Origin of the sequence: Pantoea sp. V106_11 (genome assembly GCF_029967885.1) — a bacterium.
GTDB classification, from domain to species: Bacteria; Pseudomonadota; Gammaproteobacteria; order Enterobacterales; family Enterobacteriaceae; genus Pantoea; species Pantoea ananatis.
The window spans coordinates 632,556-690,226 of sequence record NZ_JASCAK010000037.1 but is presented as its reverse complement, the minus strand read 5'-3'; the positions used below and the strand labels follow the sequence as shown (position 1 = coordinate 690,226).

Annotated in this window: 55 protein-coding genes (1 of these 55 only partly in view); 30 read left to right on the top strand and 25 right to left on the bottom strand. The window is 52.2% G+C overall.

Annotation, left to right across the window (positions count from 1 at the left end):
• Positions 1-1,443, bottom strand: partial view of a fimbrial biogenesis outer membrane usher protein gene (locus tag QLG08_RS22060; protein WP_238493329.1) — the 5' portion only. The gene continues 918 nt to the left of window position 1, outside the view; 1,443 of the gene's 2,361 nt are visible here — the first part of the coding sequence; the start codon lies at positions 1,441-1,443; its stop codon lies beyond the left edge, outside the window.
• Between the two features lie 55 nt (positions 1,444-1,498).
• Positions 1,499-2,185 (bottom strand): DUF1120 domain-containing protein, encoded by a 687-nt coding sequence (locus QLG08_RS22055; RefSeq protein WP_233266602.1) that lies wholly within the window; start codon positions 2,183-2,185, stop codon positions 1,499-1,501.
• A gap of 1,780 nt (positions 2,186-3,965) precedes the next feature.
• Between QLG08_RS22055 and QLG08_RS22050 the strand changes: the two genes are divergently transcribed.
• Both QLG08_RS22050 and QLG08_RS22045 read left to right on the top strand, forming a co-directional pair.
• Positions 3,966-4,859, top strand: a complete 894-nt coding sequence (locus QLG08_RS22050) for a winged helix-turn-helix domain-containing protein (protein ID WP_210449420.1) — start codon at positions 3,966-3,968, stop codon at positions 4,857-4,859.
• Positions 4,852-5,310, top strand: coding sequence for a hypothetical protein (locus tag QLG08_RS22045; protein ID WP_019105277.1), 459 nt, complete (start codon positions 4,852-4,854; stop codon positions 5,308-5,310). Before QLG08_RS22050 ends, QLG08_RS22045 begins: the two co-directional genes overlap by 8 nt.
• 84 nt (positions 5,311-5,394) lie before the next feature.
• Here the strand turns inward: QLG08_RS22045 and QLG08_RS22040 are convergent, their stop codons facing one another.
• From QLG08_RS22040 to ytfQ, 6 genes are all read right to left on the bottom strand, one after another.
• A complete protein-coding gene (locus QLG08_RS22040; protein ID WP_336247082.1) occupies positions 5,395-6,975 on the bottom strand; it encodes a sensor domain-containing diguanylate cyclase in 1,581 nt (526 codons plus the stop codon).
• A 25-nt stretch (positions 6,976-7,000) separates the two neighbouring features.
• Positions 7,001-7,381 carry a hypothetical protein gene (locus QLG08_RS22035; protein ID WP_210449416.1) on the bottom strand — a complete coding sequence of 127 codons (381 nt, stop codon included), beginning with the start codon at positions 7,379-7,381 and terminating at the stop codon, positions 7,001-7,003.
• Between the two features lie 120 nt (positions 7,382-7,501).
• A complete protein-coding gene (yjfF, locus tag QLG08_RS22030) occupies positions 7,502-8,488 on the bottom strand; it encodes a galactofuranose ABC transporter, permease protein YjfF (RefSeq protein ID WP_210449414.1) in 987 nt (328 codons plus the stop codon).
• Entirely contained in the window at positions 8,485-9,501 is a 1,017-nt protein-coding gene (gene ytfT / locus QLG08_RS22025; RefSeq protein WP_238493327.1) for a galactofuranose ABC transporter, ATP-binding protein YtfT, read from the bottom strand. Before ytfT ends, yjfF begins: the two co-directional genes overlap by 4 nt.
• A complete protein-coding gene (locus QLG08_RS22020) occupies positions 9,494-11,014 on the bottom strand; it encodes a sugar ABC transporter ATP-binding protein (protein ID WP_022622728.1) in 1,521 nt (506 codons plus the stop codon). Before QLG08_RS22020 ends, ytfT begins: the two co-directional genes overlap by 8 nt.
• Positions 11,015-11,068: 54 nt before the next feature.
• A complete protein-coding gene (gene ytfQ / locus QLG08_RS22015) occupies positions 11,069-12,025 on the bottom strand; it encodes a galactofuranose ABC transporter, galactofuranose-binding protein YtfQ (RefSeq protein WP_013025666.1) in 957 nt (318 codons plus the stop codon).
• A gap of 666 nt (positions 12,026-12,691) precedes the next feature.
• Between ytfQ and ydgT the strand changes: the two genes are divergently transcribed.
• The 9 genes from ydgT (at position 12,692) to nth (ending at position 20,153) form a co-directional block, all read left to right on the top strand.
• Positions 12,692-12,907 carry a transcription modulator YdgT gene (gene ydgT, locus QLG08_RS22010; protein WP_014605919.1) on the top strand — a complete coding sequence of 72 codons (216 nt, stop codon included), beginning with the start codon at positions 12,692-12,694 and terminating at the stop codon, positions 12,905-12,907.
• A gap of 106 nt (positions 12,908-13,013) precedes the next feature.
• Positions 13,014-13,457, top strand: a complete 444-nt coding sequence (locus tag QLG08_RS22005; protein ID WP_013025664.1) for a DUF2569 domain-containing protein — start codon at positions 13,014-13,016, stop codon at positions 13,455-13,457.
• Positions 13,458-13,580: 123 nt separating this feature from the next.
• On the top strand, positions 13,581-14,162 hold the full coding sequence (gene rsxA, locus QLG08_RS22000; RefSeq protein WP_013025663.1) for an electron transport complex subunit RsxA: 582 nt from the start codon (positions 13,581-13,583) through the stop codon (positions 14,160-14,162).
• Complete coding sequence (gene rsxB, locus QLG08_RS21995; RefSeq protein ID WP_013025662.1) at positions 14,162-14,740, top strand: electron transport complex subunit RsxB; 579 nt, start codon at positions 14,162-14,164, stop codon at positions 14,738-14,740. The genes rsxA and rsxB overlap by 1 nt, the downstream gene beginning before the upstream one ends.
• Positions 14,733-17,132 carry an electron transport complex subunit RsxC gene (gene rsxC / locus QLG08_RS21990; protein ID WP_238493326.1) on the top strand — a complete coding sequence of 800 codons (2,400 nt, stop codon included), beginning with the start codon at positions 14,733-14,735 and terminating at the stop codon, positions 17,130-17,132. The genes rsxB and rsxC overlap by 8 nt, the downstream gene beginning before the upstream one ends.
• Positions 17,133-18,191, top strand: a complete 1,059-nt coding sequence (gene rsxD, locus QLG08_RS21985) for an electron transport complex subunit RsxD (RefSeq protein WP_013025660.1) — start codon at positions 17,133-17,135, stop codon at positions 18,189-18,191.
• A gap of 3 nt (positions 18,192-18,194) precedes the next feature.
• Positions 18,195-18,827, top strand: coding sequence for an electron transport complex subunit RsxG (gene rsxG, locus QLG08_RS21980; protein WP_238493454.1), 633 nt, complete (start codon positions 18,195-18,197; stop codon positions 18,825-18,827).
• On the top strand, positions 18,820-19,524 hold the full coding sequence (locus QLG08_RS21975; RefSeq protein WP_014605923.1) for an electron transport complex subunit E: 705 nt from the start codon (positions 18,820-18,822) through the stop codon (positions 19,522-19,524). The genes rsxG and QLG08_RS21975 overlap by 8 nt, the downstream gene beginning before the upstream one ends.
• Positions 19,521-20,153 (top strand): endonuclease III, encoded by a 633-nt coding sequence (gene nth / locus QLG08_RS21970; protein ID WP_013025657.1) that lies wholly within the window; start codon positions 19,521-19,523, stop codon positions 20,151-20,153. The genes QLG08_RS21975 and nth overlap by 4 nt, the downstream gene beginning before the upstream one ends.
• Positions 20,154-20,208: 55 nt before the next feature.
• Here the strand turns inward: nth and QLG08_RS21965 are convergent, their stop codons facing one another.
• Complete coding sequence (locus tag QLG08_RS21965) at positions 20,209-20,907, bottom strand: CTP synthase (RefSeq protein ID WP_014605924.1); 699 nt, start codon at positions 20,905-20,907, stop codon at positions 20,209-20,211.
• Positions 20,908-21,506: 599 nt separating this feature from the next.
• On the opposite strand from QLG08_RS21965, the gene dtpA reads away from it, so the two are divergent.
• Both dtpA and gstA read left to right on the top strand, forming a co-directional pair.
• The gene (gene dtpA, locus QLG08_RS21960; protein ID WP_014605925.1) at positions 21,507-22,991 is read left to right on the top strand and encodes a dipeptide/tripeptide permease DtpA; all 1,485 of its coding nucleotides are present in this window, start codon (positions 21,507-21,509) and stop codon (positions 22,989-22,991) included.
• A gap of 153 nt (positions 22,992-23,144) precedes the next feature.
• Complete coding sequence (gene gstA, locus QLG08_RS21955; protein ID WP_014605926.1) at positions 23,145-23,750, top strand: glutathione transferase GstA; 606 nt, start codon at positions 23,145-23,147, stop codon at positions 23,748-23,750.
• 28 nt (positions 23,751-23,778) lie between these two features.
• Here gstA and pdxY read toward each other — a convergent pair whose 3' ends face one another.
• The 5 genes from pdxY to uraH all read right to left on the bottom strand — a co-directional run bounded on the left by pdxY (position 23,779) and on the right by uraH (position 27,825).
• Positions 23,779-24,639 carry a pyridoxal kinase PdxY gene (gene pdxY / locus QLG08_RS21950; RefSeq protein WP_013025653.1) on the bottom strand — a complete coding sequence of 287 codons (861 nt, stop codon included), beginning with the start codon at positions 24,637-24,639 and terminating at the stop codon, positions 23,779-23,781.
• 56 nt (positions 24,640-24,695) lie between these two features.
• Positions 24,696-25,970 carry a tyrosine--tRNA ligase gene (tyrS, locus tag QLG08_RS21945; RefSeq protein WP_014605927.1) on the bottom strand — a complete coding sequence of 425 codons (1,275 nt, stop codon included), beginning with the start codon at positions 25,968-25,970 and terminating at the stop codon, positions 24,696-24,698.
• A gap of 137 nt (positions 25,971-26,107) precedes the next feature.
• On the bottom strand, positions 26,108-26,764 hold the full coding sequence (gene pdxH / locus QLG08_RS21940) for a pyridoxamine 5'-phosphate oxidase (RefSeq protein WP_015700385.1): 657 nt from the start codon (positions 26,762-26,764) through the stop codon (positions 26,108-26,110).
• A 23-nt stretch (positions 26,765-26,787) separates the two neighbouring features.
• Positions 26,788-27,102 (bottom strand): MliC family protein, encoded by a 315-nt coding sequence (locus tag QLG08_RS21935; RefSeq protein ID WP_013025650.1) that lies wholly within the window; start codon positions 27,100-27,102, stop codon positions 26,788-26,790.
• Between the two features lie 303 nt (positions 27,103-27,405).
• Entirely contained in the window at positions 27,406-27,825 is a 420-nt protein-coding gene (gene uraH, locus QLG08_RS21930) for a hydroxyisourate hydrolase (RefSeq protein ID WP_013025649.1), read from the bottom strand.
• A gap of 230 nt (positions 27,826-28,055) precedes the next feature.
• Between uraH and QLG08_RS21925 the strand changes: the two genes are divergently transcribed.
• The 4 genes from QLG08_RS21925 to ycgZ all read left to right on the top strand — a co-directional run bounded on the left by QLG08_RS21925 (position 28,056) and on the right by ycgZ (position 29,925).
• A complete protein-coding gene (locus QLG08_RS21925) occupies positions 28,056-28,289 on the top strand; it encodes a YgdI/YgdR family lipoprotein (protein ID WP_014605928.1) in 234 nt (77 codons plus the stop codon).
• Positions 28,290-28,320: 31 nt separating this feature from the next.
• Positions 28,321-28,548 (top strand): YgdI/YgdR family lipoprotein, encoded by a 228-nt coding sequence (locus QLG08_RS21920; RefSeq protein WP_014605929.1) that lies wholly within the window; start codon positions 28,321-28,323, stop codon positions 28,546-28,548.
• A 633-nt stretch (positions 28,549-29,181) separates the two neighbouring features.
• Complete coding sequence (locus tag QLG08_RS21915; RefSeq protein ID WP_014605930.1) at positions 29,182-29,451, top strand: hypothetical protein; 270 nt, start codon at positions 29,182-29,184, stop codon at positions 29,449-29,451.
• 234 nt (positions 29,452-29,685) lie between these two features.
• Positions 29,686-29,925 (top strand): regulatory protein YcgZ, encoded by a 240-nt coding sequence (ycgZ, locus tag QLG08_RS21910; RefSeq protein ID WP_014605931.1) that lies wholly within the window; start codon positions 29,686-29,688, stop codon positions 29,923-29,925.
• A 172-nt stretch (positions 29,926-30,097) separates the two neighbouring features.
• Here ycgZ and QLG08_RS21905 read toward each other — a convergent pair whose 3' ends face one another.
• From QLG08_RS21905 to umuD, 5 genes are all read right to left on the bottom strand, one after another.
• Positions 30,098-30,301 carry a hypothetical protein gene (locus QLG08_RS21905; RefSeq protein ID WP_013025644.1) on the bottom strand — a complete coding sequence of 68 codons (204 nt, stop codon included), beginning with the start codon at positions 30,299-30,301 and terminating at the stop codon, positions 30,098-30,100.
• A 153-nt stretch (positions 30,302-30,454) separates the two neighbouring features.
• Entirely contained in the window at positions 30,455-31,096 is a 642-nt protein-coding gene (locus QLG08_RS21900; protein ID WP_014593623.1) for a TetR/AcrR family transcriptional regulator, read from the bottom strand.
• A gap of 140 nt (positions 31,097-31,236) precedes the next feature.
• Entirely contained in the window at positions 31,237-32,082 is an 846-nt protein-coding gene (gene hchA, locus QLG08_RS21895; RefSeq protein WP_015700389.1) for a glyoxalase III HchA, read from the bottom strand.
• Between the two features lie 148 nt (positions 32,083-32,230).
• Positions 32,231-33,493, bottom strand: coding sequence for a translesion error-prone DNA polymerase V subunit UmuC (gene umuC, locus QLG08_RS21890; RefSeq protein WP_022622456.1), 1,263 nt, complete (start codon positions 33,491-33,493; stop codon positions 32,231-32,233).
• Between the two features lie 2 nt (positions 33,494-33,495).
• The gene (gene umuD, locus QLG08_RS21885) at positions 33,496-33,861 is read right to left on the bottom strand and encodes a translesion error-prone DNA polymerase V autoproteolytic subunit (protein WP_042678242.1); all 366 of its coding nucleotides are present in this window, start codon (positions 33,859-33,861) and stop codon (positions 33,496-33,498) included.
• Between the two features lie 944 nt (positions 33,862-34,805).
• On the opposite strand from umuD, the gene QLG08_RS21880 reads away from it, so the two are divergent.
• On the top strand, positions 34,806-35,030 hold the full coding sequence (locus QLG08_RS21880) for a hypothetical protein (protein WP_161611196.1): 225 nt from the start codon (positions 34,806-34,808) through the stop codon (positions 35,028-35,030).
• A gap of 199 nt (positions 35,031-35,229) precedes the next feature.
• Here QLG08_RS21880 and QLG08_RS21875 read toward each other — a convergent pair whose 3' ends face one another.
• The gene (locus QLG08_RS21875) at positions 35,230-36,117 is read right to left on the bottom strand and encodes a LysR family transcriptional regulator (RefSeq protein ID WP_210453219.1); all 888 of its coding nucleotides are present in this window, start codon (positions 36,115-36,117) and stop codon (positions 35,230-35,232) included.
• Between the two features lie 335 nt (positions 36,118-36,452).
• Between QLG08_RS21875 and bla the strand changes: the two genes are divergently transcribed.
• Together bla and QLG08_RS21865 are read left to right on the top strand one after the other, a co-directional pair.
• Positions 36,453-37,277, top strand: coding sequence for a class A beta-lactamase (gene bla, locus QLG08_RS21870; RefSeq protein WP_348996726.1), 825 nt, complete (start codon positions 36,453-36,455; stop codon positions 37,275-37,277).
• Positions 37,278-37,517: 240 nt separating this feature from the next.
• Positions 37,518-38,309, top strand: a complete 792-nt coding sequence (locus QLG08_RS21865; protein WP_029569957.1) for a BPL-N domain-containing protein — start codon at positions 37,518-37,520, stop codon at positions 38,307-38,309.
• Positions 38,310-38,415: 106 nt separating this feature from the next.
• Here the strand turns inward: QLG08_RS21865 and QLG08_RS21860 are convergent, their stop codons facing one another.
• Complete coding sequence (locus QLG08_RS21860; protein ID WP_014605937.1) at positions 38,416-38,640, bottom strand: hypothetical protein; 225 nt, start codon at positions 38,638-38,640, stop codon at positions 38,416-38,418.
• 619 nt (positions 38,641-39,259) lie between these two features.
• Between QLG08_RS21860 and QLG08_RS21855 the strand changes: the two genes are divergently transcribed.
• Positions 39,260-39,574, top strand: coding sequence for a biofilm development regulator YmgB/AriR family protein (locus QLG08_RS21855; RefSeq protein WP_228526004.1), 315 nt, complete (start codon positions 39,260-39,262; stop codon positions 39,572-39,574).
• 599 nt (positions 39,575-40,173) lie between these two features.
• Here QLG08_RS21855 and QLG08_RS21850 read toward each other — a convergent pair.
• Positions 40,174-41,142 (bottom strand): UV damage repair endonuclease, encoded by a 969-nt coding sequence (locus QLG08_RS21850; protein ID WP_014605939.1) that lies wholly within the window; start codon positions 41,140-41,142, stop codon positions 40,174-40,176.
• A 329-nt stretch (positions 41,143-41,471) separates the two neighbouring features.
• Here QLG08_RS21850 and QLG08_RS21845 point away from each other — a divergent pair, with 329 nt between their 5' ends.
• The 6 genes from QLG08_RS21845 to QLG08_RS21820 all read left to right on the top strand — a co-directional run bounded on the left by QLG08_RS21845 (position 41,472) and on the right by QLG08_RS21820 (position 52,255).
• Positions 41,472-41,648 (top strand): general stress protein, encoded by a 177-nt coding sequence (locus tag QLG08_RS21845; RefSeq protein WP_014605940.1) that lies wholly within the window; start codon positions 41,472-41,474, stop codon positions 41,646-41,648.
• Between the two features lie 520 nt (positions 41,649-42,168).
• Positions 42,169-44,433, top strand: a complete 2,265-nt coding sequence (gene katE, locus QLG08_RS21840) for a catalase HPII (protein WP_013025630.1) — start codon at positions 42,169-42,171, stop codon at positions 44,431-44,433.
• A gap of 473 nt (positions 44,434-44,906) precedes the next feature.
• On the top strand, positions 44,907-46,694 hold the full coding sequence (treZ, locus tag QLG08_RS21835) for a malto-oligosyltrehalose trehalohydrolase (RefSeq protein ID WP_238493322.1): 1,788 nt from the start codon (positions 44,907-44,909) through the stop codon (positions 46,692-46,694).
• Positions 46,691-49,222, top strand: coding sequence for a malto-oligosyltrehalose synthase (gene treY / locus QLG08_RS21830; RefSeq protein ID WP_238493321.1), 2,532 nt, complete (start codon positions 46,691-46,693; stop codon positions 49,220-49,222). The genes treZ and treY overlap by 4 nt, the downstream gene beginning before the upstream one ends.
• 59 nt (positions 49,223-49,281) lie before the next feature.
• Positions 49,282-51,354 carry a glycogen debranching protein GlgX gene (gene glgX / locus QLG08_RS21825; protein WP_013025627.1) on the top strand — a complete coding sequence of 691 codons (2,073 nt, stop codon included), beginning with the start codon at positions 49,282-49,284 and terminating at the stop codon, positions 51,352-51,354.
• Between the two features lie 136 nt (positions 51,355-51,490).
• Positions 51,491-52,255 carry an SDR family oxidoreductase gene (locus tag QLG08_RS21820; protein WP_013025626.1) on the top strand — a complete coding sequence of 255 codons (765 nt, stop codon included), beginning with the start codon at positions 51,491-51,493 and terminating at the stop codon, positions 52,253-52,255.
• Positions 52,256-52,476: 221 nt separating this feature from the next.
• On the opposite strand, the gene QLG08_RS21815 is transcribed toward QLG08_RS21820, so the two are convergent.
• Positions 52,477-52,752, bottom strand: coding sequence for a hypothetical protein (locus QLG08_RS21815; protein WP_014605943.1), 276 nt, complete (start codon positions 52,750-52,752; stop codon positions 52,477-52,479).
• 721 nt (positions 52,753-53,473) lie between these two features.
• Between QLG08_RS21815 and QLG08_RS21810 the strand changes: the two genes are divergently transcribed.
• The gene (locus QLG08_RS21810) at positions 53,474-54,685 is read left to right on the top strand and encodes a diguanylate phosphodiesterase (protein WP_014593617.1); all 1,212 of its coding nucleotides are present in this window, start codon (positions 53,474-53,476) and stop codon (positions 54,683-54,685) included.
• Positions 54,686-54,914: 229 nt separating this feature from the next.
• The gene (locus QLG08_RS21805) at positions 54,915-55,148 is read left to right on the top strand and encodes a DUF4060 family protein (RefSeq protein WP_006119000.1); all 234 of its coding nucleotides are present in this window, start codon (positions 54,915-54,917) and stop codon (positions 55,146-55,148) included.
• Positions 55,149-55,180: 32 nt separating this feature from the next.
• On the opposite strand, the gene anmK is transcribed toward QLG08_RS21805, so the two are convergent.
• On the bottom strand, positions 55,181-56,317 hold the full coding sequence (gene anmK / locus QLG08_RS21800; RefSeq protein WP_238493320.1) for an anhydro-N-acetylmuramic acid kinase: 1,137 nt from the start codon (positions 56,315-56,317) through the stop codon (positions 55,181-55,183).
• 284 nt (positions 56,318-56,601) lie between these two features.
• On the opposite strand from anmK, the gene slyB reads away from it, so the two are divergent.
• Positions 56,602-57,069, top strand: coding sequence for an outer membrane lipoprotein SlyB (gene slyB, locus QLG08_RS21795; RefSeq protein WP_013025623.1), 468 nt, complete (start codon positions 56,602-56,604; stop codon positions 57,067-57,069).
• Between the two features lie 44 nt (positions 57,070-57,113).
• On the opposite strand, the gene slyA is transcribed toward slyB, so the two are convergent.
• Entirely contained in the window at positions 57,114-57,551 is a 438-nt protein-coding gene (slyA, locus tag QLG08_RS21790; RefSeq protein ID WP_013025622.1) for a transcriptional regulator SlyA, read from the bottom strand.
• Positions 57,552-57,671: the final 120 nt, after the last annotated feature.

Genomic DNA, 57,671 nt, shown 5'->3' with positions numbered 1-57,671 from the left:
CACAGGTAAGTTCAGACTGCCTGACAATGAATTGAAACCAGGCGCATCGTAGAAACGATAATGTGTTAACGAGATACTTCCTGTCACGCCATAGGAAAACTGCTGCGTCTGCGTTAAACCAATGCTGCTCCGCTGTGCATTGTAATTCCCGAGTCGTGCCTGACCAATGTAGCTAAAATGCCGGCTGTTACGACTAAAATTAAGGCTGGTATTTTTATAGCTGCCTGAAACATCCAAACTCAGGCCCTTCTGGTTTTTCTCATTTTGTACGCTTGTCAGGCTGGAGCGAAAGCGAAAATCTTTTTCGAAAGCCGTATTGCTGACCGTAAGCCCGCGATAGCCTGACGCAGTGACCATAGCGACCGATGGGGCGAAGATTGAATTTAGCGTTCTGGAGAAACCGGCGCCGCTTACCGTGCTTCTGCTGCCGCTAACGGTACGTCCCGTAAAAGCATAATAGCCCGCGTTACCATCCTGGTCAGAGGTGATTTGCGCGCGTGAGATGATGCGCGAGTCAACGATCTGCCCGTCTCGCTTAATTAATACCCTGACGTCATCAGTAAAGCCGGCTACCGGAATATTACGCAGTTCCGCATGGCCTTTCTGAATGATTTGTTTCCAGAGAAGCAAGTTATTTTGCCAGAACTCGACAGTCAGCGTTTCTGCAGCTTCATAATTAAAGTTCACAAATGCCGTCGCGTTGCCGTTGGCGGAGGAGATGATGGCACCATCAATATAGCCAGTGCCAAACCCACCATCGCTAACGATTGTTCGTCCTGCGCGGACGCGAACATTTTGATAGTCTCGCTCAATATAGCCATCACGTATCGTGTTAACCGCCGTACGTGCGTTACGGTTGCTAAAGGAACTGTAGTAACCATGTGAGCGAATAATCGTATTGTTCATATTAATTCCGGCTTCATAATCTGTATTGATACTGTTGAGGGAGGTTTCTCCTCCTGAAAAGCGATAGGCATAGGTATTGTAATTTATAAATGCCCCGTTCCCGCCACTCAACCTTTGCTTCCCCTCTGGATTAATCAGATATTTTACAGGGACTAATAACCGTAAGGTATTATTAGCGCGATCAAATTTAGCCTGAATCTGTTTATCCAGATAAAAATATTTACTGCCGTTTCTCGCTTTGTAGGGCGTCCATGCTAACGCTTTTATTCCTGCTTTTGATTTTATGTCTTGCGAATAAACCGCTGCATTTTTAACCGAAAAAACCCTTCCTGATAAAATATATTTTCCATTGATGTAAATATCAGATTCCGTTTCTCGCTCTGGCATAACATGCTGATTAAGTGCATTATCAAGCTGCGCAGAAGTGATACCATTCGCAGCCATCAAATTAGAATCAAAATGTAGCGTTTCACTCCGCACTGGTGCTATAAAATTTAAAAAGAAAATAACAGTAACAATATAATATATTTTTTGCATGTCAAAATCAGGCACCTCATAGTGAGATGCCTGCTGTCGCTCTCAAAAAAATAAATTAGAAATAACGTACGTTAATCTGTGCAGTACCCTGCCAGTCAACCCGTTGCGCATTGGTTATCATATTTCCGGCGTTTAATTGCGGTTCGACGTCAAATACCCATGAAATAACTTTCCCTGAGGCTGGTGCACTGGTCGTTTCATTCCAAGGTGTCCAGTCTTCCGATATCTTATAACTCCAATCGGCATTTAACACACGACTAAACGCAGTACTGTTATGCGCACCACCATTCTGGTAACCGAAAGAGGTCGTATTGGTCACGCCGTCTACCGTTGATGAAACAGGGCTGATGGTAAAATTCCCCAATTTATTTCCCGTTACCGGATCCATCCCTAAACCAAAAATACGCGTACTATCTGCATGCCCTTTTCTGTTATTGGTATTCACACCCAACAGAGCACTACTTGCATTGGGATCGGTCGCCCAGAATGCCACTTTCTGCTCTGAGGGACAACTTACCTGTAATGTCACTTGTTTCGCTGCAAATGTATTGAGCTCAGTTTGATTAAGATCTTCGTGCTGAGTAATCCCCCAGTCAAGAGCCTCACCGCCTACAACATTTGCTGTACAGGCGTTCGGCGCAATGATGCCATGAACATTAATATCCGTTCCCGCCATGGCTGTATGACAAAATAATGCACTGGTGGTGAAACTTAACGCTAATACTGTTTTATTAAAAGACACGTTATTCTTCCTTATCTCTGTATAAAAAAATCGACAGAAGCCGCTCAGGCTTAATGCGGTGAGAAATATAACGTTAAATATTGAAATCGCCATATGAATTAATCTCTTTTTTTATAAAATAATCTTTTGTTTTTTATTGTTAAAAATCAATAAGATAGACGTATACTCTATGCCACATTTAAAGCAATATTTTTTTTGATTGATTTATAAATAAATTCAGAAAAGAACATACACATCAACTCCCAATATTTACTTATCACTGAGTGAAAACCCGTCTTTTAAAGATTGCAATGGACACCTGCCGGATTAGCCTGCCCTTTCCAGTCCCTTTTCATACTTTTTTCTGTGTCGAAGCGTCAGTACACACAACGCCATGCCGTCACATCTGATTGACGCTGTTTCATTGCCCTACTAATCACGTTTAAAATAGACAAACGTTCAGCCTGACGTTGTCGTTAGTCACTCGACCTGAATGAATTACTTAAGATGTATCATTCCTGACCATTTTCATTCCTTTAGTTCATTCCTGGTTTACATTGACTCACAGCCATATCTTTTAGTCAGATAGTCGTACCAGAAAAGCTTACCGTTTTATCCTACCTCCCCGTTAAATCAGCAATATGTTTGAAAAAGAAAGTGCGGTGCAAACCGTGACGCTCTTAGAACATTGGGCCAGAGGCTTGGGTTGCGCACTTTCGATACTTAACGTCAGGAGATCAGGAAACGACAGACATTCTGTCAGGTCGATGAGAGTGGTGTTTGTTACAGCGGGATATTGATTACATGATATCTACGATGCGTTGCTAAGCCATAATGTCGCAGGTATGGATAAATACAGAATGACACAGGTAAGTGAGGGCAGTTAAAAACATCATCAACGCCCCATTGAAATGCAATACCTTAACGTTAAACGAAGCAACGTAAGATTCTGTGATGCCCACCTGGAATTCTCGCGTGATTTACTTAAACAACGGCTGATGCGTGATCTCAGGCTGCAGTGACGATGAGTATCATTGAGGTAGAGGTTCTTTGAAAATGGAGGGTGTATTCGTTCCGCTCAGTCTGCAATCTGGGCTTAATCTGGTTGGTTTAACAACCCTGCACATTATTTTCTTGCAGATTTTATCCTCGCCCAACCCCCCTGGTCGCATGATGTCTGTCTGCGCGACCTGAGGATTGCGCGCATGCAGCTACGCCTACCTCTGATGTGGATAGCGCTGACGGCTTATTAAAAGACGTATGTATGTGCGTTTTTCATATGAGTGCGTATGCTGACAACAACGTCTGTTTTGAATGATGCCGTGAACGGCAGCAAGCGCGTAAACCAATGAGAGTTCAAATGAATCTGAAACCTGCCGTTGACCAGAACGCCTGACTGACAGGGCAAATGAGAATGTATATAATTACTATTAGAGAAATTTTTGAGAAGTTAATTGCGCGTTTTAACATCGTTATCTGCTGTCTTTCGCGTGCGACAGCGGGCTACATAAGAAGCCTAAACCCGCTTCAGGTTCCCTCTAAAAACATTACTATTTTTTATTAAATTAAATTTAAAATTATAAACAATAGAATCAATTACTTACAACTTAAATCATGTATTTTATATTCCACTTAAATTAAAAAAGCCAAAGGCATGCAAATAAAACTCTTTTATTTAATTTGATTTGGAAATTATTCAGCACTATGCTGATGTCGATTCAGATAACAAATTTTTATCTATTAATTCCTTTCAATAGATGGGTATTCATGTCCATTTCTTTTGGTACAGATGGAGAGCACTTTGAGCCGAAAGATTACACTTAATCACTTTCTGGTTTTTGAACCCGAGAAAAAAAGAATTACTGGCAGAGGCAATCCGGCGATCATTAGTGCTTCAGCATCACTATGCTTCGAGTTGCTCATTGAAAATGTCGGTGAGTTAGTCACTCATCAACAGTTTTTTGACTATGCATGGCGTCGTTTTGGCATGGAGCCGACCTCTACGTCCCTCTATCAGAATATATCCAGCCTCAGGCGCGCACTGAGTAAAGCCGGACTGCAGGAAGACATCATTCGAACGATGCCCCGGCGTGGTTTTATCCTGTCACCACAAACCGTGGTGATGAAAGAAAATACCGTTACAGCCTCTTCAGCAGCTGTCTTGAGTGAGAAAAATTATGAACCTTTTTCGTCAGAAGAAAACACAGAATCCCACGAGGGAGCATCTCCAGCCGTGTTACAGCACGCAGATGTCGAAGATGATAAAGATCATAAGACGGTTTTACCCTCAACTCGTCAACGTGATCACTCGCCATGGTTACCCAAAACAGAAATGTTGCTAGCACGACTCTCTTTTAAAAATGTGTTTTTTACCGCCATCACTTTCGTTTCTTTTTGCTGTATTTTTATTTTTATCAAAGTCGAACCGCAATCGGCAGAGCCCGTTTTCGCTCACAGCATGGACTATAAAGGCTGCGTGATTTTTAATAACTCAGACGCCTGGCTCAATAGCGCTGAGTTAAAAAAACGCGTAGATGATTTGGATATCAATTGTAAAGACAGTCAATATATCTATATGACATCTTTTAAAAATGCTGACAGACTCTCTTACTTTCAATGCCAGCACCCCTTGCACGCTACAATTCGAGCAAACTGTCTCTCTCATTATTATGTTAAGAATTTCAACGATGAATAAAATTCTGGTTCTGACAGGGCTATGCTTTATCGCTCTTTTATTGTATCCATTTAGTGGAAACCGGGAACACCGTATATCATGTAAAGCGGATATTTCTTATCAGTGGCAAGATAGCACGCTAAATTTATTCATTTCTCAAAATATCCAGAATGGCAAAGGGATACTGGCTCTCTCGGGTACGCTTCATGAAAAAAATAAAGCCGATGGTTATTTAAGTAAAACCATATCTTTCTCCTATCGAGAACAGGGCTATTATTATCACCTTAACTCAGATTTGGTCATCAACTCGCCACAAATGACCATGAGCGTTCAGGATCAAAGAAAATGGTTACCTGATTTCTTTATTGAAAAAGGGAAGCCTCTGCTGCTGAAAATCAGGCCTTACGGTGATAAAGCCTGGCTTTTTTACTCTGAGACTACGCCACTTTTCGTCTGTGAAAGAAGTAGTTAGCTTTTTTAACGATTTTTCACCCTTGTCCACTGCACGACGCTGAGATCTCAATGTTGATAATCTTGACGTCGTGCAGTGCATTTTTTACGACGAAATCAGTTTACTTCTGGCAGAAACAACTCTGTTTCGCCCCTCATGCTTTGCCTGGTACAACCATTGGTCAACGGAAAGCAATGTTTCCTCAATATCGTTGTTATGGTGAGCTAAACTCTCCACGCCAGCTGATATTGTCATTTTTCCTACTTCGCTAAATTGCGCACATGCGATATGTTCACGGATACGATTTGCAATAGATTCAGCCTCTGAGATTTGTGTATTCGGAAAGAAAACAACAAATTCTTCGCCACCAAACCGACAAACAATATCGTTAGTGCGGCAGCCTTTTTTTAAAAACATCGCGACGGCCACTAACGTTTTATCACCGATATCATGCCCATAGTGATCATTAATGCGCTTAAAGTAATCGATATCGAAAGAGGCAAGACTATGTTCTTTTTTAGCAGAGAGGTAAGGCGCGGTAAGTTGCTCAAATCCACGTCGGTTATACAGTTTGGTCAGATGATCGGTTATTGCATCATCACGTAATATGGCCAACGTTTTATTAATTGTGTTCGAATAAGCCAAAAAAGATTTTTTCAGCCGGTCAGATTCTTTATACCACGTTTTTATACCCTTGATTTTGGGAGGCAAATCCTTCGTTGTAGTAGACCGGGTCAGGCCAGCGAGTCTTTCGAGCGGTTTGGAAATCTGCGTGGAAACAAAGATGCTCACACCGACCAATAGCAATGCTATCACCAGTCCATAAACCAACACATCTTTAGCGATAAGCGTGAGTGTCGTGCTGACCACGTCAGGCGAAACGCATACGAATACGTGCCAGTTGGTTTTGATAACGTCTGAATAGCCTAACAGGCAGTCGCGTTGTTCTAACGTTGTCTTTAATCCACCGCTGCTGGCCTGATTCAGCCGCGTCGTCAGGCTGGTAGTCAAAGGATTGTTTTTTCCTGTAAGCATCTCATCAGGTGAATAAATGACTTCTCCAGTATCTGAAACAATGCTGATCGTTGTTTTATCAGTGTAAAAATGATGGCTCATGAGGCGGCTTAAAATACTTTTTCTTTTCAGGTAGATAGATCCTGCAATATAACCCAGATACGCCCCCGAAGAGGAATAGATCGGGTTCGACAAAAAAATGAGATAGTTACCTGTGGAAGGTGTAAAGGGTTCTGATACGAACGCCCCCTTTTTTACCGCCATCAACTGCTCAGGGGCAACATTCAAAGACGTACCAACAGGCAGTAAACCTGGTGGAGAGGATGCCGCAACGTAACCGTCTGGCGTTAGCATCACGACTGAACTGAACATATCCGATTGCAGTCTTAATCTGTCAGCTTCTTGCTGTAGTGCCTGTTTGTCTTCAAAACGTTTAATCTGAGTGGCACTGTATGCAAGCTCTTTTTGTGCCGTTCTGAATGTACTGTCGGTCATATCAGCAAGCTTACGGGCATAGGCGGTGTTAGATTCAATAATTCTTTTTTCAGTCAGAACCTTAAGAACAACGCCCACCACCAATATCAGCATGAGTGCAGTAATGACTATGCAACCAACAGAATGCAGGCACAGAAGCCCTTTTAACGAGGGTTTATAGGTTTTATTCATTCCCACAGCAGGTCTCTGTTATTTGCCATCATTATTTCAAAGATATTAGCACTGCCTGGAAAAAACAAAGCGTTTCACGGCTAAACGTCACCCTCTTACTCTCGCTAATCAGCGACATCGCGCTGATAAAGGCGTAAATCCAGCGCTTGCCAGACTGGCAATCCGGTGACGCAGTTATACCGCTGGCACCCTCTTCTCCATCATTAACCTTATTCTGCCGTGAAAAAAGAGGCGGGCCGTCGTTAACGTCTTCTGAAACAGGCCAAATACGTACAGGACAGGCATTCATTGCAAATACGTTATGACCTGCTAGCAATAATAAACTGACATAACGCAGAGGGAATGGACATGCTTTATCCGTGATTGAGAAAGCATGCAGGCTGGCATGATGTGATACAACGCATGCACCCACACGATGAATAATCCCTGTTCAGGCAATGCTTATTCACTCACGCTCTCTCACCTACCATTACCGATTATGGGTTGCGCCACCTGCTACTCAAAAAAGCGGCGCATCAGCGCCGCCCTTAGCTTATTGAATCAGCCGTTTCACCGGCGCGTTCCGTTGACGATCCCAAATTACCGTCAGCAGGCGCTGTAACGCGATAAACGCAAACAGCAAAATGCCAATAGCAATCTTGGTCCACCAGGAACTGAGCGTGCCGTCAAAGTTGATCCAGGTTTGAATAAGCCCCTGAATTAACACGCCGAACAAGGTGCCCAGCACCGTGCCTACGCCACCCGAGAGTAAGGTTCCGCCAATCACTACAGAGGCAATCGCATCCAGTTCCACGCCCAATCCAGCCAGGGCATAGCCCGCCGAGGTATAGATGGAAAACACAATGCCGGCCAGCGTCGCCAGGGTAGTCGACAGCATGTAGATCTTAATGGTGGTGGCGCGGGTTGAAACGCCCATGAGTTGCGCGGAGGTCAGGCTGCCGCCAATCGCATAAACCTGATTACCAAAGCGAGTGCGGTGCGCCAGAATGATCCCGCCCGCCACCACCACCAGCATGATCAACGCCAGCAAACTGAGCCGCCCGCCCCCCGGAACCTTCCATGCCATGCTGGACAGCGTGGCGTAAAGAGGATGATCGATCGGAATAGAATTCTCAGAGACCAGGTAACTGCAGCCGCGCAGAAAAAACATGCCCGCCAGGGTGATAATAAATGCGGGAATTTTCAGCGCATCAATCAGCCAGCCCATCATGGCACCAAACAACGCTCCCATACTCAGGATGAGGGCAAACGCCAGGACGGGGTTGAGGTGATAGTCACCGATAACCTTTGCCAAAAATACACCCGAAAACGCAATGACGGCCCCCACCGAAAGATCGATGCCGCCCGATAAAATCACAAAGGTCATACCGACAGCGATAATGCCGAGGAAGGCGTTATCCGTCAAAATGTTACAGATCACCCGCGTGGAAGCAAAGCCGGGAAACTGGCTCAGGCAAAACAGATAGCCCATGACGAACACCAGTAGGGTGATCATTAGAGGCAGATGACGTTTAATCATGATGGACGTCTCCGTTTAAACATCGCAATAAAGCGCGGGGATTGCAGAAGCAGAACGCACATGACCACTATCGCCTTCACCACCTGATTCAACTCTGGCGGAAAGCCAGAGAGTAGAATACCGGTGTTCATCGACTGAATAATCAGCGCACCTATCAATGACAGCACGATGTTAAACCGGCCGCCCATCAGGGACGCTCCGCCGATGACCACGGCGAGAATCGCATCCAGTTCCAGCCACAATCCGGCATTGTTAGCATCTGCGCCACGAATATCCGCCGCCACAATCAGGCCGGCTACCGCCGCGCAAAGGCCGCTGATGGCATAGGTGGACATCACCACCAGCCAGCCATTCACGCCTGCATTGCGCGCGGCGCGCAGGTTAATGCCCACGGCTTCGATAAACAGCCCCAGGGCGGTTTTACGCGCCAGTAGCCAGACCAGCAACGCAACCGCCACCGTTATCCAGACCGGCACCGGTAACAACCACAGCGCCCCATTCCCAAACCAGCCAAGGCTGTCATTATTAAAGGTTACGATTTGCCCCTGAGTAATAAGCTGAGCAATACCGCGTCCGGCGACCATTAAAATCAGCGTGGCAACAAACGGCTGGATACGGAGTAAGGCCACCAGAATGCCGTTCCATATGCCGCAGGCCAGACCGCTGGCCAGCGTCACCATAATGATAAAGGATACACCGTGCCCGGCGACGGTCAGCGTAGCGGCGGTGGCGCCGGCAATCGCCATCACGGCGCCGACTGACAGGTCGATCCCGCCGGTGGCGATGACCAGCGTCATGCCGATGGCCAGTAAAGCAACGGGCGCGGCGCGGTTGATAATGTCGATCGGACTGCCAAACAGCCGTCCGTCCTGAAGATGAATCGCAAAAAAGTTATTCGCGACCAGGCTGTCAACTAACAGCACCAGCAACAGGGCAATAATCTGCGGCATGCCGGGCGGCAGCCTGAACTTGCGACGTTGAGGTTTGGTCGCGGTGACCGGGGATTCAAGCATGCTGCGTACCTCCGTCAGCAATAGCGTTAACGATTGCCGCCACTGAAAGCTGCTCCAGTGGAATTTCAGCCACCTGTTTCAGATCACGCATGATCAATACACGATCGGCGTAGCCGACCAGCTCTTCCAGCTCTGAAGAGATAACCAGCAGCGCCAGACCATCAGCACACAGCGACTCGATGAGGCGGATAATTTCCGCATGAGCGCCCACATCAATGCCGCGCGTCGGTTCATCCAGGATCAGGAACTGCGGTTTTGTCACCAGCCAGCGTGACAGCAGAACCTTTTGCTGATTGCCGCCCGATAACAGCTCAACGGGCTGCTCTGCATGCGGCGTGCGAATACCCAGACTTTTAATAAAACGTTCGGCAATCGCCTGCTGTTCCCGTTTTTTAATCGGCCGTAACCAGCCGCGCTGCGCCTGCAGGGCCAGAATAATGTTTTCCCGCACCGAGGCCGCACCAATGATACCGTCGGTTTTGCGGTCTTCCGGACAGAACCCCATGCCCAGGCGTGAAGCCTGAGCAGGCGTGCGAATGTGTTCAACTTTGCCTTTGATCTTTGCCGTACCGCGATCGGCGCGACGAATACCAAATAACACTTCGGCCGTTTCAGTGCGTCCGGACCCCAGCAGTCCGGCCAGCCCCACCACTTCGCCGGGCCTGACCTGCAGGCTGAAAGGCTCGATGGTGCCTTTCTTGCCGTAATCTTCAAAAGACACCACAGGCTGATTACTGCGTAGCGTGCTGCCCTGACGCTGCAGCGCGGTCGCCATCAGCTCACGGCCAATCATCAGTTTCACCAGATCAATCTGCGGCAGCGTTGCCGTGTCATGCGTGGCGATGAATTTACCATTGCGCAGTACGGTGATGCGGTCGGTGATGCGATAAACCTGATCCAGAAAATGCGTGACGAAAATCAGGCTCATGCCGCGATTTTTCAGCTGCGTCATGAGGGTAAACAGCATTTCAACCTCGCTGGCATCCAGGCTGGCAGTAGGTTCATCCAGAATCAGGACCTGCGCAGAAAGATCGACAGCCCGGCAGATGGCAATGATCTGCTGCATGGCGACTGAATAGTGGCCAAGGGGCCGGGTGACATCAAGGGCAAAACCGTAATTACGCATCAGGGCATCGGCATCGCGAACCATGCGCTTACGATCGATCATGCCAAAACGACGCGGTTCACGCCCGATATACAGGTTATCTGCCACCGACATGTTGGGCAGCAGGTTAACTTCCTGATAAACCGTACCGATACCGATATCCTGGGCTTCGGCGGTGCTGTGCGGCGAAATCGCCTGGCCGTTTAGCGTTACTGTGCCGCTGTCCCGGGTGTAAACGCCGGTCAGGACTTTTATGAGTGTGGATTTTCCGGCGCCGTTTTCACCTAACAGCGCCATGATCTCGCCTTTACGCAGGCTGAAAGACACATCGTCCAGCGCTTTGACGCCCGGGAAGCCTTTACTGACGCCGCTGATGGCTAAAAGAGGTTGTTCGTTGTGTGTGGTCATGCTGTCAACTCCGCCCTACATCATGGAAAACCGCCCCGAAGGGCGGCCTGCGGCTTAGTAACCCATGTTCTTTTTCTTATCTAACTCGGCCTGCGCGTCAGCAGGTAAAAAGAGTTTTGATTGCGTTCTGATAATTTTTGGCGGCAGCGTGCCGTCTTTTTTGAATTTTTCCAGCGCGTCAAACGCCGGGCCTGCCATGTTTGGCGTTAATTCCACGTTTGCGTTGGCTTCGCCTGCCAGCATGGCTTTATAGATATCAGGTACACCGTCAATCGAACCAGTCAGGATGTCTTTACCCGGTTTCAGGCCGGCCTCTTTGATGGCCTGAATGGCACCGATGGCCATGTCATCGTTATGGGCGTAAACCATGCAAATGTTTTTGCCGTTATTCTCTGCTTTGATAAAGCTTTCCATGACTTCTTTACCTTTACTGCGGGTGAAGTCGCCAGACTGAGAACGGATGATTTTGATATTAGGATGACCGCTAATCGCTTCGGCAAAGCCTTTTTTGCGGTCGATGGCGACGCTGGCGCCTACCGTGCCTTGAAGTTCAACGACGTTACACTTCTTGTCGCCCACCGTTTTCACCAGCCAGTCACCGATAAGCTTACCTTCCAGCACGTTATCTGCCGTTACGACAGCCTGGTACAACGAGTTGTCTTTCACCACAATGGCGCGATCCAGCAGGTAAACCGGGATTTTCGCGTCTTTAGCTTCTTCTAATACCGGCTCCCAGCCCGTCTGAACCACTGGTGCGATAAAGATGGCATCAACGCCCTGCGCAATAAATGAACGCACGGCCTTGATTTGGTTCTCTTGTTTTTGTTGTCCATCGGCAATCTTCAGATTGATGCCGCGTTTTTTGGCTTCGCTTTTTGCCACATTGGTTTCAGCCGAGCGCCAGCCGGATTCCGAACCTACCTGTGAGAATCCCACTGTCATTTCCGCCGCTAACACTGAGCCACTTAATGCGGCGCTGACCAGCGTGGTCAGGAGTAAACGTTTCCACATAGTTTTTATTCCTCTGAAGGGCGTTCGCTGTATAGGGTAAAGTGCCCATTAAGACTGACGTAAAAAAAAGTAAATTAGGGCGACACGCTTCACAAAATCGAGCGATTTAAAGGAGTTACGCGTTTCATGAGGGGGCATTTCATCAGGGGTTATGGACAAAACGCCTGTGTGTTTTTTCAACTTATGATAAATAAATGTAATAAACAGAATCGTTTAAGTGTAGGCCAGTTGAAAACGATTACAGGGAGGCGTACAGAATGAGTTACGGCAATTATTCGGCGACAAAAAGTGCATTTTGTGATTTCCAGCACATCCCTACACGGCCCTGTATATCGAATGAAACGATTCCGCTATAAGCCTTTGTTGAGGGTTTACTGACGTTCTCTTCATCTGACGCGGGAAACGGGAATTAATGGCAGTCGATTCGTACATATAAACAAATAAAAAGTTACCTGGTCTGATCAACCCAAACAACATGCGCCCTGTACAGCACCTGACCTGATAACGGCGGCGACGTTTACTGTGCACGAAAATGATGAAAAAGGTTGTTTAGCGATCAATCTCTCGTGATTGTCTGATTTTTGCTTTTTTTAAGTGGCAGAACTGGACACGGCCGGGTGTCTCCCTATACTTGGCATTCTTTCCCATCCATCCGTTACGATAAAAATGACTGCGCACGATTATCTTTTAAAATTCCGCAAAGTGAATAACCTCGACAGTCTGGAAAAACTCTACGACCATCTGAATTATTCCCTTTCTGACAACACCGATATCATCAATATGTACCGGGCTGCAGATCATCGTCGCGCAGAGCTGGTATCCGGTGGTCGTCTGTTTGATCTGGGCTGCGTACCTAAATCGGTATGGCGCTACGTGGTATAATTCTGAGGTTCAGAATATTATCTGAAAGCGCTTAGCCATAATGTTTCCCTTCTGTCTTAACATGCTATTCTGAGCCGCTTCTGACATTGAGACAGGATTAACCGCAATGAACACACAGGATGCCGCACCCCGAATTGGTGGCTGGCTTTTAGTGCCGCTAGCATGGTTGCTGATGACGTTGCTCACCACGGCGCTGGTGATGGCCATGTATCTGACACCGCTGTTTGATACACAATGGCGCGCCACCCTGTTTAATCACAGTTCGCTCGTCACCACCTACTGGGCCATTTCGCTTTTCACCGCCACCGCGCTGTGGGCTTACAGCATGTGGGTTGTGTGGATTTTCTTTAAGCGCTCTTCCCGGCTGCCCCGCCACTATATTGTCTGGTTGCTGATTACCGTGCTGCTGGCCCTGAAAACGTTTGCCTTTACGCCGGTTTCTGACGCCCGGGCGATTCAGACGTTACTGCTGTCTCTGGCGGCAGCGGCAATTTTTGTGCCTTATTTCAAGCGTTCAGCACGGGTAAAAGCGACGTTTACTCAGCGGTGAGGCCAAAATTATCGCCAACAGTTTAATCCTGAGTGCGGTTGTCCGTAGACAATGTTGTGTCACAGTTGTGATACAGCGTTTTATCAATGATAATAAGCCGCTTTCTGGTATTCAGGCGAAAAAATGACCGATTATCTCCTTCTCTTTGTGGGTACTGTGCTGGTGAATAACTTCGTTTTGGTGAAGTTCCTCGGCCTGTGTCCCTTTATGGGCGTTTCCAAAAAGCTGGAAACGGCGATTGGCATGGGCCTCGCCACCACATTTGTTATCACACTGGCCTCTATTTGTGCATGGCTTGTGAACCATCTTATTCTGGTGCCACTGGACTTAGTGTACCTGCGCACCATGGCCTATATTCTGGTGATCGCCGTGGTTGTGCAGTTCACCGAAATGGTGGTGCGCAAAACCAGCCCGTCGCTTTACCGACTGTTGGGTATTTTCCTGCCGCTGATTACCACCAACTGCGCGGTGCTGGGCGTTCCCTTGTTGAGTGTTAACCTCAACCACACCTTCCTGCAGGCGGCGCTGTATGGATTCAGCGCCTCGCTGGGCTTCTCGCTTGTCATGGTGCTGTTTGCCGGTATGCGTGAGCGCCTGGTTCTGGCAAACGTGCCTGCCCCGTTCAAAGGAAACTCGATTGCGCTGATCACCGCAGGCCTGATGGCACTGGCGTTTATGGGCTTTACCGGTTTGGTGAAATTCTGATGAGTGCGATTTGGATAGCGGTTGCGGTATTAAGCGCCCTGAGCCTTGTGTTTGGCGCCCTGCTGGGTTACGCCTCACGACGCTTTGAGGTTGAAGAAGATCCCATTGTTGAGCAGATCGATGCTGTTCTTCCACAAAGCCAGTGCGGCCAGTGCGGTTATCCTGGCTGTCGTCCTTATGCCGATGCGGTGGGCAATAACGGTGAAGCCATCAACAAATGTGCGCCCGGTGGCGAACAGACCATGCTGAAGCTGGCGGCCCTGCTCAACGTTGAGCCGCAGCCGATTGATGGTGACGAAGAAGCCAAAGCGCCCGTGCGCACCGTGGCATGGATAGATGAAGCGAACTGTATTGGCTGCACGAAATGTATTCAGGCCTGCCCGGTTGATGCCATCGTTGGCGCAACACGCGCCATGCACACCGTGCTGAGCGACGTGTGTACGGGCTGCGACCTGTGTGTCGCGCCTTGTCCTACCGATTGTATTGAGATGCGTCCGGTTGCCACCACCACGGCCAACTGGAAATGGGATCTTGAAACCATTCCTGTTCGGGTGATCCCGGTAGAGAGTCATGCTTAATCTGCTAAATTTTTTTAAAAAAGAGAAAACCTGGGATTTTCAGGGCGGCATTCATCCGCCTGAAATGAAAACCCAGTCTAACGGTACGCCGCTGGCCGAGCTGCCGCTGCCGCACCGGTTTATTATTCCGCTGAAACAGCATATTGGTCATGAAGGTGAGATCTGCGTATCGCCCGGCGATCGCGTACTGCGCGGTCAGCCACTGACGTTTGGCCAGGGCAGAATGCTGCCGGTGCACGCACCGACGTCCGGCGTCATCGAGGATATTGCCCAGCACATGACGGCTCACCCTTCGGGCCTGTCAGAGCTGTGTATTTTCCTGACGCCGGATGGTGAGGACCGCTGGATGCCGCTGGAACCGCTGCCGGACTACCGCCAGCATGAACGAGCCGTCATCCTGAAACGCATTCACGATGCCGGCATCGCCGGCCTGGGCGGTGCAGGCTTCCCGACCGCCACTAAGCTGAAAGGCGGCCTGCGGGGCGTTAAAACGCTGATTATCAATGCCGCCGAGTGTGAGCCCTATATCACCGCTGACGATCGGCTGATGCAGGATTACGCAGCCGAAGTGCTGGAAGGCAGCCGGATTCTGGCCTGGGTCTTACAGGCAGATCGCGTTTTAATTGGCATCGAAGATAACAAACCTGAAGCCATCGCCGCTCTGAAGCAGGCGCTGGGCGGTGAGCGCGATCTCCAGATTCGCGTCATTCCAACCAAGTATCCTTCGGGCGGTGCCAAACAGCTCACCAAAATTCTTACCGGTATGGAAGTGCCGCACGGCGGACGCTCGACGGACATTGGCGTGCTGATGCAAAACGTCGGCACGGCCTGGGCGGTTAAGCGCGCCATCATTAATGGCGAGCCCATCACCGAGCGCGTAGTCACCCTGACAGGTGAAGCCATCGCCCAGCCACGTAATGTGTGGAGCCGGTTGGGTACGCCAATCAGTCATCTGCTTCATCAGGTCGGTTTTCATCCCTCACCACGCCAGATGGTGATTATGGGCGGCCCGCTGATGGGCTTTACCCTGCCGTCACTGGATGTCCCGGTGGTTAAAATCACCAACTGTATTCTGGCACCGTCCAGCACGGAAATGGGCAACGACGAGCAGGAGCAGTCCTGTATTCGCTGCTCTGCCTGTGCTGATGCCTGCCCGGCTAAGCTGCTGCCGCAGCAGCTTTACTGGTACAGCAAGGGCGGCGATCATGATAAAGCCCGTGCGCACCATATTGATGACTGTATTGAATGCGGTGCCTGCGCCTATGTTTGTCCCAGCAACATCCCGCTGGTGCAGTATTACCGCCAGGAAAAAGCCGAGTTGCGGGCTATCGATCTGGAAGCCAAACGGACGCTGGAAGCGAAAGCACGGTTTGAAGCGCGTCAGGCACGACTCGAACGGGAAAAACAGGCACGTGAAGCACGCCATGCAGAGGCGAAGCAGCGCGTAGCGCGCAGCGACAGTGCTGAACTGGCTGCGGCTCAGGCACGTGCGAAAGCAAAATCTGGTGGAAACGAAGAGGCCGTCGCCGAGGCTCGCCATGCTCAGGCTCGCTTGCGCCAGGCTGAAGCCCAGTCGGAAACCCAGGCACTGAGCCGCCAGACGACCGATCCACGCAAAGCGGCGGTTGAAGCCGCTATTGCGCGTGCTAAAGCAAAAAAATCAGCCGTTCCGGACGCGTCTGAAGAGGTAGCGGAGGATCCACGCAAGGCCGCCGTAGCCGCCGCCGTGGAGCGCGCCAAAGCGAAGAAAGCCGCGCAGGCCGCCAGCGCTGAAGGTACTGAGGATGTGCAGCCCGCCCCGCCGGAAGACCCGCGCAAGGCCGCCGTGGCCGCCGCCGCTGACGGTACTGAGGATGTGCAGCCCGCCCCGCCGGAGGATCCACGCAAGGCCGCCGTGGCCGCCGTAGAGCGCGCCAGAGCGAAGAAAGCCGCGCAGGCCGCCAGCGCTGAAAGTACTGAGGATGTGCAGCCCGCTCGGCCGGAGGACCCGCGCAAGGCCGCCGTGGCCGCCGCCGTGGAGCGCGCCAGAGCGAAGAAAGCCGCGCAGGTCGCCGCCGCTGAAAGTACTGAGGATGTGCAGCCCGCCCCGCCGGAGGACCCGCGCAAGGCCGCCGTGGCCGCCGCCGTGGAGCGTGCCAAAGCGAAGAAAGCCGCCGCCGCCCTGGCTCGCGCGGAGGACGCTTCTCGCGATGCTGCACTGGCTGCAACAGAGGCGCACCGTGACGTCGAGCAGGCGGAAATGGCGCAAGAACAAGCCAATAATGCGAATGCTGAAGCCGAACATGCGCCGGAACTTGAGCACCCTACTGACGCGCGCAAAGCCGCTATTGCGGCTGCTATCGAACGTGCCAAAGCGCGTAAAGCGCAATCGACATTGACACCTGAGGACTAAATGGCTTTTCGTATAGCAAGTTCACCTTATACCCACAACCGGCGCAGCACCGGCAACATCATGATGCTGGTGGTGCTGGCTGCGCTGCCGGGCTTTGCAGCGCAGTGTTATTTCTTTGGCGTGGGCACGCTGTTGCAGGTGATTCTGGCCTCGGTAACGGCGTTGCTTACCGAAGCGGCCATCCTGCGTTTACGCAAAAGCCCGGTTGCTGCCAACCTTGCGGATAATTCAGCCCTCTTGACGGCCATTCTGCTGGGAATCAGCATCCCCTCTCTGGCGCCCTGGTGGCTGGTAGTGATCGGTACAGTCTTTGCGATTGTGATCGCCAAGCAGCTTTACGGTGGACTGGGACAAAATCCCTTTAATCCGGCGATGGTAGGCTATGTGGTGCTACTGATCTCGTTTCCGGTACAGATGACCAGTTGGATGCCGCCGGACGCGTTACAGATGATTAAACCGGGGATGCTCGATTCACTCAGTATGATTTTTACCGGCCATACTCTTGCGGGCGACACGATGCAGCAGCTGCAGCTCGGTGCCGATGGCGTCAGCCAGGCCACGCCGCTCGATACATTCAAAACCGGCCTGCGCGCGGGCCACAGCGCCGCGCAACTTCTGGCCCAGCCCATTTACAGTGGTGTGCTCGCGGGTCTCGGCTGGCAGTGGGTTAACCTGGGTTATCTGGTGGGCGGTCTGTTCCTGCTATGGAAAAACGCCATTCGCTGGCATATCCCGGCTGCCATTTTGCTGTCGCTGGCCTTCTGCGCAACGCTGGGCTGGCTGTTCTCGCCCGCTACGCTCAACAGCCCAGTGATTCATCTGTTCTCAGGTGCCACTATGCTTGGGGCATTTTTTATTGCTACCGATCCGGTCACCGCTTCCACGACCGACCGTGGTCGTTTACTCTACGGTGCGCTGATTGGGCTGCTGATCTGGTTAATTCGCAGCTTCGGCGGATATCCGGACGGCGTTGCTTTCGCTGTATTGCTGGCTAATATATGCGTACCGCTGATTGACTATTACACTCAGCCGCGTGTTTACGGCCATCAAAAGGATTAAATGATGCTGGACACGATACGCAAAAATGGCGTGACGCTGGCGCTGTTTGCCGCCATTACGACCGGCGTGACGGCCATAGTGAATACGGTCACTAAGCCAACCGTTGAGCATCAGACGCAACTGCAGCAGAAAAATTTGCTGGACCAGGTGGTGCCGACCGATATGTACGATAACCACATTCAGCAGGAATGTTACGTTGTCACTGATCCGGCGCTGGGTAACGCTAATCCTCACCATCTTTATCTGGCACGTAAAGGTAACCAGCCTGTTGCCGCGGCGCTGGAAACGACGGCACCGGACGGCTATTCCGGCGCGATACAGATGCTGGTCGGGGCTGACTTTAACGGTAAGGTGCTGGGCGTCCGCGTGATTGAACATCATGAAACGCCCGGTTTAGGCGATAAAATAGAACTGCGCATTTCTGACTGGATTAACAGCTTTAATGGCAAAGTGGTAACAGGTCCGGATGATAAAGCGTTTGCCGTTGAAAAAGACGGTGGCGAATTCGATCAGTTCACTGGCGCCACGATTACCCCACGAGCCGTCGTGAATGCCACCAAACGTACGGCATTATTAATTGAATCCCTTAAAGGGAAACTCTCTTCGTTACCCGAATGTGGAGACGCAAATGAGTGAAGCTAAAAACCTGCTGGTAGGCGGGCTGTGGAAAAATAACTCGGCGCTGGTACAGCTGCTGGGCCTGTGTCCGCTGCTGGCGGTGACCGCCACCGCCACCAATGCGTTGGGGCTGGGGCTGGCCACCACGCTGGTGCTGACCCTGACCAACAGCTTTATTTCCGCCTCGCGCCGTTGGGTGCCCTCGGAGATTCGCATCCCCATTTACGTGATGATCATCGCGTCCGTGGTGAGCTGTGTACAGATGCTGATTAATGCTTATGCCTATGGCCTGTATCAGTCGTTGGGCATTTTTATTCCGCTTATCGTGACCAACTGTATCGTGGTAGGCCGTGCCGAGGCCGTCGCATCGAAAAGCAGCATCCCTCTTGCAGCCCTTGATGGTTTTGCCATTGGGATGGGCGCAACCTGCGCAATGGTGGTGTTGGGTTCCCTCCGTGAAATTATTGGCAGCGGGACGCTGTTTAACGGTGCAGACCAGCTGTTAGGCCCGTGGGCCAAAGCATTAAAAATTGAGGTGATTCATCTGGATTCACCGATGCTGCTGGCGATGTTACCACCTGGCGCCTTTATTGGTCTGGGCATGATGCTGGCGGGTAAATACCTGATCGATCAAAAAATGAAGCAGCGTGCTGTGCGCCGTGCTGAAGAGCAGGCGCTGGCTGCACCGCAAGGCAATACCGGAAAAGCCGTGTGAACCAGACAAAGCGTACCGAGATCCTCAGCCGTTTGCAGCAGGCTAATCCTCATCCTACGACCGAGCTGCAGTTTAGCTCGCCGTTTGAATTATTGATTGCGGTTCTGCTCTCTGCCCAGGCCACCGACGTCAGCGTGAATAAAGCCACCGCAAAGCTCTACCCGGTCGCGAATACGCCCGCTGCGATGCTGGCGCTGGGCGTGGACGGTGTGAAGGAATACATTAAAACGATCGGACTGTTCAACAGCAAGGCAGAAAATGTCATCAAAACCTGCCGCATTCTGCTGGAACAGCACGGCGGAGTGGTACCCGAAGATCGTGCAGCCCTGGAAGCGCTGCCCGGTGTGGGCCGTAAAACGGCAAACGTGGTACTCAACACCGCCTTTGGCTGGCCCACCATCGCAGTGGATACCCATATTTTTCGCGTCTGCAACCGGACAAATTTCGCCCCCGGCAAGAATGTCGAGCAGGTCGAAGAAAAACTGTTAAAGGTTGTGCCTAAGGCATTCAAAGTGGACTGCCACCACTGGCTGATTCTGCACGGTCGCTATACCTGTGTGGCCCGTAAGCCGCGCTGTGGCGCCTGTCTGATTGAGGACCTGTGCGAATACCCGGATAAAGTGGAATAACGCGAAGATGTTGTCTGATAAAGCCTGTGAACACACAGGCTTTTTATTTTCTGATCTAACGCTGATCCAGAGCCGCCTGCATCCAGGCAATCACCAGCGGAGAATCCTTATCCTGTAAGGCTGCACGCTCGGACTGGAAGAGCGTGGCAACGTAAAAAGGATGATCGGTCAGTTCTATGCCGCGTACATCGCCATTGAGATCCCAGGCGGTGATACGCAAATTGTTGCCTTCCAGCGCTGCACTGAAGTCCGGGTTAACGCCAAAGTTGCAGTGATAGCCTTCATCGCTGGAGAGGCTGTCGTAGGCGGTGGCAATACGTGAACCGGGTTCAAATGTCACCTCACCGCGCTGCTCCACCAGCGAGCAACTTAACGGCGCAATCACCATCCGCCCTTCATCGCTGGTTTCTGCATGATTCGCATCATGCCAGCCCAGTACGTGACGTGCATAGTCGATAACGGCATACTGAAAACCGCCACAGGAACCCAGAAAAGGTTTTTCCCCTTCCCGTACCCAGCGCAGCATACTGAAGACGCCCTCATCATTTTTATAGGGACTTCCCGGCACCAGCCATACGGCATGGCTTTGCCTGATGGCGGTTAAATCGCCCAGCTCAGGTGTTGGGATCCACTCAGGTTCAATATCGATAGCAAGATGGGCAGCGGCACGGGAAAGCGCCAGGGGAATAGCCTGATGCGCAACGGCTTCCGGACGATAGTCGCCGACTAACGCGAGACGTAAAGGTAACGGCATAGCAAAATTCCTCTTAACGAAATAAGGATGCTACGGCAGGGGGCAACGGATGTCGAGTCCCGAAGTGCGGCTCTGTCGTGTCTCCCACCCTATACAGCGAAGCGCTACGGGCACGCCGTACCCAGATAAGCTTTTTTCTCTGCCTGAATTAACAGGCAAAAATGTGACCTTAATCAACCTTTTTACGCCTTTGGTGGAGATTAACGTCATAATACGCAGACTATTTCATCAAATCGGCGTCAAAACCTGCTTTATAGCCAGATTGTCCTGAGAAAATATCACTTTCCGTTGTAAAGCTCGGCGTAACGCCGTTTTAGTAGTTAATGTCATTATTAACACTCCTGAAACCCTAACGTGACGCCATTACTTCACAGTAACGCTTAAAATCAGAATTAAATTCCAACTAATAATATTTATTTAGGTTTTCACGCCACACGATCGCTTTCCGGCAGAAGGTAGAAAACGCTTGCCCTGTCGCCTTTATTCAGCCAAATTAGTCGCCGTTTTTCCCATCTAATAAAAATCTGGCCCATGGTCTGATCACATGGCGCGGACTTAATTCCTGTCGCGACACAGGATATGAAATAACAGAGGTACAAGTGTCAACTGCAAACAAACACACCGACGAGGCCGTCAGCCTTAACGCGTTCAAACAGCCCAAAGCGTTTTACCTGATCTTTTCTATCGAATTATGGGAACGTTTTGGTTACTACGGCCTGCAGGCCATTATGGCGGTTTACCTGGTGAGACAACTGGGGATGTCCGAGTCCGACTCTATTACCCTGTTCTCCTCATTTAGCGCCCTGGTATATGGCCTTGTCGCCATCGGTGGCTGGCTGGGTGACAAAGTCCTCGGGACCAAACGCGTTATCGTTCTTGGCGTGCTGGTTCTGGCAATAGGTTATGCCCTGGTGGCCTTCTCGGGCCACAACGTCAGTATCGTTTATATTGGTATGGCGACCATTGCCGTGGGAAGTGGCTTGTTTAAAGCTAACCCCTCTTCGCTGCTCTCGACGTGCTATGACAAAGACGATCCCCGTATTGATGGGGCCTTCACCATGTTCTACATGTCCATCAATATCGGTTCGCTGTTTTCAATGATGCTGACTCCGTGGTTAGCGGAGAAGTACGGCTACAACGTGGCGTTTTCGCTCTCGGTTGTCGGCCTGGTCATCACGCTGCTTAACTTCCTGTTCTGCAAACGCCTGGTGAAAGACTTCGGCTCTAAACCGGACTTTGCCCCACTTCAGTTCGGCAAACTGTTGATGACTCTGGTGGGAATTGTCGTCCTGGTCGCCCTGGCAAACTGGATGCTGCACCACCAGTCAATCGCCCGCGTGCTGTTAGGCGTGATAGCGTTCGGTATCTTTGTCATCTTTGCCAAAGAAGCCTTTGCCCTTCACGGCGCAGCCCGTCGTCGTATGATTGTTGCGTTCCTGCTGATGGTGGAAGCCATCGTGTTCTTCGTGCTCTATATGCAGATGCCAACGTCGCTTAACTTCTTTGCGATTCGCAACGTTGAGCACAGCATTTTGGGTATCACCTTTGCCCCTGAGCAATTCCAGGCGCTGAACCCGTTCTGGATCATGCTTGCCAGCCCGATTCTGGCAGCCGTCTACAACAAGCTGGGCGATAAACTGCCCATGCCGCACAAGTTCGCCATCGGTATGGTGCTGTGTTCCGCAGCCTTCCTGGTGTTACCGGTCGGCGCGAAGTTTGCCAGCGATGCGGGGATTGTGTCTGTTAACTGGCTGATTCTCAGCTATGGCCTGCAGAGCATTGGTGAACTGATGATTTCCGGTCTTGGCCTGGCCATGGTGGCGCAGCTGGTTCCGCAGCGTCTGATGGGCTTTATCATGGGTTCATGGTTCCTGACGACGGCGGGCGCTGCGGTCATTGCCGGTAAAGTGGCAAACCTGATGGCCGTTCCTGAAAACGTTACCGATCCGCTGATCTCCCTGGCCACCTACGGCAGAGTTTTCCAGCAGATTGGTATCGCGACGGCGGTCATCGCCGTGCTGATGCTGATTACCGCCCCTCTGCTGAACCGCATGACTCAAGATACGGCAGCAGACAAAGCCTGACTGACGTCATGACTTTTCACGAAAACCGGGCCTGCCCGGTTTTTTTTGTTTTTGTCGCCGATCAATGCCTCGCACATTCCTGCGCCTTATTACTGGCAATTCCGCGCCATGAGATTACTATGCAAACACGATTCGCAACATGGTGGCCTCATTATGAAACTGTTTTGTAAAGCTGGTGCCTGTTCCCTTTCACCGCATATCGTCATGCGTGAATGTGGTCTGGACTTTACGCAGGTTAATGTTGATCTGCAGACTAAGCTCACCGAGCGCGGTGAAGATTTTCGCCAGATCAACCCCAAAGGTCAGGTGCCGGCCCTGCAGCTGAGCGATGGGAATGTATTAACGGAAGGCGCGGCGATTGTGCAGTATCTGGCCGATCTTAAACCCGATCGTCACCTCCTGGCCCCGGTGGGGAGCCTGACGCGTTATCACACCATTGAGTGGCTCGGCTATATCAGCAGCGAGTTACACAAAAGCTTCTCTCCCCTGTTTCGCAACGATGCGCCTGAGGAGTACAAAGCGTTGGTGCGCCGCCAGCTGGAGGCGAAATTTGCCTGGGTAAACGATGAGCTCAAAGACAAACAGTGGCTGATGGGCGTGCACTTCAGCGTCGCGGATGCCTATTTATTTGTGGTTACCCGCTGGGCAAAAGCGCTGAACCTGGATTTGGCCGCGCGGGACCACCTGCAACACTGGTTTGAACGCGTTGCAGAGCGGCCGTCGGTTCAGGCCGCGCTCAAAGCGGAAGGACTTAACTGATACGATGAGGGCCGTAACCGGCCCTTTTTTACAGCTTCTCAGCGGGGAAGACGTGCGTCGGTCGGACAATGGCATCCTGAGCGGCAACCAGTTGCAGTTCATACTCGCCCATCTCATGCGTTTTCAGCATCACTTCATAGACCGCAGCAGTGACGTGTTCCAGCGCCGCCTGCAGCGACAGCCCGTGCAGCAGATCGACCAGCAACAAGCCACTGGTCAGATCGCCCACGCCCACCGGTTGACGAACGCCAAAATCCACCAGCGGACGGCTGATGTGCCAGGCTTCACCGGCGGTCACCAGCAGCATCTCAAACCGATCGCTGCGGCGCCCTGCGCGCGCCAGGTGCTTAATCAGCACGACTTTCGGCCCCTGGCTAATCAGCATACGTGCCGCGTCAACCGCCGTTTCTACGCTGGTTACGCTGCGTTCGCTGAGCATTTCCAGCTCCAGCAGGTTGGGGGCGATGATATCGCTGGCGGGAAGCGCCAGTTTGCAGTGGAACTCCGCCACGCCGGGTGCAACGATGCAGCCCTTCTCCGGGTGCCCCATAACCGGATCGCAGAAATACCAGGCTTCCGGGTTCGCGGCTTTTACCTGGCGCACGATTTCCAGAATGTTTTCGCCCTGCTCGGCCGAGCCCAGATAACCGCTGAGTACCGCATCACAGGTTTTCAGGCGGTCAATATCGGCAATGCCTTTGACGATATCGGTTAAGTGCGTGGCCGGCATCACGGTACCGGTCCAGTGGCCATATTGCGTATGGTTAGAAAACTGCACGGTATTCAGCGGCCAGACGTTCACACCCATACGGCGCATCGGGAACTCTGCCGCCGCGTTGCCCGCGTGACCAAACACCACGTGCGACTGAATTGCTAAAACGTTTTTCACTTTTTTGCCCTGTAGTGCCTTGCCATAAAAAAGGGCCGGAAACCGGCCCTGAAAGGTTACTGCCAGTTAATCAGGCAGTAATGCTTTTTACCACGACGCAGCAGCGTGAAGCGGTTGAACAGCTTATCGCTGTCACTGAAACGGTACTCAGCATCAGACTGCTTTTCACCGTTCAGCGATACGGCATTCGAACCAATCATGGTGCGAGCCTGACCACGTGAAGGCACCAGCTCAGCTTTGACCAGAGCCTGTTGCAGATCGTCTTCGGCACTTAGCGTGATGGTCGGCATACCATCCTGCGCCAGCTGTTCGAAGTCGGCCTCTGTCATATCGCTCAGCGCGCCAGAGAACAGGCTCTCGGTGATTCGTTTCGCGGCAGCCAGCCCCTCTTCGCCGTGCACCAGGCGCGTGACCTGCTCGGCCAGCACGTACTGCGCGCGCGGCGCGGTTCCGCTGTTTTTATCTTCTTCTTCCAGGGCATGAATCTCTTCAATGCTCAGGAAAGTGAAGAACTTCAGGAAGCGGTAAACATCCGCATCTGCGGTGTTGATCCAGAACTGGTAAAACTTGTAGGGACTGGTTTTCTTCGCATCCAGCCAGACCGCGCCGCCTTCGGTTTTACCGAACTTGGTGCCGTCCGATTTGGTGATCAGCGGAACGGTCAGACCAAATACCTGGTTCTGGTGCAGACGACGCGTCAGATCGATACCGGAGGTGATGTTACCCCACTGGTCAGATCCGCCAATCTGCAGGGACACGCCGTGCAGCGCATTCAGACAGGCGAAGTCGTAACCCTGCAGCAGGTTATAGGAGAATTCGGTGAACGAGATCCCCTGGTCGTCACGGTTCAGGCGCTGTTTAACGGCTTCCTTGTTGATCATCTGGTTAACAGAGAAGTGTTTACCGATGTCACGCAGGAAAGTCAGCACGTTCATATTGCCAAACCAGTCATAGTTATTGGCCGCAATCGCGCTGTTGGCACCACAGTCAAAGTCCAGAAAGGGTGCGACCTGCGTCCGGATTTTTTCTACCCACTCACCGACGGTTTCGCTGGTGTTGAGTTTACGCTCTGCAGCTTTGAAACTGGGATCGCCAATTAAGCCCGTGGCGCCGCCTACCAGCGCAACCGGCTTGTGCCCGGCATCCTGAAAACGTTTGAGGCAGAGCAGTGGAACCAGATGGCCCAAATGCAAGCTGTCAGCAGTGGGGTCAAAGCCGCAATAGAGCGAAATTGGCCCTTGCGCCAGTTTCTCTACTAACGCGTCTTCATCCGTCACCTGGGCGATCAGGCCCCTCTCTTGCAATTGTTGTATCAGGTTACTGCTGGTCATCACTGACTCCAAATTGATCAGGCTGCACCTATGCTGGTACACAGCTTTCCGCTGAGTTGCGGAAGGAAAAATTAAGGGCTATAGCATAAAGCGCTGACGCCTTCTGTGCCAGCGCTGATGAGGGGGAAAACGCAGTTTTACGGCGCGAGTCGGTCAATTTTCCAGCCGTCGTTATCTCGCTGATAGAGGAAACGATCGTGAAGACGATGTTCGCCCCCTTGCCAGAACTCCATCGTATTAAATTTCACCCGATAACCGCCCCAGAAACTGGGCAGCGGCACGTCACCCTGCTGAAATTTTTGCTTCAGCTCCAGAAACTTGCCTTCCAGAACGCCGCGGGCAGAGATCCGGCTCGACTGTCGGGAAACCCAGGCGCCAATCTGGCTGTCACGGGGACGGCTGCTGAAATATTTCAATACCTCCAGCGGCGACAGCTTCTCGACTTCGCCCAACACCATCACCTGACGCTCTAAAAAGTGCCAGGGAAAATGGAGCGAAATACGCGGGTTGTGACCCAGCTGCTGTGCTTTACGGCTGCCGAGGTTGGTGTAAAACACCATGCCCTGCTCATCGTAGTGCTTGAGCAGCACGATACGTTGATAAGGCTGCCCTTGCTCGTCCACGGTCGCCACCGTCATGGCGGTGGGATCGGGCAGTTGCGCCTCACAGGCCTGCTTTAGCCAGCTTTCGAACAGCGCCAGCGGATTGTCGGGTAGATCCTTGCGACGCAGCCCACCTCGCGTATATTCACGGCGCAGATGGGCAATAGTTTGTAGCATGTCACTGTCACTCATGATGCACATTCACTCCGGTAACGTTAACGGGCAGGTTGCAACTCACAATCGTTTACAACGATCTTATCATTGCGCTCAATAAAGGCGCCGTTTCCTTTGGACCAGAAAACGTAGTGACCGTCGCTGTAGCGAGCGCCGGAAGCGGAAACCGTTTGTGTCAGGGTCAGCGGCTTGCCGTCCATGATAAAGCTTACCTGCTGTTTGGCATTATCCAGCGTCACGGTGAGCGGCAATGTGCCACAGCGGTAGTGTAACGTTTCTGGCGCGGGCGACGACTTGTGCATCAGGCTACAGCCCGACAGCACTAACACAGCAGCCACGGTTAATCCTTTTAACATCAGCGATTCTCCTGTACGGAAAGCAGGGCATGGGGCGTTCTGCTTGATTAGGTGTCATTGACCTTCGCCGGAGAGCCACGCGGGCGCACCGGCCTGTCAGGGCAATTTAACCGATGATAGCCTGGGCATCAGCAAAAGTGTTTAAATAAGGCAGTGGAATAAAGACGAATACGGCGGGCGCGTTCCGCCACCCTGCAGGAGACGCAGGGCGGCAGGTAGAGGGTCAGCAGCGGCATGCTACCTTCGCGAAATGACCTTCACTGGGCCGGCAGTGCCTCTGAGCAGTGACGCTGCCGAGTGAGATTAGTTACCGCGATAGGTTGAATAGCCATAGGGACTCAGCAGTAACGGAATATGGTAATGAGGCTCGCTGCTTTCCATGTGGAATATCACCGGAATTTCCGGGAAAAAGGATTTGTGCTGAACTTTCTGGTAATAATCGCCTGTTTTAAAGACGACTTTGTAATCGCCTGTTTCAACTTTTTTCCCTTCGGGAAACAGCGCGCTAATTCTGCCGTTTTTATCGGTAACACCGGAGGAAAGTTTTACCCACTTATCCTGCTCTTTATGTTCAAGGTCAACGGAAATACCCGGCGTTGGCGTGCCCGACTCCAGATTTAATACATGAACGCTCAGGGGATTTTTCATGCTGTCTGATTGTGCTGCATAAGCACTCACTGAACCCATTAATAACGCTGCGACTGCACTCATTTGCCATTTCATTGTCGATTCCTTTATTTAGTTAACCTGTTACCAAGGTTACAGAGCGCCCGATGAAATACCTAACGACAGGCGTTAAATGTGAATTTTCTGAGAGACAGGATGCTTTCCTGCTCTGTTTTAGCTATTCGCGCTATTTTCTTTTCATCATTTATGTCGTTTCGCGCTTTGGCCTGCAAAAATCTCAAAAGCGTCTATGCTGTTTAATTCAAGGTCCACTTCAAGGAGATGAAATGCATACTAAATCCTTCTCAGCCGCCGTTTTACTTGCTCTGTCCCTGGCAACGTTAGTAGGTTGCTCTTCAAACCAATCTATTAAAACATCAGACGGCCGCACGATAGTGACCGACGGTAAGCCTCAAATTGACAGCGATACGGGGCTGGTTTCTTATCGTGATGCACAAACAGGCAAAACCGAACAAATTAATCGCGATCAGATCAGCAACATGAGTGAACTTGATAACTAATTAATTCCATCATGGATATAAGGTGAAGACTATGAAGAAGACGCTGATTTTACCGCTGGCCGTTTTGATCGGCATGGCCGCATTAAGTGGCTGTACTCGTACCAGCTATGCCATTCACACTAACGATGGCCGTACCATTATTAGTGACGGCAAACCTTCTGAATCTGACGCCGGTTTACTGGGCTACACCGATGCAAACGGTGTGAAACAGCAGATTAATAAAACCGACGTTAAAGCCGTTTCAGAAGTTCCAAACTAATAAATGTGCCGCCCCGAACAGGGCGGCTTTTTTTATTGCCCGCAGCCCTGTTCTGTTTCCCCTCGCCTTATCGTCTCCCCTGCTCGTTAATACGCCGCTCACGCTCCGGTTTATTCTGATGTCAGAATCGAATGTAAACAGGGTGACGTCAGACCCGTTCTGTTTTCTGCTATCTGCTATCTGCTATCTGCTATCTGCTATCTGCTATCTGCTATCTGCTATCTGCTATCTGCTATCTGCTTCCAGCTTAAGGTGACTTTTCATCTTGCGTCTGACTTTTCGCCGTTCTGGCGATCTTTTTTTAACGCTTTTAGGGCCTCATAACAGGTTTATTTACCTGCTACGATCCGAATAGTGCCGCAATTTCGGCCTTTAACTGTCAAGCACCTATCTTAATTTCAGGCCAATGACCGCGTATCTAGTGCTTTAATCACTTCAATTTCTTTCTGGAAAACCTCTCTGATTGCGCTTTTTCCCTGCTTTTTAAGAGCTTAGCGCGCTTATCACAAAGTTCACTTTTTTCACGGCTTTCTTTGATAGGTAATGCCTAATGAAATTAGGCTTTCACTATGCATTTCTTTTACTAGACTAATTACTGGGTCGACGACATTCTCACTCACTCAGGAGGTGCATATGTATTTTCACGATGAAGCTACCGGCCATAAGATTATTGGTGAAGCTGCGGTGAACCTGGCCCTACAGGATGAGGAGATAACTGTGGTTTCGCTGATCCGTCAGCTGAGCGTTATGGCGGATAATGAAATCGACGACGAGCGGGTCATTCAAATCGCGGATGCCCGTAAATGGCTGAAGAGCTTTATTAACGTCGCGACACGGGAGCGGGCAGAGCTCAACTGGATGGCCGTTACTGGCCAGGTGCCTGCCAACCTGACCGAACACTAACCCTCCGGTCAGTGGGTTATCCCTCTACGCGGGCGCACTGTGCGTCCGCGTTACCCTGGTCCGGCCCTGCTCTCTTCTTTGTTTTCCCTTGTCAACGGGCTGTTGCAGCCTGCTTTTTCCCTCTCCGCCAGCAACCGTTCATTTTTACATCGAAATAGCTGTACAAGTTTTATTTTATTGTATAACTTTATGCTACTTTCAACTGACGACTTTTGGACCACTGCGAGAGCACCTATGCAACACAATCATCGCCTACCTCAGAGCGCCGACGATATCTCACGTTATTTTTCTGCGGCGAACCTGCCTTCACAGCAAGAGCTGCTGGGACAGATCGTTGTTGATATTTTACGCGCAGGTCAGAACGTAAACCGTAAATCTATCTGTACTAAACTGCTGCGCCGCCTTGAGCTGTCGGCAAGTCAGGAAGAAGAGCGTCTTTGTCGTGAATTGATTGGGTTGCTGTTTGGGCGGTGACACGGCAACTGACTGCCGTTATTCGGGCGGGTCATCTTTGTCAGAGCAGTAGCGGCATAACCGCTGTTACTGCTTCTGGTGCTGTTACTGTTTCTGTTGTTTCTACTACTTTTACTGTTTCTGTTGCTTCCGCTGCTTTGCAGAACCCTGTCCGGCAAATGATCCTCACACGCTAGTGAAGTTTATGCGCCAGGATGCGGATGGCCTGTTCGCAAGTCAGCCTGGTCTTTTCGCACGCCGTCTGAAGACTTTGCTGGTGCAGCGCGCTGATAATGTCCTGTACCGTCACCGCTTCTCCGGGCTGAAGAATACCTGACACAATCCTTCCTAAAAGCGCGTGTATTTCTTCACCGATCTCTGTCCTGTTTTGTTTCACGCATTTTCCTCAAACTTTACTTTTCATTTAATATTCATTCGTTTATCAAAATGGCGCTTTTCCATTCGTCCTGTTAGCGCATCAGATCGCATGCGTTAGCTGTCATCTTCGCGCTATAATTTAGGAAATATTCGCTTCCTAAATAGACAAATGTTAATCCAGTATTTTCAAGGCCAGGGCGATGGTCGCTTGCTCATTGGCAACATCGGCGACCTTGCCCGTGACGCGCATGCCAAATGCGATACGCAAAATCAGGCCTGCGGCCGTTTCAATATCAAGATCGGCGGATATTGAGCCATCGTGCTGCCCTTCTTCCAGTAATGACATCAGAAAGTGCTTATTGCGGTTGATCACCTGGGCAACCAACTGCGACAGCTCTGCGTCGAGCACCTGTAGCTCAATGGCACTGCCGACCACGAGACAGCCGGTGCGCCCTTCACCACCACGAGAGGAGTCCAGATAAAACTGCAACAGCTCGCTTAGCTTCGCGCGGCCGGTGGCGTATTGAGCCAGCCGCTCCCGCAAATCCGCATTGCGAACGGCGATATAGCGCTGAAAGACCAGCAAAAACAATGAACGCTTATCCTGGAAAGCCTTGTAGATGCTGCCAACAGAGAGGTTCATTGCTTCACCGAGATCGGCCAGCGATGCGGCATGATAGCCTTTTTGCCGAAACACAATCATTGCCTTATCCAGAGCCTGTTCCATATTGAACTCTCTGGGCCGACCGCGTTCTCTGTGTTTACAGGCTGTAGATAGCTGGCTGTTCATGACGACCAATGTGAAAGGCGACATCTTCGGCACTGGCCGAAAACGATATGCACCCGTGATTGTATCTCAGGCGTGGATCACAAGTATACCCCGAATCCCAGCCCTGATGCAGAAGCCTGCACGAAGGCATTGCAGGCGACCGCTCAGGGCGCACGTGCGAGCCTTTAGCGGTTAGCGTTAAGTAATGCTTCTGCAGCCAGTTTACCCAACGCATTGGCGGCAAACGGGCTGTCGCCGGTTAATACCCGACGGTCTTTATGTACGGTGCCTTTGATATCACTGTTGACCAGCGTGAGCCCCATTGCCTGAAGCTTCTCGCCAAAATACCAGGTTAAATGCCCCGGCATATAGCCGATATCGGGCGTTTGCTTATCCGCTGAATCCGGGAATGCGCAGATAGCGTAGCCGTTAAGCGGGTTTTCCCCTTTACCCAGCGCAAGAAACGCTGCCGGGCCATGGCATAGCGATATCAGATGACGATCGTTTGCCAGCGTCCAGCGAATCGCCTCTGCGACCGCCTCACTTTCTGGCAGCCCAATCAACGCACCGTGCCCCCCCGGAATAAACACACCGGCATAGTCTGAATGAGGCGTAAGTGATGCCACCACGTCGCTTAGCGTTAAAGGTGAACGGAACAGCGCCAGGCAATGGTTGTAAAATCCGACCACCACCTCATCCTGTTGGGGCATTGCCCAGTGTTCAAACTTCACCATCTGTCCGGACAGCGTGGCCACGTCAAACTGAAAGCCGGCCTGATACAGGTGGTACAGCGGCAGCAGGGTTTCAATGGGATGATTCCCGGTTGAAAACAGCGTGTCGTTATCCAGCGGCAGATAGCGCTCGTCAGCGCAGATGACCAGAATTTTTTTGTGCCCTGAGTACGGTTGCGCGTATTCAGCATCGCTCAGATCGGATTTAGGGCTGGTGAACTGGTCAAGAGAATAGGCTGACGGGAAAAACGCGTTATGTTCAGCCTGATCGGCCACTGGAGATTTACTGAGTTCTGACATGACAATGCTCTCCTTAAGGGCGAATGAATACCTGTTTCATCCTAGACCAGAAAGCCTGGTTTACGCAGAGCGGCAGCACAAAACGGACCCTTTATGAGAGCATTCCGTCTTATGACCGCGCCTGAAACCGATGTCACGACGGCCGCCGTCACTTCACCACGGGCAAATCGCTGAGGCGGGTGGTGTAAGCCGGCGACAGCATCTCGCGCTTCATGGCCCAGCGTTTTTCCGTCCCCTGCCCGGCAAACCACATCTTTCCTTTGCCCTCTTTGTGAATCAAATCGATCACCTGCATCAGATCGTTACGGCCGGGGTTAACCGATCGTTCGTCGAACAGATCCAGCTGCGTTACGCCATGGTCGAAAAAATCACTCAGGACAATGCCGGCCTTGATATAGCGATGCCCTTCTATCCAGATATAGTCGAGCATCTCGGTCGCCACCCGGATGATGTCGCGCGTATCGTGAGACGGCGTCAGGAGTAGCCCCGTGGCCTGATTACCGTAAAAATTTTCGCCGGGCGCGTGTGGACTGGTGCGCAAAAACACACCGATCTGTCTGCAGTACTGTTTTTCTTTGCGAAGTTTTTCGGCCGCACGTTCGGCGTAGGTGCAGACGGCCTGCCGCACCTGCGTATAGTCTGACAGGCGACTGCTGAAGGAGCGTGAGCACATAATCTGTTGTTTGGTGGGTTCGAGCGCCTCCAGATCCTGACAGGGTTCGCCGCGCAACTCTCTTACGGTGCGCTCCAGCACCACGCTGAAATTTTTACGAATCAGGCTGGTGCTCTGGCAGGCTAAATCATCTGCCGTTTTAATCCCCATTTCCTCAAGTCGCTGGCTGAGCCGTCTGCCAACGCCCCATATATCGGCGACCGGCACAAGTGAAAGCAACTTTTTCTGTCGATCTCTGTTGGACAAATCCAGAACACCGCCTGTCTTACTCCACTTTTTTGCGGCATGGTTAGCCAGCTTTGCCAGCGTCTTGGTGGGGGCAATGCCGACGCACACATTGAGATGAACTTCTTTTTTTATTCGGGTTTTGATCTCGCGGCCGAAGGTGTCGAGCGACATACAGTGACTGACGCCCGTCAGATCCAGAAAGGCTTCGTCAATGGAATAAATCTCTACCGAGGGCGCCATTTCCTCCAGCAGCGTCATCACTCTGGTACTCATATCCGCATAAAGGGCGTAGTTGGAACTAAAAACCTGCACGTTGTGACGGGCAATAATCTCCCGCATTTTGAAAAAGGGCACGGCCATCGTAATGCCCAGGGCTTTTGCCTCCGCATTGCGTGCAATCACACAGCCATCGTTGTTAGATAACACAATAATGGGCTTTCCTTTTAGATCGGGCCGAAACACCGTTTCACAGGAGGCATAAAAGTTGTTCACGTCTACCAGCGCAAACATGATTAATAAACCGACTTGATCACATAGGTCACCACACCAAACACTTCCAGCGCATCCTCCGTGCTAATCGCAATCGGTTTAAACTGCCGGTTCATCGGCATCAGTTGCAGACAGGGCTGAAGCTGAAGACGCTTAACGGTAAATTCCCCCTCGACAGAGGCGACCACGATATCGCCATGCGAGGCTCTTAGCGCGCTGTCCACCACCAGCATATCGCCGTCATTAATGCCTGCGCCGGTCATCGACTCTCCACTTACCCGTACAAAATAGGTCGAACTGGGGTGCTGAACGATCAGCTTGTTCAAATCAATACGTTGCTCTACGTAGTCCTGAGCCGGCGATGGAAAACCACATGGCACCCGCTCCATAAACAGCGGCAACGCGAGTAACGCACTGACGTTTGCTGGCCTGATAAGCTCCACATTTACCTCCCTTCCAAAATAACTGTATATAATTACAGTAATCGCGATCAACGGGTTTGATCAAGTGAAATGGCAAGGGTTTATATGAAGCGGTTGATGTGGATACAGATTTTTTTGCAGCCGCGCCGGGCAGGTTTTACGCAACTGTTCAGCAATCCTGCATTCAGGTCATTCTTTCACCTGCGGCTTTCTCTGCGCCTTAACCTGTTTTGTTCGTGGCGCGCTTTTTGTCTGACGCCGTGGCTGCGTCATGTTCACGACCCTGAAACGGTTACACGCACGGTATTTCAGTGGGCCGTTCACCTGCATGTTTGCCGTTAATTAACGCGCTTTTCTGTCTGGTCCCGATGAACGGCAGCGTAAACATCGACAGCATTTGTATTCTGGCGCTGACTGATTTAATTTTCTGCCAATAATAAACTGCAAATAATGATTGTCGTTATGCCTTATATTCATGCCGACGTATCGCTATTCAGATAGCGATTTGATGAAAGACACAACATGAAAGACACAAGGCGCCGCCTGTTGCGTTAACCTCCGGCCGTTTTTATTATTCTTCCCGGCCTGATGCCAGGACAGGGTATTTATCCCCGCACGCACAGCACACCGTTCGATAAAGCGGAATCACAGAAACCTGGCCCGTCAGTGATAAGCCGTTTCAGCTGGCCCCGGACAGGGCGGGCCCGATATCGCGGTGCGGTAAGAGATGCTTTTCCTGACTGCTTCTGATCATGCCTGCGTAGATCAGATCTGATGAAGACATATAAGCACCTGATTTAACTGTTAATATAATTATTAAGATAAGTAAAGAATACGTGAAGTGTTCTCACCGCCGCCCAGCGCTATGATGCGCCCTGACCTGACAGCCTTATAAGGGAAAGGAGCACAGCATGGAATTAAAAAACCGTCACGGACAGAAAGTATCTTTAACAACCGATGAAATTTCATTAACGTGGTTTTTTATGACGGGAATGGAAATGAATAAAATAGCAGACTGGATGGCGCTTCCCGTGCACGCTGCATATTATATTAAGCAACGTGTCATGAAAAAACTTGGCGTGAAAAATAACAGTGAGTTTATCATCTGGTTTCTTAATTACCGGGAAACCAGCTAAAATGAAAAAGCGGCGCAGAGCATTCCTGAACGCAGAGTGGGCATAATAAAATGAATCCCTGTTTTTTACACCTGTGACGAAGGGGGCCAGTGAAAAAACCGCTGGCGGCTCACAGGCCGCCTTGCTCTCTTAATCCGGTTAACGCGGGTTACCTCGACCCGAGTAATGTTATTCACAACAGGCTGTCCGGCTTATCCGGCTATTCGCCTTCGCCTGTTGCCCGCCGCCCTATCCATTCACGGAATATTTCCATCGATGGCGTCATCTTCTTTGAACGGAGCCAGGTTAGCCAGTAGCTGCCGACATCAATCTCTAGCGCAAAAGGACGGGCCAGCGTACCGGCATCCAGTTCACGCTGGAACATGCACGCCGGTACCAGCGCAACGCCGCCCGTATGAAACGCGGCCTCAATCATCAGACGTGACGAGTCAAATACCGGGCCGGTGATCCTGGGCGGTGTGATCCCCGCTGCCGTAAACCAGCTGTCCCACTCATCAGCCCGGTAGGAACGTAACAGATTTTCCCGTAACAGGCAGGCGGGTTGTTGCAGGCGGCGGGCAACGTCGGGGCGACAAAGCACCGTAAGCGGAGCCGTAAACAGCCGTTCATTCTGCGTGGCGGGCCAGGCGCCAGAGCCAAACCGAATCGCATAGTCCACGCCCTCGCCCGCCAGGTTGACCACGTTATTGTTGGTGCGTACGTTCAGTTCCAGCGCCGGATGCTGATGACGGAACGCCTCAAGCCGGGGTAACAGCCAGCCCAATGCAAAAGTCCCCACGCAGGCGACAGTCACCACCTCTCGGTATTCGCCCCCTTCGAAACGACGCCAGGCGTTTTCAAGCTGCGTGAAGGCTTCTGACACTTCAGCAAACAGCAGCCTGGACTCATCCGTCATCTCCAGACCGCGCGGCAACCGGCGGAATAAGACGACGCCCAGTCGTTCTTCCAGCAGTCTGACCTGCTGACTGACGGCGGCCTGAGAGACAAACAGCTCCAGGCCCGCGCGGGTAAAATTCAGGTGGCGGGCGGAGGCTTCGAAAGCCCGAAGTGCGTTAAGCGGAACATCATGTTTCACATTTACCCCCAGAAATTCTTTTGGCTACTCTCAAATTATCTCGCTTGTCGGAATTTTGAAATCCCCTACCATCTCCTCCGCGAACACTTTTCTTCAGAAAAAACGTGCTATAGCAGGATGCAGGCCTCAGCGAACAGCTTCCCAGGCGCGAGACATCTTTTAAAGCGACATAAGTTTAACGAGGGGCTGAAGGGCAACTTTTCGTTTAATCCTGACCGCGCAACGATGCGGCTAACCGTTATGCCTTGCCTCTGTTCAGCGAGGCGGGCATTCATCAGTGGAGATTGACTATGACTCATCTGTTCAGACGACGCGCCAGCACGGCCGTTACCCTGCTGGCACTCGCGATGCCGCTTGCCGCCCAGGCCGGCTTTGACGAAGCCGCACTGCAACGCGGCATCCAACAGCTGGAAAAAAACGCGGGCGGACGACTGGGTGTGGCGGTAACCGACACCGCCGATGGCGCCGTTTTCACCTACCGGGGAGATGCGCGCTTTCCGCTATGCAGCACCAGTAAAGTTTTCGCCGTTGCGGCCATCCTGAAAAAAAGCGAAAGCGCGGACGGATTGATGAGTGAAAAAATCGCCATTCATAAAGCCGACCTGGTTAACTATAACCCCATCACTGAAAAACACGTCGGCGCCACCATGACGGTAGCAGAACTCAGCGCGGCGGCGCTGCAATACAGCGATAATACCGCCATGAACGCACTGCTGACCCGCCTGGGTGGCCCGCAGCAGGTCAATGCGTTTGCACGTAGCATTGGCGACAGCACCTTTCGGCTCGATCGCAAAGAACCGGAGCTGAATACCGCTATCCCGGGTGATAAGCGTGATACGACATCGCCTGATGCCATGATGCAAAGCCTGAAAAAGCTGGTGCTGGGCAAGGCGCTGGCACCCGCGCAACGTCAGCAACTGACCGACTGGATGAAAGGCAATACAACGGGTGCTAACAGCATACGCGCTGGCCTGCCCGCCAGCTGGACGGTTGCAGATAAAACCGGAAGCGGTGATTACGGCACCACCAATGATATTGCCGTCATCTGGCCACCGCATCATGCACCGCTGGTGCTGGTAACCTATTACACCCAGCCTGATAAGCACGCCGCTGCGCGTAAAGATGTGCTGGCGGATGCAGCGAAAATTGTCGCCTCAGGGTACAACAAATAAGGGCGTTCAGCGCGCGACTGCGCACACCGCCACCCCGCTGGCGGCGGTGTGCTCAAGAGCCTCGTCGGCCAAAAGGGTTAGTGCGGGATAATCACCGCCCTGAATTGAGCAGTTGCTCAAGAACATCAGATTGCGGTATGTTGATGTCGGCCTGGCACGCTGCCTGAGCCAACCTGCTTTCCGTTGCGGCAGCGGCCGTTACGGAAATCGTCTCTTTCTTTTTCTGACAGGAAATGCAACATGCGCCTCGCTTCTGACGCATTACAACATGTCCGCTATCGACGCGGGATTTTCACCGCGATGCTGTTTGCATTGAGCGTCGCATCCGGCGTTAGCCTGGCGGCACAGGCTCCGCTAAACGTTGCCGTTTATCGCGGTGCGGCAGGCTGTGAGGGCTGTTCTGAAATGGTGGTGAAAGCGCTTCGTGGCGTCGCGATGCCACTCAGCATTGCCTATATCGGTGAGCACGAAAAACGAAAGCTGAATGCACAGAACCTGCGTCAGTTTGATCTTTATATCCAGCCCGGCGGCGGCCAGGACATCCCCGCTGCCTATGACGCGCTCGGTGATGAAGGGGCCCGTGCCGTGCGGGATTTTGTCCGCAGTGGCAAAGGCTATCTCGGTCTGTGCATGGGAGCCTACCTGGCGGACAGTAACTGGCTGGGGCTCATCGCCTCGCCCCTTGACTCTGAAGTGGGACGTCCGGGCTCACACATCGCGGATGAGGGTGATTACACGATCGCGGTGACCTGGGATCACAGGCAAGAAACCTTTTATTATCAGGATGGCCCTTATCTTGTTGGTCAGACACAGCAGGACGGTTTTACACCTGTGGCTTTTTACCGTAATGGCGATGTGGCGATGGCGCGTTACGTCTACGGCAAAGGGACAGTTGTGTTAACCGGGCCGCATCCGGAAGCGGATGAGCGCTGGATGGGCGACGTCAGCGACAGTGGCGCAACTGACACCTCACCCCAGCAAAAGATGACGCGCCTGCTGGCTTATTTCTCCACACAACGCGCGGCGAAATAATGCGGATCGCCGTCAACGCCTGACGGGCTGCGCCGCCCGGACAACCTGAGCCCCGGCGGCTAATCCAGGGGCCGGACGCTGCCCTGACGACAGCGCACTGACACCGTTATACTTCGTTATCGGACTCCAGCGCGTCCTGAATCGCATCGGCCAGATTGGCGATTTCGTTTGCCACGGCCTGCAGATCCCACGCCGCTTTCGAGCCATTCGCAGACGTTGAAGCGCTGACGGACTCTTTTGCCACCGCCAGTGCCGCCGCAACCGCCACCGTACGTTTATGCTGTTCCTGTGTCATGCCTGCCGGCGGCAGCGAAAAATAGTCGTTAACCATTATCATTTCCTTCTGATTCGAGAGGCGTAAACCTTAACGTCCTGCGGGGGCAGAAGGAAGTGAATTATTGCAACGCCGCCCACAAAGCCAGCATTAAGCCCCTGTAACGCACAAACAGGGTTGTTACTGCCCTCTTTCTGATTTCTGACGCGCATGCAACATGGACGTCATCTCTGACGCTATCTCACCACCCGGCAGCGCAACGCCATCCTGTCGCTTTGACAGATTATCTCACCGGCCAGCGGACAGGGATCGCGCTCAACGCGGCTTTATCAGCGCAATGTTGTACAGATTTTTCCTGGCGGGCAGCGTTTTGATGCCGTTTTATTCCAGGTTATACAGCTCAATCTGTACAACTTTGTACAGTCTTGTACAACAGCGAGGAGGAAAAAGAAACGCGAAAATATGAAAAAAATTCTTATAAATCAAAGTAAAATACCTAACAGAGCCATTACACAGCGTTACTGACGGTGAAAAAACTCCTCCGACCACCGATTTTTTTTCGCAAAAAATTGTACAAAGGTAATTTTTTTGTATAACTTTACGGCGTGATGTTAAGTCACTTGTAACGAAAGGTGCCTTGCACCGCATCTGAAGGTGAGTGGATTTCCACCTTCAGATGCAAAATTTTTCTCTGCCACGGGCAGAAAACGGTTTCCACGATTTTGAGGCTACTATGCAAACGACAACCAATACCGAGTCTCAGATTTCTGAATATTTCATGAATGCGGGTGAGCATTTCACCAGTGAAAAAGATGTGATTGCAGAGACCTGGTCAGAACTCGCGGCCTTTAAAGCACACGTTTCTGAAAAAGATATGGTGCTGGGCTTAATCCATAAACTGGAAAGCGAAACCGACGCGACCAAACAGGATATCTATCGTCAGGCCCTGGAGATTGTGCTTCAGCGTACGCCGGGCGAGGCTCGTTTTTAATTTTGTTGTGATGACACGCTACTTAGCAAGGACGCTTTGCCTTCCCTAAAAATTTGCCCCTGATTCAGGGGCTTTTTTATGCCTGTCTGGCAATCTTTTCACGACAATAGTTGAGCAAGAGGGCGTGATAACCCTGCTCGTCGCGCGTTAGCTTTCGCCCGTTTCTGTGAATTTTCCTGCCGTTGGGTTTAATCACGTCCGGGAGAAGCATGTTTCGTCACTCATCAAGCTGTACGAAGAGTAATCGCCACCTTCGTTAGGCTGCCAGTCGGGAAACGCCAGCGAAGGACACACTCGCTGGCGGCAGAAACCCATCCCGGATCCTCTCATCGGCCCTGCCCGTCAAGGCGAACGGCAGGCCTTTTGATATGCGCCCTTAGCCAATGGGATCTGCCGGCAGAGGTTATCGCCGAAGCAACAGGTCAGGTGCTGGCTACGCGGCGTTATCCTCAGACAAAGGATACCGGCCTGAACGATTTTCTGGCGTTCCCGATCGCGCTGCGACCGTCGCGATCAAAGCGCAACAGCCACTGCGGGCTGCTGGCCGGGTAAGCCGGTGCCCGCCGCTGACGTCACTTCAGACCCGCAACGGGCACGTCTCAGGCAATCAGGCTATTACGCCTGCCCCAGTCATACAGTTGTTCACGCGCCAGGTTTTTCATTTTTACCTCACACATGATATCGAAGTCACCGAAGGACAAGGCCCAGCCGTTGAGCGTGGCATTGAAATAGTAATCAGAATGCGCACGCAGTTTGGTTTTCGGCACACTGAGATCCTGCTGGTCCGGAAAGCCTTCGGCCGGAATAATTCCCTCCTGCGAAATCGAGTAGTGCATCACCGGGCGTACGCCGCGCCAGGAGTCGATAATCTGCGCCATCCTTGCATCACTGGCCTGAATAAACTGATTCTCTTTAACCCAGTGATGATGAATATCCAGCACCACAGGGCAAAGCGACCGGGCCTGCAGCACATCATCCAGCGAACACGATATCTCATCGTTCTCCACCGTCAGCATCAGCCGGGCTTCGGGGCTGAGCCGCTGAAATGCCTGCCTGAATCCTTCAAACCCGAGTTTGCCATTCATATGAATGTTGATTTTAAAATCCTGAAAGGTTTTGCCGTAGCCCATCAGGCAGGCACACAGAGCATGATATTCCACATCCTCTAAGGCACGTGACACGACATCAGGATTATCCGACGCCAGCACGCTGTACTGTCCCGGGTGGAATGACAGCCGGATATGATGCGTCCGCGCCAGCTCGCCGCAGCGGGCGAACAGCGGATACAGCTCGGGTAAAAACGTTGCAAATAACGGCTTTGCCTGCGGCACCGTATACAGCGGCAGTAAATCACTGCCAATGCGCATCATCCTTAACGCCTCTGGCAGTGCCGCAATAGCTTCCAGCGTCAGATACAGGTTCTGCAAATTTGTCTTTGAAATCTCGTAAATCAGCGCGGTGCGCTGGGCCTCATCCAGACCGAGAAAACGGGTACGCGTGGTCGCGCGGAAGGGAAAATATTGCTTGCCCTGTTCGTTTAAGTACTTACATGCAAAGCCTAATTTCATAAACACTCCTGAACGGTATTCAGAAAGTGTAACAGCTAATTCAAATTTCGCCATTTAGAGCATAACTATCAATAAGTTAATGCTTGATTTTACCAATAATTTCGCACTGACGGGCAGAGTGTAACGGATGACGTATAACAGCACATTGCGGCGCCCGACCTGTTCAGCCTGCGGGCAGAATTTATTCACTGATTTTACAAGTAAATACCCTTACATTTCGTCCAGGAACAAGGGATGACAAAGTGGCATAATTTCGTATCAGAACTAAACTTACCGCTGTGACTAGCTAGTCCTTCTTATCTAAGGAACCCTGATATGAGGTCTTGTCTATGACACAACAGAAATACAGAGGTGGTGCCGGTAATTTTGCCAACGATCCTGAGCGAGCCAGTGAAGCGGGCAGTGCAGGAGGCAAAGCCAGCGGAGGTAATTTCAAAAACGATCCTGAAAGAGCCAGGGAGGCCGGTCGGAAAGGAGGCAAAAACAGCCGTCGCACCTCTAAGTAGATCTGAGTAAGGCGCCTTAAGGAGGTAATACGCCATGGACTGGCGATTTTCACCCTTTCTCACCCCTGCCTGTTATTCCCGTTAAGGATAACGATCCCCATGTTTAAATACCGATTGCTCACGGATAATATCGGCTTCGCTTGCGCGTTAATAAGCGCAACGGAAAAAATAAAACTCAGCCGACTTTAGCGAAGCGTAACCGACTTAATCCCCGCATTTTCAGAAAAGGCCTGGTTTGATAAAACAGCTTCACGCCATCAATACACAATAACCTCCCCGACTAATAAATAACAAACCGATAAATATCAATATATTAAATCACCACCGCCACGCTTAAATAACCATTTAGTTTCATCATTAAATTATTTTCTCCTTTCTTAATATCTCCCTGATTTTGCGTTACGCCATCCGATAATTATTTTACCAGCGCCATTAAACGCAATATTTATAAGCTTATTAATTAAGTTGTTCTATATTTACTGGCACCTCAAGTAGTAAAAAAAAGCTGGAGCAACGTGTCATGTCGAATGAGAAAAAGAATAATCCTCTGAATCACCCAGCCCCCACAACGGGTCCGGAATCCTCACAACCCGGACTGGGCTCGCTGGCACCTAAAGAGGGTTCACATCAACCCCCAGCCGAACCGACGCCGCCGGGTAAAAAACCCACCGCGCCGGGTAGCCTTAAAGCACCCGACACGCACAGCACGAAACTCGATCAACTGGAAGCGAACCGTAAAAACGGAACGGACAGCCCGCTGACGACCAATCAGGGCACCCGTATTGCAAATGATCAGAACACATTACGCGCCGGCTCACGTGGGCCGACGCTGCTTGAAGACTTCATCATGCGGGAGAAAATCACGCATTTTGACCATGAGCGCATTCCGGAGCGCATCGTGCATGCGCGCGGTTCAGCCGCCCACGGCTACTTTCAGCCCTACTGCTCACTAAAGGATGTAACTAAGGCGCACTTCCTGAGTGAGCCAGAGCAGATCACGCCAGTATTTGTGCGCTTCTCGACGGTCCAGGGCGGCGCGGGGTCAGCGGATACGGTGCGTGATATTCGTGGTTTTGCTACCAAGTTCTACACCGATGAAGGCGTTTTCGACCTGGTCGGTAACAACACACCGGTGTTCTTTATACAGGACGCCCACAAGTTTCCCGATTTTGTACATGCGGTAAAGCCTGAGCCGCATAATGAAATCCCTCAGGGACAGAGTGCTCACGACACGTTTTGGGACTATGTGTCGCTACAGCCTGAAACTCTGCACAACGTGATCTGGGCGATGTCTGACCGGGGTATTCCGCGCAGCTACCGCACGATGGAGGGGTTTGGTATTCATACCTTCCGCCTGATTAACGATGAAGGCAAAGCGACATTTGTTCGTTTCCACTGGAAACCGCTGGCAGGCAAAGCCTCGCTGCTGTGGGATGAATCCCAGAAGCTGACCGGTCGCGACCCCGACTTCCACCGCCGCGATCTGTGGGAAGCGATTGAAGCGGGAGATTTTCCGGAATTTGAGCTTGGCCTGCAGATGATCCCGGAAGAAGATGAGTTCCGGTTCGACTTCGATATTCTGGACGCCACCAAGCTGATTCCGGAAGCGCTGGTGCCCGTCGTGCGCGTCGGCAAAATGGTGCTGAACCGCAATCCGGATAACTTCTTTGCTGAAACGGAACAGGTTGCCTTTCATCCGGGACATCTCGTCCCGGGACTCGATTTTTCTAACGATCCGCTGTTACAGGGCCGTCTGTTCTCCTACACCGATACGCAAATCAGCCGCCTCGGTGGGCCAAACTTCCACGAAATCCCGATCAACCGCCCGGTTTGCCCGTACCACAATTTCCAGCGCCAGGGCATGCACCGGATGGATATTGATACGAATCCGGCCAACTACGAACCCAACTCCATCAACGACAACTGGCCACGGGAAACACCGCCTGCCGCAAAAGGGGGCGGTTTCGAAAGCTATCAGGAGCGCGTTGAAGGCCACAAAGTCCGCGAACGTAGCCCCTCGTTTGGTGAGTATTATGCCCAGCCGCGTTTGTTCTGGAACAGCCAGACTGACATTGAACAGCAGCACATCATTGCCGCCTACTCTTTTGAGCTGAGTAAGGTGGCCCGCCCTTACATCCGTGAACGCGTGGTGGACCATCTGTTGCGCATCGATGTCAAACTGGCCCAAGGGGTGGCCGCCAACCTCGGGATTGATCTCAGCGATGAGCAGCTCAACACCGCCCCGCCAAAAGACGTCAATGGCCTGCAGCGCGATGACAGCCTGAGCCTGTATGCCATTCCCGATGCCGACATCAAAGGCCGTCAGGTCGCGCTGCTGCTGAGCGAAGGCGTAAAAGCCGACGACGTATTGGCTATTCTGCAGCATCTCACCGCTGCTGGCGTGCACACCAAACTGCTGGCGGCGCATATGGGCCAGGTCAGCGCGGACGATGGTTCTTTGTTGCCGATCGATGCCACGTTTAACGGGCTACCTTCGCTGACCTTTGATGCGGTGATCGTCCCCGACGGTAACGTTGATGCCCTGCTGAAAAGCGGAGATGCACGCTACTTCCTGCTGGAGGCTTACAAACATTTGAAAGTCATTGGCCTGAGTGGTGAAGCACGCCGTTTCAAAGCGCAGTTTGATCTGGATGAAAATCAGCAGGAGGAAGGCATCGTGGAAGCCGATAATGCTGAAATCGCGCTGATGAATGATTTTACTGCTGCGATGGCAGAACACCGCGTCTGGTCGCGTAGCCAGAAGGCCGAATCCATTCCGGCCTGATGACAGGAGCAGCCCGCCCTGCCACGGGAGAGCTGACACCTTAAACGCACGCAGAATGGGCGTCCACCTGGTCTGTTTGCGTCAAAACCGCTGTTAAAGGCGGTTTTTTTCTGCCTGATGCCCGTGCTCTTTTTCTGATTTCCCCTGTGCAGAGGTAAATGGAGGCCGGGCTCATCGGACAGCCCGGCCTCGCTGGGGGGAAAAGCCACAGGGTACATTGCGCGCGGCGGCAGTAAATGTTGGAACCTGGTCTATGATTATTTGTTGAGAGTGTTGTGTGAAGCAGGCACTGCCGGGTGCCTCATGCGGTATTACACATAACAATATCTGAATAATGGCACGGGGAAAGGCTGTTAAGGCGCACCGACCTCCCGGGCACCTGATCTCGCTAACATCATTTTGCATTCGCATCATCGGCTTACCGATAGCGTGGTGGTGCTTATTGCGTACTTTCTGGTTAAAGAGGCAACGGAATGGTATCTACATCTTTTTTTAAGAGTTGGGGAAGCGAATATCTGGCCGATGGCAACGTGCGTTTCCGCGTCTGGGCAACGGGTCAACAGCAGGTCAGTTTACGACTTTCGGATAAAGATCTTGCCATGACGCCCGCCGGAGACGGCTGGTTTGAGCTGCAGGTCAGCGGTGTACAGGCGGGGGCAACCTATAACTTTGTGCTGAACGATGGCACGGTGATTCCCGATCCCGCTTCACGCGCGCAACAGAATGACGTTAACGGCCCATCTCTGGTCGTCGATCCTGCTCACTACCGCTGGCAGAACACCACCTGGCAAGGCCGCCCGTGGCAGGAAAGCGTGGTTTATGAAATGCATATGGGTACCTTCACCGAAGAAGGCACGTTCCAGGCTGCGATAAAGAAACTGCCTTATCTGGCGGAAACCGGCATTACCATGATTGAAGTCATGCCCGTTTCTCAGTTTGGCGGGCAGCGCGGTTGGGGCTACGATGGCGTGCTCCTGTACGCGCCACATGCCGCTTACGGCACGCCCGATGACTTTAAAGCGTTTATTGACGCGGCTCATGGCTATGGCCTGGCGGTTGTTCTGGACATCGTGCTTAACCACTTCGGCCCGGAAGGGAATTATCTGCCCTTACTGTCACCTGACTTCTTCCATAAAGACCGGATGACGCCATGGGGCGCCGGCATTGCCTATGATGTGGATGCGGTACGACGTTATATTGTTGAAGCCCCGCTCTACTGGCTGCAGGAATACCACCTGGACGGCCTGCGCTTCGATGCCATCGACCAGATTGAAGACGTTTCCGACACGCCTGTTTTGATCGACATCGCTGAACGCATTCGCGTAGATATTCCCGAGCGCCAGATCCATCTCACCACCGAAGACTGTCGCAACGTGATTTTCCTGCATCCCAGAGCGGAAGATGGCACCGCCCCACTGTTCACCGGCGAATGGAATGATGACTTTCATAATGCCGTTCATGTGTTTGCCACAGGTGAAACGCATGCCTATTACAAAGATTTTGCCGATCGGCCGGAAAAACGTGTGGCACGCGCGCTGGCTGAAGGGTTTGTCTACCAGGGCGAGGTCTCAGTGCAGTCTGGTGAAGCGCGCGGTGTTGACAGTACCGGACAGCCGCCGGTGGCATTCGTGGACTTTATCCAGAACCACGATCAGACTGGCAACCGTGCGCAGGGAGAAAGGCTGATTTCTCTGGCCGGTGCCGAACGTACTCAGGTGCTGCTGGCAACGTTGCTGCTGTCGCCCCATATCCCTTTGTTGTTCATGGGGGAAGAGTACGGCGAAACCCATCCTTTCCTGTTCTTTACCGATTTCCATGGCGATCTGGCGAAAGCCGTGCGGGAAGGCCGGGCGAAAGAGTTTGAAGGACATGCCGGTCATGAGGGCGAGAGCGTTCCCGATCCTAACGATGAAGCGACCTTTACCCGTTCAAAACTGGACTGGAGCAAGCTGGAGAGCGAAGAAGGAAAACGCTGGCTGAAGCTGACCCGCTCACTGCTGGCACTCCGGCAGCAGCATATTGTGCCGCTGCTGGCGACGGCGGGTGGAAACAGCGGAAAGGTACTGGACACCGCAGAGGGATTTGTTGCCGTGAGCTGGCGTTTCCCGGCGGGCACGTTATCAATGGCATTCAACATCGGCGAACAGGATCGCGCCCTGCCGGCGATGCCGGGCGAAACGATCTTCGCCTGGCCAGAATCCACCGATGCGCTCCCTCAAAACGCGATCGTTGTTCGTCTGGCTGCCGGAGAACCTAAATGAGCATTCCAACCGCCACCTACCGTATTCAGTTCCGCAATGGCATGACCTTCGATCGCGCTGCAGCGCTGGTGCCCTATCTGAAAAAAATGGGGATCAGCCATCTCTATGCCTCACCGATCTTTACCGCCACCCGTGACTCCACTCACGGTTATGACGTGACCGATGTTAATGAAATCGACCCGGCGATTGGCGGACGCGCGGGGTTTGATCGTCTGGTCAGCACGTTAAAACAGGCCGGACTGGGGCTTATCATTGATATCGTCCCCAACCACATGGCGGCATCGCTGGAGAACGGCTGGTGGCACGACGTGCTTGAACACGGTAAAGACAGTCGCTATGCCGACTACTTCGACATCGACTGGTCACGCCGTCTGACGCTGCCGTTTCTGGGTGATGATATTGATACCGTTCTGGAGAACGGCGACCTTGCCGTTAAACGCGATCCCCAGACCGGCAAGCCTGCGCTGGCCTATTTTGAAAGTTACTATCCGCTTACGCCGGAAAGCTGGCAGGGACAGGAAGAAGCCGTGCTCCAGCTGCGCAGCAAAGCCGGGCTGGATGCATTGCATCAACAGCAGCCCTGGCGGCTGATGTCGTGGCGCGATGCCGCACGGGACCTCTCCTACCGCCGCTTTTTTGAGGTGACCGGGCTGGTTGGCGTACGGGTTGAAGATCCCACCGTCTTCAGGGATGCACACCGGCTTATTCTGGAACTGGTCCACAGCGGCGCGGTTGACGGCCTGCGCGTCGATCACGTTGACGGACTGGCCGATCCTAAAGGTTATCTGACGCAGTTGCGTCGCGAGGCCGGCGAGGCATGTTATATCACCGTTGAGAAAATCCTGGGTGAAGGCGAGCAGATCCCCAGCGACTGGCCAATTTCCGGCACCACAGGCTATGAGTTTATCGCCGCGCTGTCGCATGTGCTGGTTGATAATCACTCTCTCAACGCCCTCCGCCAGGCCTGTGAAAGCGTCAGCGGCCAGGTCGTGCAGGTGGACGACGAACTTCGTAAGGCAAAATGCCTGATGGCAGATCGCAATTTTGCCGGGGAATTTTCGCGCCTGATGGACCTGGCCAGCGCCATTGCCGAGGGGGAACACATCGCGATTGATCCCGAGCGGCTCCGCAGCGCACTGCGCGAACTGCTGGTGGCGTTCCCGGTCTATCGAACCTACGGCAATGCGCAGGGCCTGCCTGCCAACGACCAACAACGTCTTCAGGCCGTCGCTGACGGCGTCAGGGCGTCGGAACATGCACCTGACAGCCACATGCTCGATTTCCTGCTGCAGATCATGCAGGGCGACGTCGCCAGCCAGTCCACCGCGCTGGCGAACAGCTTCCGGACCCGCTTCCAGCAGCTCACCGGTCCGCTGATGGCGAAATCCATCGAAGACACGCTGTTTTACCGACAGAACAGCGCGCTGGCGTTAAATGAGGTGGGCGCGGAACCCTTACAGACGCAGTTTTCCCCGCAGCAGTTTCACCATGAGATGGCAACGCGTCTTGCGCGTCAGCCGGACGCCCTTTCCGCCAGCTCGACGCATGATACCAAGCGAGGCGAAGACGCGCGCGCGCGGCTTTACACGTTGACGGAAGCCCCCCAGCGCTGGGCCGAGAACGTGGCGCGCTGGCGCGAACTCAATCGCCAGGCCGTGGGTGCCCTTGAGGACGGCCCTGCGCCGGAACCGTCCGTGGAGTGGATGCTGTATCAGGCGCTCGCCGGTGTCTGGCCGCCCACCTTAGATCCCCGGGACAGTGCGGGGCTGGATGCCCTTGCCGAACGCTTCGCAGGCTATGTCGAAAAAGCCCTGCGTGAAGCCAAACTGCGTACTGACTGGACCGAGAACAACACCGCGTACGAGCAGGCCGTGCTGGGCTACGCGCGTCACCTGCTCTCACCTGCAAATCAGCCTTTCCTGCAGGATTTCGTTGAGGCGCTGCAACCCTTTATCCGTGCCGGCCTGGTGAACAGCCTGAGCCAGAGAGTCATTAAGCTGACCGCGCCCGGGGTGCCGGATGTGTATCAGGGAAGCGAAGCACTGGACTTCAGCCTGGTCGATCCTGATAACCGACGCGAACCGGATTATGCCGCCCTGGAAGCGATGTTACGTTCTGCCACGACGGCCCTGCCCGGTAGCCATGATAGCTGGCTCAGCGGTCAGGTTAACCAGCTTGCCACCCTGGCGCTGCTCAATTTACGCCGGGACAGGCCTGAACTCTTTGCCCGGGGCAGTTATCTGCCGCTTACGGCTGAGGGCGCGCAGTCCGACAGGCTGCTGGCGTTTGCGCGAACCCAGGGCAGTGAGGCCATTATTGTGGTGACATCCCGACTTGTGTTCGACGCGCAGCTCAAGCTGGAAGCGCCCCCAGCGATGCACTGGGCCGCCACCGAGATCGTGCTGCCGGATGAACTGGCACATCGCCGTTATCGCAATGTGCTGAGCGGCGAAACGATCGACCTGACCGACCGTATTTCGCTGGAAACGTTAAATAACTACTGGGCACTGGCATTGTTAGCTTGCTGAAAGCAGGTCAGTACATGGATTGAAACACCGTAACGGGGTTCGTTAATTGAGAGGGACAGATGTCAAATCATCGTTTTGAAATTACGTCGGGATCGGGCCAGCAACTTGGGGCGAACTTTGATGGCAAAGGCGTAAACTTTGCGCTGTTTTCTGCCCATGCAGAACGCGTGGAGCTGTGTCTTTATGACCCAAGCGGAAAAAATGAAATAGCCAGACTGGATTTGCCCGAGTTCACACATGAGATTTGGCACGGTTACGTGCCCGGCTTGCAGCCCGGCGCGCTCTACGGCTATCGCGTTTACGGTCCTTACGATCCGGAAAACGGCCATCGGTTTAACCCGAATAAACTCCTTGTCGATCCCTATGCCCGCGAACTGGCCGGGGACATCGCATGGAATGAGGCGCACTTCGCTTATGACCTGTATCACGAAGACAAAGATCTGACGTTCGACGATCGCGACAGCGCCCCCTTCACGCCAAAATGTCGCGTGATCGACCCCAACGAATTTGACTGGCAGGACCAAAACCGCCCGCAGGTTCCCTGGTCTGAAACGATCGTCTATGAAACGCATGTGAAAGGCTTTACCCAGTTGAACATGGCGCTGCCGCCTGAAATGCGCGGGACTTACGACGGCATGAGTCATCAGTCCACGGTGGGCTATATCAAGAGCCTGGGTATTACCTCCGTCGAACTGTTACCGGTGCACTGGTTTCCGGACGATCAGCACCTGCTGGATAAAGGGCTGAAAAATTTCTGGGGTTATAACTCGCTGAACTTTTTTTCTCCGGCGACACGCTATTTTGGTCCGCGAGGCATTCAGGGTTTCCGGGATATGGTCCGCGCCTTCCACGACGCGGGCATTGAGGTGATCCTTGACGTGGTTTATAACCATACTGCGGAAGGCAATGAACTGGGGCCAACGCTGTCCTTTAAAGGTATTGATAACTTCTCTTATTACCGCACCTTACCCGATCAGCATCGCTATTACATTAACGATACCGGCACAGGAAACACCGTAAACACCTCTCATCCGCGTGTGTTACAGATGGTGACGGATTCACTGCGCTACTGGGCGGACTCTATGCATATCGATGGTTTCCGTTTCGATCTTGGCACCATTCTGGGCCGTGAACCGGAAGGCTTCGATCCCCGCGGCGGCTTCTTTGACGCCATTACGCAGGATCCCCTGCTTTCACGCTTAAAACTGATCGGTGAGCCTTGGGACATTGGCCCCGGTGGTTATCAGGTCGGCGGCTTTCCACCGGGCTGGGCGGAGTGGAACGATCAGTATCGCGATACCGTGCGCGATTACTGGAAAGGAAACAATGTCCCGACCGATTTTGCCGCCCGTCTGCTTGGCTCTGGCGATCTGTACGATCAGCGCGGACGTCGTCCCTGGGCCAGCGTTAACTTTATCACCGCGCACGATGGCTTTACGTTGAACGACCTGGTCTCCTACAACGAGAAGCACAACGCCGACAATGGTGAAGACAACAACGACGGTCACAACGATAACCGGTCTTATAATTATGGCGTGGAAGGCCCCACTGACGACGAAGGCATTAACGCCGTTCGCGAGCGCCAGAAACGTAACTTCCTGGCCACGCTGTTTTTCTCCCACGGCACCCCGATGCTGCTGGCAGGCGATGAGTTTGGCCGCAGCCAGATGGGAAATAACAACGGGTACTGCCAGGACAGTGAAATTTCATGGGTTCACTGGGATAACCTGCCCGCTTCGGCCGAAGCCCTGCGTGAATTCACCCGTCATGTGATTTCACTGCGCAAAACCCAGCCGCTGTTACGGCGTGAAAGCTGGCGCGACGGGATGGAAATCAAGTGGTTCAATGCCGGCGGCGGCCTGCAGCAGGCTGAGCAGTGGGACGAAGGTTCAACGCTCGGTGTCTACATCGGCCGACCCGATCTGCAACATCAGGATGGCGTCTGGTATGACGTGCTGATGCTCATCAACCCGTTTGAAGGTAATGTGCCCTTCCAGATCCCTCAGTTCGGTGAGGGCGGCTGGGTGCTGGAACTTACCACCAGCGATACCAGCAAACACGGGATGGTGATCACCAAAGAGAAGGACTTTGAACTGGAAGGCCGCAGTATGGCGCTGTTCAGAAGGCCTTAAGGACGCCCGGCGCGGCGCGAACCGGATGCGTAACGGTTAAACAATACGCATCCGGTACCGTTGCGCTTGACCTGGGCCGCAGGGCTGCCAGGCTGAACAGGGTTAAAACAGTAAGCGACGCCATTAAGGAGGCAAAATGTCCAGATTTACAGGTAAAATCGTTGTAGTGACAGGAGCCGGATCAGGAATTGGTGAAGCAAGCGCCAAACGCTTCGCACAAGAAGGCGCATCTGTCGTGTTGGTTGGCCGTAATCAGGATAAGCTGCAAAAAGTCCTGGCACAGTTGCCCGGCGATGGCCATATGGCAGCGGCCTGCGACGTGGCTGAGGCCGATCAGGTAAAAGCGCTGGCCGCCCGCGTTGAAGAAAAATATGGCCGCATGGACGTGCTGGTTAACAATGCCGGGATTATCGTTCAGGGACGCATCCACGAGATCGAACCCGCTGACTGGAAGAAGCTGATGAGCGTCGATCTCGACGGCGTATTCCACTGTGTGCACTTCTTTATGCCTGCCCTGCTGAAATCGAAAGGCAACGTAGTGAATATTTCGTCGGTATCAGGATTAGGTGGCGACTGGGGCATGAGCGTCTATAACGCGGCCAAAGGCGCCGTTACCAACTTCACTCGGTCACTGGCCATGGATTATGGCGCGGACGGCGTGAGAGTGAATGCGATTTGCCCGGGCTTTACCTTCACCGAGCTGACGGAAGCGGTGAAAAACGATCAGGCCCTGCTTGAGCGTTTCTATGACCGCATTCCGCTTAAACGCGCAGGTGAGCCTGAAGATATTGCTGATGCCATTGCCTTTATCGCCAGCGATGACGCACGTTATATTACCGGCGCAAATCTGCCGGTTGATGGCGGCCTGACCGCTTCGAACGGACAGCCTAAACAGGCGTAATCATCACAGCGCCGTAGTTTTCGGCGTTAAGCTGTAATTTTCGGCGTTAATATTAACAGGCGTGAGCGTCACGCCTGTTAACCAGGTAATAATGTGCACCCTTCTTCGCGGTTATTATTATTTCACCTTCACACATTATTTCTTTATATCGCGCTCACGCCTCAGGCGCAGTAAACCGATATCTCCGCCGCGCGTAACGTTGGCGCTGACGTCCGTAATATTCAGGAAGACTTAGGTGTATGTCGCGTCGGCATGGCCCGATTGCGCGATGCCAGACTCCGCCCGGCAGTGGGACAGACGAAAGGGCTAAGGCAGGCGGTGCAGAGAATCGCATCCGGGTGATGGATTTTCGCGACCGTTAAGGCCTGTTGCCGGGTGTAGAGTGAACCGATAAATTCACTTCCACGGCTGTTATCCAGCTGGCTACAACCTTCTTTATGAATTATCCATCCGCCTCGGGTAAAAGGACATACGTAATAGTAGCTTGATTTAAGCATAGGACTGCCCCTGCTGGTCGCTGTGTCAATCAGGACGATAAAAAGAGTGATGTAAGGTTTTATTTAATAATGTAGCGTTGTTAACCCTAGCTGAGAATTATCCCTAAAACCACAGGGATAATGACAAAACAGGGGTTTTGAGATTTATTCGCAGCGGGGTCACTGACTTACGTTAGCATCTTATCAGACTCTGGCTGCTGAAAAAGGCGCCAGGTGCAAGATCAGAGTTGATACTTTAATCATTGTGTTTACCTCTCTCCTTCGACGTTTTGGTTAAAAAAACATGCCAAATCAGGCTACTGCTGTTTTCTTTTCAAGAGTAGCAGTCAGGGAACGAGGATAATTTGATTACCCCAGGTAACCTGAGAATAATACTCATCGGTGTCATTTATTAACGGACCATAACCTGCAAAAAAGATACGTCTATTCAATACCTAACCACTGAAGTGCTGATATAATAGAAACAATGCGTAACACGCTGGTAATGAACAGAATAATAAAAAACCTGTTTGCCCCCGCCATGGTCTGTTATCCACCCCATGGATCGATCGTGTTAAACCTTCTGTGACAACGGAACATCACAGGTAAGCGCCCCCTGTGCCGTGCTGGAGAAATGCACGGCAAGGACACATTTTGCGATGGTATTACAGCAGGATTAGGCTCCGCCTGATAAGCGATCTGGCAATGTGTGCGGTAAAAAAACAAGAATCTGGAAGACTTTATGTTGTCTACAATTATCTATCGCAGTCACATCGCTGACCATGTTCCGCTTAAGATGCTGGAGGGATTAGTCACCAAGGCTAACAAAATTAATGAATCATCCAGCGTCACCGGTATTTTATTGTTTAATGGCACCCACTTTTTTCAGCTCCTTGAAGGTCCTGAACGTGATGTGCTGGCGGTTTACGAACGTATTTGCCGCGATACCAGCCATCATAATATTGTGGAATTAATGCGCGATTATGCCCCTGCGCGACGTTTCGGCAACGTGGGCATGGAGCTGTTTGACCTGCGGCAATACGATAAAACCACGGTGCTTAATGCGGTGCTGGAAAAAGGCACCACCAAATACCAGCTGACCTATGAAGATCGGGCGCTTAAATTCTTGCGTACCTTTGTTGAAGCGCGCGAGAAAGAAAATTATTTTGAAATTCCCTCAGCAGACAGCTGGGATTTTATTCAGGATGAGGCCGAAACCCGCGAAGGTGATGTTGCCATGCTGAATCAGGAAGGCGTAAATTTTGCTTTTCAGGCCATTATTGATCCCTTTGCACGCAAAATTGTTTCCCTTGAAGCGCTGCTTCGCGGCAATCAGGGTGAAACGCAACAGCACTATTTTTCCCGCCTTGATCCGGATGATATCTACCGCAACGATTTGCACTCTAAACGCACGGCCTTTGCACAGGCAAAGGCGCTCGGCCTGGATGATATGGTGCTGTCGATCAATCTGCTGCCGATGTCGCTGGTGCTTGTTCCCGACGCGGTCGACTTTCTGCTGACGGAAATTCATGCCCACCAGCTGGTGCCGGAGCAAATTGTCGTTGAGTTTACCGAGAATGAGATCATCTCTCGTCCTGACGAATTTGCCGCCGCGCTGAAACAGCTCAAAGCCGCCGGTATCAGCGTCGCGCTCGATGATTTTGGCGCGGGTTATGCCGGGTTATCACTGCTTACCCAGATCCAGCCCGATAAAATTAAAATCGACCGCAGTATTATTAGTAACGTGCACAAGAGTGGCCCGAAGCAGGCTATCGTCCACGCGATTTTAAAATGTTGTTCATCGCTGGAAATTACCGTGATTGCAGAAGGGATTGAACAGCCCGAAGAGTGGATGTGGCTGGAAGCCGCCGGCATTTCACAGTTTCAGGGATTCCTGTTTTCCTGGCCGAAATTAAATGGCGTATCTTCCGTTTCCTGGCCCGAGCTTAAATAAACCCTGGCTCCCGCAACACAATAAATTTTCATTCTCTCTTGCCGGACATAAAACGTGCTGCTAAATATTAGTAGCACGTTTCAGATTGTGTCATTGCGCTGCAATATTAGACGTGCACGCTGTTTTTTAAATTATCGATGATGTTAAGCAGTCAGATGTTCAGTGTTAAAGACCGACGCAACGCGCCCTGTTAAGGCGTGCCCCACAGGTATAGCATTTGAGGGACTGAATGAAGCAAATCATCCGCGGTGATAAAGAACCCGTCCATATCGTTGCCGCCTCGCGCGCGCTGGAAGCCCATATGTCTCGTTATGGTGAGGGAAATAAATACCATCCGGTTATCTATTCAATTGCCTATCGCAGCAAATACTACCAGGTTGAAGTCATTACCCGGCGTGAAACCATCGTGGCAACCGTCATCACGGGCGTGCGCAAGTTAACGCATCTGCCTGGCGTGGCCTGATTCGTTTTACGCTGTTCTAAAAGGGGACAGATTCAGTCCCCTTTCCCCTGTCGCATGAACAACGGATTGGCGGGATAAATGGCGCCAATCACGCTTTTTTCGCGTGCGCCGGTGACCGCAGGCAAATTTCCGGGCAGGCCGGACAGGGTGCGAAACGCCAGCCAGGCAAACGCCAGCGCTTCCATATCATCCCCGTTGATACCGATCGTATCGGTTGTCGTCACTTCGGTACCCGCAAGATGCGCCGCCAGTCGCGCCATCAGTAACGGATTGCGGCTTCCCCCACCACAGGCCAGTAAACGATCGCATCCGTCATTGAGTTGCACCTGTTGCGCGATGCTGACGGCGGTAAATTCATTAAGCGTAGCCTGAACGTCCTGTGCGGCGATGCCGGGAAAATGACGCAGATGTTGTTCAAGCCAGCCCAGGTTAAACAGCTCCCGTCCGGTGCTTTTAGGCGGCGGCAACGCGAGCCAGGGCTCGCGCAGCAACGTATCAAGCAGGGTATGACTGACTTTGCCACTCAGCGCCCACTGGGCATCTTTATCGTAAGCTTTGCCCTGATTACGCCATATCCAGGCATCAAGCAGCATATTGCCAGGCCCGGTATCAAACCCGCGAACAGGCTGCCCCGGGATGAGTAAGGAGAGATTCGCAATCCCGCCGATGTTCAGCACCATGCGACGTTCGGTGGCATCCATCATCAAGGCCTGATGGAAGGCCGGCACCAGCGGAGCGCCCTGCCCGCCCAGCGCCATATCACGCCGCCTGAAATCCCCCACGACAGTAATGCCGGTCGCGGCAACAATCTGATTGTGATCGCCAATTTGCAGCGTATTCGGCGCTGCGCTCTGTGGCTCATGCCATACGGTTTGCCCGTGACAACCGATCGCCGTGATATCGCCAACTTCAAGGGATTCACGGCGCATCAGGGTCAATACCGCCTCAGCAAACAGCTGCCCCAGCCGCGTATCAAGCTGTCCTAACTGCGATAGCGTCAGGGCCTGTCCCTGGCAAATGGCCAGAATAGCCTGACGCAAATCCGGTGGCATGGGATGACAGTAGCTGGCCTGCTGAGCCACCATATTTTCGTCAATGGCCGCCAGAACCACATCCACACCATCAAGACTGGTGCCCGACATCACGCCGATGTAGCGTCCTGATTTCATAGCCGTTCCTTTTCATTAAGGTGAAAATGGTGTTACGCGCGTTAAGCCTGACAAAAAATTGCGGTTAAATCCATGATTAATTTGTTTTTAATCAATAAATTGCCTGTGAGTTAACGCCTTGGAACTTTTTTTCTCATCGATTGAATCATTGTTAAAATTTAACGGTCTATGCTGGCGTCAGCCATGTTTTATACCGGCAAAGGTCAATTCTCCAGTTTTCTGTCTTATACTGTTTACAGGATTTCGCGAGAGATAGGCGCATTCTTGAATAAAGGAGTTTTCAAATGATTAAGCGTGTAATTGTGGTCGCTTTGACTGGAGTGATGCTTGCAGGTTGTAGCAATACCGATACGTTGTCGGGCGATACCTACAGCGCCAGTGAAGCCAAACAGGTCCAGAGCGTTTCATACGGTACCTTAGTGTCCGTACGTCCGGTTAAAATTCAGGGCGGCGATGACAGCAATATCATTGGCGCTATCGGTGGTGCCGTACTGGGTGGATTCCTGGGCAACACGATTGGCGGCGGTGCGGGACGCAGCCTGGCAACAGCCGGCGGTGCCGTACTGGGTGGCGTTGCGGGCCAGGGCGTGCAAGGTGCGATGAACAAAACAGACGGTGTTGAACTGGAAATCCGCAAGGATGACGGCAACACCATTATGGTGGTGCAGAAACAGGCCGCCAGCCGTTACTCTGTAGGACAGCGCGTAGCGATGGCGACCGATGGCAGCCAGGTCACCGTTTCTCCACGCTAATACAGTAACCCACCGACGCCGGTGACTGGCACTGTGCGTCGGTATTACTTTTCTTTGTTCTGTAGTTCGAGAATATTCTTCTCAAGGCGCGCAATCAGCGAGACCATCTGATTGATCTCATCGCGGCTGATACCGGTGAGAATATCGTCACGGGTAATGTCAATCACGTGTTCGACCTGCTGAATAACCGGCTCAGCCTGTTGTGTCAGCTTAATGCGTTTGGCACGGCGGTCATGTGCGCAGGTGGTTCGGGTAATCAGCCCTTTTTCTTCAAGCTGATCTAAGGTTCTGACCAGCGAAGGTTGTTCGATACCGATGGCTTTGGCTAACTGAATTTGTGACTGCTCAGGCGGTAACTGATGGATATTGTGCAGCGTAACCCAATGCGTTTGGGTTAAATCGAGTGGCTTCAGGCGTTGATCGATCAGAGCCCGCCAGATGCGCACCAGTCTGGACAGGTCCGTTCCGAGTGGGGTATCCATGTTATCTCCTTATAATTAGTCGGCTAGCTATCAGGCTGCATTGTATAGTATTTTGCAAGCCGGAAGTTAAATTACTAATCACTAAGTAGACAGTTTCGGCTGAAAATATTTCACTAACCT

Bases quoted from the DNA above. Each gene is read 5' to 3' on its own strand.
- QLG08_RS22045 (WP_019105277.1), top strand. From the start codon at position 4,852: ATGAATAAAATTCTGGTTCTGACAGGGCTATGCTTTATCGCTCTTTTA.
- yjfF (WP_210449414.1), bottom strand. From the start codon at position 8,488: ATGATTAAACGTCATCTGCCTCTAATGATCACCCTACTGGTGTTCGTC.
- ytfT (WP_238493327.1), bottom strand. From the start codon at position 9,501: ATGCTTGAATCCCCGGTCACCGCGACCAAACCTCAACGTCGCAAGTTC.
- QLG08_RS22020 (WP_022622728.1), bottom strand. From the start codon at position 11,014: ATGACCACACACAACGAACAACCTCTTTTAGCCATCAGCGGCGTCAGT.
- ytfQ (WP_013025666.1), bottom strand. From the start codon at position 12,025: ATGTGGAAACGTTTACTCCTGACCACGCTGGTCAGCGCCGCATTAAGT.
- ydgT (WP_014605919.1), top strand. From the start codon at position 12,692: ATGACTGCGCACGATTATCTTTTAAAATTCCGCAAAGTGAATAACCTC.
- QLG08_RS22005 (WP_013025664.1), top strand. From the start codon at position 13,014: ATGAACACACAGGATGCCGCACCCCGAATTGGTGGCTGGCTTTTAGTG.
- rsxA (WP_013025663.1), top strand. From the start codon at position 13,581: ATGACCGATTATCTCCTTCTCTTTGTGGGTACTGTGCTGGTGAATAAC.
- rsxB (WP_013025662.1), top strand. From the start codon at position 14,162: ATGAGTGCGATTTGGATAGCGGTTGCGGTATTAAGCGCCCTGAGCCTT.
- rsxC (WP_238493326.1), top strand. From the start codon at position 14,733: ATGCTTAATCTGCTAAATTTTTTTAAAAAAGAGAAAACCTGGGATTTT.
- rsxD (WP_013025660.1), top strand. From the start codon at position 17,133: ATGGCTTTTCGTATAGCAAGTTCACCTTATACCCACAACCGGCGCAGC.
- rsxG (WP_238493454.1), top strand. From the start codon at position 18,195: ATGCTGGACACGATACGCAAAAATGGCGTGACGCTGGCGCTGTTTGCC.
- QLG08_RS21975 (WP_014605923.1), top strand. From the start codon at position 18,820: ATGAGTGAAGCTAAAAACCTGCTGGTAGGCGGGCTGTGGAAAAATAAC.
- QLG08_RS21965 (WP_014605924.1), bottom strand. From the start codon at position 20,907: ATGCCGTTACCTTTACGTCTCGCGTTAGTCGGCGACTATCGTCCGGAA.
- gstA (WP_014605926.1), top strand. From the start codon at position 23,145: ATGAAACTGTTTTGTAAAGCTGGTGCCTGTTCCCTTTCACCGCATATC.
- tyrS (WP_014605927.1), bottom strand. From the start codon at position 25,970: ATGACCAGCAGTAACCTGATACAACAATTGCAAGAGAGGGGCCTGATC.
- pdxH (WP_015700385.1), bottom strand. From the start codon at position 26,764: ATGAGTGACAGTGACATGCTACAAACTATTGCCCATCTGCGCCGTGAA.
- QLG08_RS21935 (WP_013025650.1), bottom strand. From the start codon at position 27,102: ATGTTAAAAGGATTAACCGTGGCTGCTGTGTTAGTGCTGTCGGGCTGT.
- uraH (WP_013025649.1), bottom strand. From the start codon at position 27,825: ATGAAATGGCAAATGAGTGCAGTCGCAGCGTTATTAATGGGTTCAGTG.
- QLG08_RS21925 (WP_014605928.1), top strand. From the start codon at position 28,056: ATGCATACTAAATCCTTCTCAGCCGCCGTTTTACTTGCTCTGTCCCTG.
- QLG08_RS21920 (WP_014605929.1), top strand. From the start codon at position 28,321: ATGAAGAAGACGCTGATTTTACCGCTGGCCGTTTTGATCGGCATGGCC.
- QLG08_RS21915 (WP_014605930.1), top strand. From the start codon at position 29,182: ATGTATTTTCACGATGAAGCTACCGGCCATAAGATTATTGGTGAAGCT.
- ycgZ (WP_014605931.1), top strand. From the start codon at position 29,686: ATGCAACACAATCATCGCCTACCTCAGAGCGCCGACGATATCTCACGT.
- QLG08_RS21900 (WP_014593623.1), bottom strand. From the start codon at position 31,096: ATGTCGCCTTTCACATTGGTCGTCATGAACAGCCAGCTATCTACAGCC.
- hchA (WP_015700389.1), bottom strand. From the start codon at position 32,082: ATGTCAGAACTCAGTAAATCTCCAGTGGCCGATCAGGCTGAACATAAC.
- umuC (WP_022622456.1), bottom strand. From the start codon at position 33,493: ATGTTTGCGCTGGTAGACGTGAACAACTTTTATGCCTCCTGTGAAACG.
- umuD (WP_042678242.1), bottom strand. From the start codon at position 33,861: ATGGAGCGGGTGCCATGTGGTTTTCCATCGCCGGCTCAGGACTACGTA.
- QLG08_RS21880 (WP_161611196.1), top strand. From the start codon at position 34,806: ATGGAATTAAAAAACCGTCACGGACAGAAAGTATCTTTAACAACCGAT.
- bla (WP_348996726.1), top strand. From the start codon at position 36,453: ATGCCGCTTGCCGCCCAGGCCGGCTTTGACGAAGCCGCACTGCAACGC.
- QLG08_RS21865 (WP_029569957.1), top strand. From the start codon at position 37,518: ATGCGCCTCGCTTCTGACGCATTACAACATGTCCGCTATCGACGCGGG.
- QLG08_RS21860 (WP_014605937.1), bottom strand. From the start codon at position 38,640: ATGGTTAACGACTATTTTTCGCTGCCGCCGGCAGGCATGACACAGGAA.
- QLG08_RS21855 (WP_228526004.1), top strand. From the start codon at position 39,260: ATGCAAAATTTTTCTCTGCCACGGGCAGAAAACGGTTTCCACGATTTT.
- QLG08_RS21850 (WP_014605939.1), bottom strand. From the start codon at position 41,142: ATGAAATTAGGCTTTGCATGTAAGTACTTAAACGAACAGGGCAAGCAA.
- QLG08_RS21845 (WP_014605940.1), top strand. From the start codon at position 41,472: ATGACACAACAGAAATACAGAGGTGGTGCCGGTAATTTTGCCAACGAT.
- katE (WP_013025630.1), top strand. From the start codon at position 42,169: ATGTCGAATGAGAAAAAGAATAATCCTCTGAATCACCCAGCCCCCACA.
- treZ (WP_238493322.1), top strand. From the start codon at position 44,907: ATGGTATCTACATCTTTTTTTAAGAGTTGGGGAAGCGAATATCTGGCC.
- treY (WP_238493321.1), top strand. From the start codon at position 46,691: ATGAGCATTCCAACCGCCACCTACCGTATTCAGTTCCGCAATGGCATG.
- glgX (WP_013025627.1), top strand. From the start codon at position 49,282: ATGTCAAATCATCGTTTTGAAATTACGTCGGGATCGGGCCAGCAACTT.
- QLG08_RS21820 (WP_013025626.1), top strand. From the start codon at position 51,491: ATGTCCAGATTTACAGGTAAAATCGTTGTAGTGACAGGAGCCGGATCA.
- QLG08_RS21815 (WP_014605943.1), bottom strand. From the start codon at position 52,752: ATGCTTAAATCAAGCTACTATTACGTATGTCCTTTTACCCGAGGCGGA.
- QLG08_RS21810 (WP_014593617.1), top strand. From the start codon at position 53,474: ATGTTGTCTACAATTATCTATCGCAGTCACATCGCTGACCATGTTCCG.
- QLG08_RS21805 (WP_006119000.1), top strand. From the start codon at position 54,915: ATGAAGCAAATCATCCGCGGTGATAAAGAACCCGTCCATATCGTTGCC.
- anmK (WP_238493320.1), bottom strand. From the start codon at position 56,317: ATGAAATCAGGACGCTACATCGGCGTGATGTCGGGCACCAGTCTTGAT.
- slyB (WP_013025623.1), top strand. From the start codon at position 56,602: ATGATTAAGCGTGTAATTGTGGTCGCTTTGACTGGAGTGATGCTTGCA.
- slyA (WP_013025622.1), bottom strand. From the start codon at position 57,551: ATGGATACCCCACTCGGAACGGACCTGTCCAGACTGGTGCGCATCTGG.